This is a genomic window from Neptunicoccus cionae (genome assembly GCF_014643735.1).
GTDB classification, from domain to species: domain Bacteria; phylum Pseudomonadota; class Alphaproteobacteria; order Rhodobacterales; family Rhodobacteraceae; genus Amylibacter; species Amylibacter cionae.
On sequence record NZ_BMKA01000003.1, the window covers coordinates 457,105 to 513,933 of the forward strand.

At 57.4% G+C, this 56,829-nt stretch carries 58 protein-coding genes and 1 tRNA gene (2 of these 59 cut by a window edge); 17 read left to right on the forward strand and 42 right to left on the reverse strand.

Features of this window, described 5'->3' with window-relative positions:
* The 22 genes from IEX10_RS13100 to IEX10_RS13205 form a co-directional block, all read right to left on the reverse strand.
* Positions 1-3,972 carry the 5' portion of a phage tail protein gene (locus tag IEX10_RS13100; RefSeq protein WP_188676006.1) on the reverse strand. Its footprint begins 1,650 nt before the window's first position, so the window shows 3,972 of its 5,622 coding nt (coding positions 1-3,972); it begins with the start codon at positions 3,970-3,972; the stop codon falls past the left edge of the window.
* Positions 3,973-3,976: 4 nt separating this feature from the next.
* Positions 3,977-4,423 (reverse strand): GNAT family N-acetyltransferase, encoded by a 447-nt coding sequence (locus IEX10_RS13105; RefSeq protein ID WP_188676009.1) that lies wholly within the window; start codon positions 4,421-4,423, stop codon positions 3,977-3,979.
* Positions 4,423-5,064 carry a hypothetical protein gene (locus IEX10_RS13110; protein ID WP_188676012.1) on the reverse strand — a complete coding sequence of 214 codons (642 nt, stop codon included), beginning with the start codon at positions 5,062-5,064 and terminating at the stop codon, positions 4,423-4,425. Before IEX10_RS13110 ends, IEX10_RS13105 begins: the two co-directional genes overlap by 1 nt.
* A gap of 25 nt (positions 5,065-5,089) precedes the next feature.
* Positions 5,090-5,719, reverse strand: coding sequence for a hypothetical protein (locus IEX10_RS13115; protein ID WP_188676014.1), 630 nt, complete (start codon positions 5,717-5,719; stop codon positions 5,090-5,092).
* Entirely contained in the window at positions 5,719-7,926 is a 2,208-nt protein-coding gene (locus tag IEX10_RS13120) for a phage tail tape measure protein (RefSeq protein ID WP_188676015.1), read from the reverse strand. The genes IEX10_RS13115 and IEX10_RS13120 overlap by 1 nt, the downstream gene beginning before the upstream one ends.
* The gene (locus IEX10_RS13125) at positions 7,926-8,246 is read right to left on the reverse strand and encodes a phage tail assembly chaperone (protein WP_188676017.1); all 321 of its coding nucleotides are present in this window, start codon (positions 8,244-8,246) and stop codon (positions 7,926-7,928) included. The genes IEX10_RS13120 and IEX10_RS13125 overlap by 1 nt, the downstream gene beginning before the upstream one ends.
* A gap of 32 nt (positions 8,247-8,278) precedes the next feature.
* Positions 8,279-8,644 (reverse strand): GTA-gp10 family protein, encoded by a 366-nt coding sequence (locus IEX10_RS13130; RefSeq protein WP_188676019.1) that lies wholly within the window; start codon positions 8,642-8,644, stop codon positions 8,279-8,281.
* Positions 8,645-8,696: 52 nt separating this feature from the next.
* A complete protein-coding gene (locus tag IEX10_RS13135; RefSeq protein WP_188676021.1) occupies positions 8,697-9,128 on the reverse strand; it encodes a phage tail tube protein in 432 nt (143 codons plus the stop codon).
* A 22-nt stretch (positions 9,129-9,150) separates the two neighbouring features.
* Complete coding sequence (locus tag IEX10_RS13140) at positions 9,151-9,609, reverse strand: hypothetical protein (protein ID WP_188676024.1); 459 nt, start codon at positions 9,607-9,609, stop codon at positions 9,151-9,153.
* Positions 9,602-9,934, reverse strand: coding sequence for a head-tail joining protein (locus tag IEX10_RS13145; RefSeq protein WP_188676027.1), 333 nt, complete (start codon positions 9,932-9,934; stop codon positions 9,602-9,604). The genes IEX10_RS13140 and IEX10_RS13145 overlap by 8 nt, the downstream gene beginning before the upstream one ends.
* Positions 9,935-9,937: 3 nt before the next feature.
* Positions 9,938-10,264 (reverse strand): DUF2190 family protein, encoded by a 327-nt coding sequence (locus IEX10_RS13150; protein WP_188676030.1) that lies wholly within the window; start codon positions 10,262-10,264, stop codon positions 9,938-9,940.
* A gap of 104 nt (positions 10,265-10,368) precedes the next feature.
* On the reverse strand, positions 10,369-12,480 hold the full coding sequence (locus tag IEX10_RS13155) for a head maturation protease, ClpP-related (RefSeq protein WP_188676033.1): 2,112 nt from the start codon (positions 12,478-12,480) through the stop codon (positions 10,369-10,371).
* On the reverse strand, positions 12,464-13,960 hold the full coding sequence (locus tag IEX10_RS13160; protein ID WP_188676035.1) for a phage portal protein: 1,497 nt from the start codon (positions 13,958-13,960) through the stop codon (positions 12,464-12,466). The genes IEX10_RS13155 and IEX10_RS13160 overlap by 17 nt, the downstream gene beginning before the upstream one ends.
* Positions 13,961-13,963: 3 nt before the next feature.
* Positions 13,964-14,170, reverse strand: a complete 207-nt coding sequence (locus IEX10_RS13165) for a phage head-tail joining protein (RefSeq protein ID WP_188676037.1) — start codon at positions 14,168-14,170, stop codon at positions 13,964-13,966.
* A gap of 5 nt (positions 14,171-14,175) precedes the next feature.
* A complete protein-coding gene (locus tag IEX10_RS13170) occupies positions 14,176-16,293 on the reverse strand; it encodes a phage terminase large subunit family protein (protein WP_188676039.1) in 2,118 nt (705 codons plus the stop codon).
* Positions 16,293-16,883, reverse strand: a complete 591-nt coding sequence (locus tag IEX10_RS13175) for a DUF1441 family protein (RefSeq protein WP_188676041.1) — start codon at positions 16,881-16,883, stop codon at positions 16,293-16,295. The genes IEX10_RS13170 and IEX10_RS13175 overlap by 1 nt, the downstream gene beginning before the upstream one ends.
* 150 nt (positions 16,884-17,033) lie before the next feature.
* On the reverse strand, positions 17,034-17,666 hold the full coding sequence (locus IEX10_RS13180; RefSeq protein ID WP_188676044.1) for a hypothetical protein: 633 nt from the start codon (positions 17,664-17,666) through the stop codon (positions 17,034-17,036).
* Between the two features lie 173 nt (positions 17,667-17,839).
* Positions 17,840-18,502 carry a hypothetical protein gene (locus IEX10_RS13185; protein ID WP_188676048.1) on the reverse strand — a complete coding sequence of 221 codons (663 nt, stop codon included), beginning with the start codon at positions 18,500-18,502 and terminating at the stop codon, positions 17,840-17,842.
* Entirely contained in the window at positions 18,499-19,047 is a 549-nt protein-coding gene (locus IEX10_RS13190; RefSeq protein ID WP_188676051.1) for a hypothetical protein, read from the reverse strand. The genes IEX10_RS13185 and IEX10_RS13190 overlap by 4 nt, the downstream gene beginning before the upstream one ends.
* A gap of 56 nt (positions 19,048-19,103) precedes the next feature.
* Complete coding sequence (locus IEX10_RS13195; protein WP_188676054.1) at positions 19,104-19,739, reverse strand: helix-turn-helix domain-containing protein; 636 nt, start codon at positions 19,737-19,739, stop codon at positions 19,104-19,106.
* A 206-nt stretch (positions 19,740-19,945) separates the two neighbouring features.
* Positions 19,946-20,248: a hypothetical protein gene (locus tag IEX10_RS13200; RefSeq protein ID WP_188676057.1), complete on the reverse strand. Its 303-nt coding sequence runs from the start codon at positions 20,246-20,248 to the stop codon at positions 19,946-19,948.
* Between the two features lie 142 nt (positions 20,249-20,390).
* The gene (locus tag IEX10_RS13205) at positions 20,391-20,639 is read right to left on the reverse strand and encodes an XRE family transcriptional regulator (RefSeq protein WP_229678548.1); all 249 of its coding nucleotides are present in this window, start codon (positions 20,637-20,639) and stop codon (positions 20,391-20,393) included.
* Positions 20,640-20,688: 49 nt separating this feature from the next.
* Between IEX10_RS13205 and IEX10_RS13210 the strand changes: the two genes are divergently transcribed.
* The 5 genes from IEX10_RS13210 to IEX10_RS20000 all read left to right on the forward strand — a co-directional run bounded on the left by IEX10_RS13210 (position 20,689) and on the right by IEX10_RS20000 (position 23,803).
* The gene (locus IEX10_RS13210) at positions 20,689-21,048 is read left to right on the forward strand and encodes a helix-turn-helix domain-containing protein (protein WP_188676060.1); all 360 of its coding nucleotides are present in this window, start codon (positions 20,689-20,691) and stop codon (positions 21,046-21,048) included.
* A 279-nt stretch (positions 21,049-21,327) separates the two neighbouring features.
* Positions 21,328-21,588 (forward strand): hypothetical protein, encoded by a 261-nt coding sequence (locus tag IEX10_RS13215; protein WP_188676063.1) that lies wholly within the window; start codon positions 21,328-21,330, stop codon positions 21,586-21,588.
* Between the two features lie 106 nt (positions 21,589-21,694).
* Positions 21,695-21,994, forward strand: coding sequence for a hypothetical protein (locus tag IEX10_RS13220; RefSeq protein ID WP_188676066.1), 300 nt, complete (start codon positions 21,695-21,697; stop codon positions 21,992-21,994).
* Complete coding sequence (locus tag IEX10_RS13225) at positions 21,991-22,314, forward strand: hypothetical protein (RefSeq protein WP_188676069.1); 324 nt, start codon at positions 21,991-21,993, stop codon at positions 22,312-22,314. The genes IEX10_RS13220 and IEX10_RS13225 overlap by 4 nt, the downstream gene beginning before the upstream one ends.
* 688 nt (positions 22,315-23,002) lie before the next feature.
* A complete protein-coding gene (locus IEX10_RS20000) occupies positions 23,003-23,803 on the forward strand; it encodes a tyrosine-type recombinase/integrase (RefSeq protein WP_268237048.1) in 801 nt (266 codons plus the stop codon).
* Between the two features lie 10 nt (positions 23,804-23,813).
* Here IEX10_RS20000 and IEX10_RS13235 read toward each other — a convergent pair.
* The 3 genes from IEX10_RS13235 to lon all read right to left on the reverse strand — a co-directional run bounded on the left by IEX10_RS13235 (position 23,814) and on the right by lon (position 26,829).
* Positions 23,814-23,889 (reverse strand) — tRNA-Val (locus tag IEX10_RS13235).
* 12 nt (positions 23,890-23,901) lie between these two features.
* Positions 23,902-24,297, reverse strand: coding sequence for an HU family DNA-binding protein (locus IEX10_RS13240; protein ID WP_188676076.1), 396 nt, complete (start codon positions 24,295-24,297; stop codon positions 23,902-23,904).
* Positions 24,298-24,417: 120 nt separating this feature from the next.
* On the reverse strand, positions 24,418-26,829 hold the full coding sequence (gene lon, locus IEX10_RS13245) for an endopeptidase La (protein WP_188676079.1): 2,412 nt from the start codon (positions 26,827-26,829) through the stop codon (positions 24,418-24,420).
* A gap of 301 nt (positions 26,830-27,130) precedes the next feature.
* On the opposite strand from lon, the gene IEX10_RS13250 reads away from it, so the two are divergent.
* Positions 27,131-27,559: a BLUF domain-containing protein gene (locus IEX10_RS13250; RefSeq protein ID WP_188676081.1), complete on the forward strand. Its 429-nt coding sequence runs from the start codon at positions 27,131-27,133 to the stop codon at positions 27,557-27,559.
* 17 nt (positions 27,560-27,576) lie between these two features.
* On the opposite strand, the gene tgt is transcribed toward IEX10_RS13250, so the two are convergent.
* On the reverse strand, positions 27,577-28,707 hold the full coding sequence (gene tgt, locus IEX10_RS13255) for a tRNA guanosine(34) transglycosylase Tgt (protein WP_188676084.1): 1,131 nt from the start codon (positions 28,705-28,707) through the stop codon (positions 27,577-27,579).
* Positions 28,708-28,765: 58 nt separating this feature from the next.
* On the opposite strand from tgt, the gene rimK reads away from it, so the two are divergent.
* From rimK to tpiA, 4 genes are all read left to right on the forward strand, one after another.
* A complete protein-coding gene (gene rimK, locus IEX10_RS13260; RefSeq protein ID WP_188676087.1) occupies positions 28,766-30,163 on the forward strand; it encodes a 30S ribosomal protein S6--L-glutamate ligase in 1,398 nt (465 codons plus the stop codon).
* Positions 30,164-30,300: 137 nt separating this feature from the next.
* Complete coding sequence (locus IEX10_RS13265; protein ID WP_188676090.1) at positions 30,301-30,663, forward strand: SUF system Fe-S cluster assembly protein; 363 nt, start codon at positions 30,301-30,303, stop codon at positions 30,661-30,663.
* Positions 30,664-30,828: 165 nt separating this feature from the next.
* Positions 30,829-31,179 (forward strand): HesB/IscA family protein, encoded by a 351-nt coding sequence (locus IEX10_RS13270; RefSeq protein WP_188676092.1) that lies wholly within the window; start codon positions 30,829-30,831, stop codon positions 31,177-31,179.
* Positions 31,180-31,273: 94 nt separating this feature from the next.
* Positions 31,274-32,017 carry a triose-phosphate isomerase gene (tpiA, locus tag IEX10_RS13275; RefSeq protein WP_188676094.1) on the forward strand — a complete coding sequence of 248 codons (744 nt, stop codon included), beginning with the start codon at positions 31,274-31,276 and terminating at the stop codon, positions 32,015-32,017.
* A 3-nt stretch (positions 32,018-32,020) separates the two neighbouring features.
* Here the strand turns inward: tpiA and IEX10_RS13280 are convergent, their stop codons facing one another.
* On the reverse strand, positions 32,021-33,112 hold the full coding sequence (locus IEX10_RS13280; RefSeq protein ID WP_229678550.1) for a DUF6456 domain-containing protein: 1,092 nt from the start codon (positions 33,110-33,112) through the stop codon (positions 32,021-32,023).
* A gap of 208 nt (positions 33,113-33,320) precedes the next feature.
* On the opposite strand from IEX10_RS13280, the gene IEX10_RS13285 reads away from it, so the two are divergent.
* Positions 33,321-33,623, forward strand: a complete 303-nt coding sequence (locus IEX10_RS13285; protein WP_188676096.1) for a DUF6477 family protein — start codon at positions 33,321-33,323, stop codon at positions 33,621-33,623.
* Positions 33,624-33,639: 16 nt separating this feature from the next.
* Here IEX10_RS13285 and IEX10_RS13290 read toward each other — a convergent pair whose 3' ends face one another.
* Positions 33,640-34,647, reverse strand: a complete 1,008-nt coding sequence (locus tag IEX10_RS13290) for a M23 family metallopeptidase (protein WP_229678551.1) — start codon at positions 34,645-34,647, stop codon at positions 33,640-33,642.
* A 79-nt stretch (positions 34,648-34,726) separates the two neighbouring features.
* Here IEX10_RS13290 and IEX10_RS13295 point away from each other — a divergent pair, with 79 nt between their 5' ends.
* Positions 34,727-36,109, forward strand: coding sequence for a M20/M25/M40 family metallo-hydrolase (locus tag IEX10_RS13295; protein WP_188676471.1), 1,383 nt, complete (start codon positions 34,727-34,729; stop codon positions 36,107-36,109).
* Positions 36,110-36,134: 25 nt separating this feature from the next.
* On the opposite strand, the gene IEX10_RS13300 is transcribed toward IEX10_RS13295, so the two are convergent.
* Together IEX10_RS13300 and glnE are read right to left on the reverse strand one after the other, a co-directional pair.
* On the reverse strand, positions 36,135-36,410 hold the full coding sequence (locus IEX10_RS13300) for a hypothetical protein (protein ID WP_188676098.1): 276 nt from the start codon (positions 36,408-36,410) through the stop codon (positions 36,135-36,137).
* Positions 36,411-36,474: 64 nt separating this feature from the next.
* Positions 36,475-39,237, reverse strand: coding sequence for a bifunctional [glutamate--ammonia ligase]-adenylyl-L-tyrosine phosphorylase/[glutamate--ammonia-ligase] adenylyltransferase (glnE, locus tag IEX10_RS13305; protein WP_188676100.1), 2,763 nt, complete (start codon positions 39,235-39,237; stop codon positions 36,475-36,477).
* A gap of 77 nt (positions 39,238-39,314) precedes the next feature.
* On the opposite strand from glnE, the gene IEX10_RS13310 reads away from it, so the two are divergent.
* On the forward strand, positions 39,315-39,785 hold the full coding sequence (locus IEX10_RS13310; RefSeq protein ID WP_188676103.1) for a YbaK/EbsC family protein: 471 nt from the start codon (positions 39,315-39,317) through the stop codon (positions 39,783-39,785).
* A gap of 69 nt (positions 39,786-39,854) precedes the next feature.
* On the opposite strand, the gene lpxB is transcribed toward IEX10_RS13310, so the two are convergent.
* From lpxB to pyrH, 12 genes are all read right to left on the reverse strand, one after another.
* Positions 39,855-41,033: a lipid-A-disaccharide synthase gene (lpxB, locus tag IEX10_RS13315; protein ID WP_188676106.1), complete on the reverse strand. Its 1,179-nt coding sequence runs from the start codon at positions 41,031-41,033 to the stop codon at positions 39,855-39,857.
* Positions 41,030-41,914, reverse strand: coding sequence for an LpxI family protein (locus IEX10_RS13320; protein WP_188676109.1), 885 nt, complete (start codon positions 41,912-41,914; stop codon positions 41,030-41,032). Before IEX10_RS13320 ends, lpxB begins: the two co-directional genes overlap by 4 nt.
* A gap of 3 nt (positions 41,915-41,917) precedes the next feature.
* A complete protein-coding gene (gene lpxA, locus IEX10_RS13325) occupies positions 41,918-42,724 on the reverse strand; it encodes an acyl-ACP--UDP-N-acetylglucosamine O-acyltransferase (protein ID WP_188676112.1) in 807 nt (268 codons plus the stop codon).
* A gap of 2 nt (positions 42,725-42,726) precedes the next feature.
* Complete coding sequence (gene fabZ, locus IEX10_RS13330; RefSeq protein WP_188676113.1) at positions 42,727-43,203, reverse strand: 3-hydroxyacyl-ACP dehydratase FabZ; 477 nt, start codon at positions 43,201-43,203, stop codon at positions 42,727-42,729.
* 88 nt (positions 43,204-43,291) lie between these two features.
* Positions 43,292-43,861 carry an OmpH/Skp family outer membrane protein gene (locus tag IEX10_RS13335; protein WP_188676115.1) on the reverse strand — a complete coding sequence of 190 codons (570 nt, stop codon included), beginning with the start codon at positions 43,859-43,861 and terminating at the stop codon, positions 43,292-43,294.
* Between the two features lie 12 nt (positions 43,862-43,873).
* Positions 43,874-46,237 carry an outer membrane protein assembly factor BamA gene (bamA, locus tag IEX10_RS13340; protein WP_188676117.1) on the reverse strand — a complete coding sequence of 788 codons (2,364 nt, stop codon included), beginning with the start codon at positions 46,235-46,237 and terminating at the stop codon, positions 43,874-43,876.
* Positions 46,238-46,313: 76 nt separating this feature from the next.
* Positions 46,314-47,657 (reverse strand): RIP metalloprotease RseP, encoded by a 1,344-nt coding sequence (gene rseP / locus IEX10_RS13345; RefSeq protein WP_188676120.1) that lies wholly within the window; start codon positions 47,655-47,657, stop codon positions 46,314-46,316.
* Positions 47,658-47,660: 3 nt separating this feature from the next.
* Positions 47,661-48,818 (reverse strand): 1-deoxy-D-xylulose-5-phosphate reductoisomerase, encoded by a 1,158-nt coding sequence (gene dxr / locus IEX10_RS13350; protein WP_188676122.1) that lies wholly within the window; start codon positions 48,816-48,818, stop codon positions 47,661-47,663.
* The gene (locus IEX10_RS13355) at positions 48,818-49,606 is read right to left on the reverse strand and encodes a phosphatidate cytidylyltransferase (RefSeq protein WP_188676124.1); all 789 of its coding nucleotides are present in this window, start codon (positions 49,604-49,606) and stop codon (positions 48,818-48,820) included. Before IEX10_RS13355 ends, dxr begins: the two co-directional genes overlap by 1 nt.
* Positions 49,603-50,331 (reverse strand): polyprenyl diphosphate synthase, encoded by a 729-nt coding sequence (gene uppS / locus IEX10_RS13360; protein WP_188676127.1) that lies wholly within the window; start codon positions 50,329-50,331, stop codon positions 49,603-49,605. Before uppS ends, IEX10_RS13355 begins: the two co-directional genes overlap by 4 nt.
* A gap of 44 nt (positions 50,332-50,375) precedes the next feature.
* On the reverse strand, positions 50,376-50,939 hold the full coding sequence (gene frr / locus IEX10_RS13365) for a ribosome recycling factor (RefSeq protein WP_188676130.1): 564 nt from the start codon (positions 50,937-50,939) through the stop codon (positions 50,376-50,378).
* A 23-nt stretch (positions 50,940-50,962) separates the two neighbouring features.
* Positions 50,963-51,697 carry a UMP kinase gene (gene pyrH, locus IEX10_RS13370; RefSeq protein WP_188676133.1) on the reverse strand — a complete coding sequence of 245 codons (735 nt, stop codon included), beginning with the start codon at positions 51,695-51,697 and terminating at the stop codon, positions 50,963-50,965.
* 131 nt (positions 51,698-51,828) lie between these two features.
* Here pyrH and miaA point away from each other — a divergent pair, with 131 nt between their 5' ends.
* The 4 genes from miaA to IEX10_RS13390 form a co-directional block, all read left to right on the forward strand.
* Complete coding sequence (miaA, locus tag IEX10_RS13375) at positions 51,829-52,761, forward strand: tRNA (adenosine(37)-N6)-dimethylallyltransferase MiaA (protein ID WP_188676136.1); 933 nt, start codon at positions 51,829-51,831, stop codon at positions 52,759-52,761.
* A gap of 78 nt (positions 52,762-52,839) precedes the next feature.
* Complete coding sequence (locus tag IEX10_RS13380; protein WP_188676139.1) at positions 52,840-53,658, forward strand: AraC family transcriptional regulator; 819 nt, start codon at positions 52,840-52,842, stop codon at positions 53,656-53,658.
* Between the two features lie 301 nt (positions 53,659-53,959).
* The gene (locus IEX10_RS13385) at positions 53,960-55,621 is read left to right on the forward strand and encodes an ABC transporter substrate-binding protein (RefSeq protein ID WP_188676141.1); all 1,662 of its coding nucleotides are present in this window, start codon (positions 53,960-53,962) and stop codon (positions 55,619-55,621) included.
* A gap of 155 nt (positions 55,622-55,776) precedes the next feature.
* Positions 55,777-56,829: the 5' portion of an ABC transporter permease gene (locus tag IEX10_RS13390; protein WP_188676144.1), read on the forward strand. It continues 30 nt past the right edge of the window; 1,053 of the gene's 1,083 nt are visible here — the first part of the coding sequence; the start codon lies at positions 55,777-55,779; its stop codon lies beyond the right edge, outside the window.

Sequence of the window (56,829 nt, forward strand, 5' to 3'; positions counted from 1 at the left end):
TGTCGCAACCGAACCCGCTGCAATCTTATCTGCAACCACCGCGCCCGCAGCCAATTTGGCTGTTTCGATTGCACCCGCCTGGACCTTAACTGCCGTGACTGCGTTGGAAGCGATCTTATCCGCAATGACTGCGCCCGCTGCCAACTTGGCTGTGTCAACCGCACCCGACGCAATTTTTTCAGCGATGATAGACCCGTCTACGATCAATTCGCCCCGCGACTTGCGCCGCACTTGAATGTCACCAATGAAACAGTCTGTCGTCCCGTCGTTTCCCTTAATCATGCGAATACGACCGTAACGATACCCTGATGGGACAACGATCTTATCGGCCAAACGGGTCAATGATGTGGCTGTTACAAAACCGATACCCGCAAACGTGAAGTCCACACCATTCGTCCCTGTGAAGTCTGGGTTCTTCGATAGTTGCAGATCAACGTAGACCCTACCCGTTCCAGAAATCACCCGTGCTCGATAGGAAAGCCATAATTCCTCACCCTCAATGTCGAGCGTGAAGATGTTTTTAGATGTTATAACTGTGTAAGCGTCGAAGTATCCGGACAACCTTGCGATATTGGGAGAACCCCAGTTCCCGCCGCCTATCTGCCAAACCAAATTTGAATTGGCACCCCAAGCCGCGTGATCCGTGAAGTCAGGGTCAAGGTTGAGGTTTTCAAGATACCCGACTGTTAGCTTACTTGCTGTCACAGCACCCGCTGCGATCTTGTCGGCCACCACAGCGTCAGCAGCGATCTTATCCGCAACAACAGCGCCAGCAGCCAGCTTTGCAGTCTCAATCGCGCCCGCCTGGACCTTGGCAGCCGTGACAGCATTGGAAGCGATCTTGTCAGCAACGACCGCCCCAGCGGCAAGTTTGGCTGTTTCAATCGCCCCTGCCGCAACCTTGGCTGTGCTGATTGCCCCGTCCGTGATCTGGGTTCCTGTGATTGCGCCCGTGATCTTGGCCGCAGCCAGATCGGCGATCTGGGCATTGCTCATCTGCCCTGTGACCTTGGCAGCCGCAACAGAGGCAATCCGCGCCTCCGCAATTGTGCCCGTCAGCTTGGAGGCATTCAGGCTTGCCAAACGCGCTTCAACCACAGTCCCGGACAGTTTGGCCGCGTCCAGTGCGCCAATCTGTGCGTTGGTCATTTGCCCTGTGATCTTGGAGGCCGCCAGAGACGCCACACGGGCCTCCGGCAGTGTTCCCGTCAGCTTTGCAGCGTCTAGGCCCGCGATCTGTGCACTTGTCATTTGGCCCGTGACTTTTGCGGCAGCAATATCTGCTATCTGCGCATTTGTAAGCTGACCGGCGATCTTGGCCGCAGACAGGTCTGCAATTTGTGCATCCGTAAGCTGCCCCGTGACCTTGCCGGCAGAGACCTCGGAAAGTCGCGCATCAACAACAGTCCCCGTTAGCTTTGCCGCATCGATCTCGGCAAGCTGTGCATCCGACAATTGCCCCGTTACATCAACAGCCGCCACTTCGGCCGTCCACACCCCGCCATGGAAGCGGTAGAGTTTGCCATCCACCGTAAACACCACCAGCCGGCCCTCATAGTTCCCCACAGTTGGCAAAGCCGAGACAATCTCGGGCGGGCGAATGCTGGAGGCAAAATCCTCGGAGACCAGGCGGATGTCTTGCGTGGAGACAGCAACCCAAGCCGTCCAGGACACAGGCCGCGCGGTGCCGGTGATATATTTCGCGCGACATTCATAGGCTGTGGCGGCCACAAGTCCGGATTCAACCAACAGCTCGCCTTCCTCAAAATCACGGCTCTGCGCGCGGCTCACAATGGATGTCTGTCCTGCAATGCGGATCTGGAACTTGATCCCGATGATATCTTCCACCGTGCCGTTCCAGGTCATCACCAGCGCCGCGCGCCGCTGCTGCCCCGCACTGTCCTGCACCGCAGCCGCCTGCGCCTGGAAGCCCACCACGCCCTGCGCGCTCGGGCGCACCGGAAGCAGTGGCACCGGTACAACCGGCACATAATCCGAGGTATGGTCCCAAGAGCCATGATCTGCCGGATCCACCTCTGTGAGATCCACAATCACATCACAATTGGGCAGATCGATCAGACCATCCACGCGGAACTGTTTGGCATCGTAGCCATTGCGGATGCTGGTCCAGGTCACCACATCGCCGGGCTCAATCAGACGGAACCGCGCTGGCAAAGAATGGGTATGCCGGCGGGCACGCCGCGCCGCCGCCAATTCCCCTGTGAGCAACCGCTGGGCTTGGGCTGGAAAGGGCACAAAAGACAGCTGCACATCGGTCAACAACCGACGGCCGCCATCCTCGAGTTCATAATTCGGGTTATAAAGCGGCGGGGTGGAACGCATCACATAGCCCTCATCGGGCGAAGGATAGGTCGCAACCACCCCGTTGACCGTATCCGACAGACCAAAAAACGGCGTGAAGCTTTGCGGCGCAAGGCTCAAAATATCCGCATCGCTAAAATGCGCGATCGGCGCATCCGGTGCCCCCACATAGATCTTGAAGATCCCGCCCACTTCACTCATCCGCCCCGCACAAGCGGTCAGGATCGCTTCAAAGGCCGAACCGATCTCGGAGTTGACGGTCACCTCACCCGCACAGCGGTAAATCGGCTCAAGCCCGTCTTCGCCCTCAATCTCCGCGCGGCATTTCTCAATCTGGGCAATCCAATGGGCCGCCGGCAGGCGCGCAGTGCTCAACCCCTGCAACCCGTAAAACCACTGTGGGACAATCGTATCAAAGGCTAGATCCGCCGTATAAACCACATAGCCAGACCCCGCATCCGTGGCACCAGCACCAATCATAATCTCCAGCTGGGGATCGGTGAGGCTGGTCAGATCATAGTCCGTGATCTCCACAAAGCCGCCCGCACCGCCGCCTTTGATTTCCGGCTGGATTTCACCGCCGCCTTCGCCTGCCGCGAAGATCCTTTCCTGACCCTCCGCGCCATTGCCATGGGGCGCAAAGCCCGAGGCAACCCCGATGTGATCATCGGACGCCCGCGCAATCCCCCCCGCCGCCGTCCAGGTTGCGATCACCGTTGCGCCATCTTTGAGGATCACCGTGGTGGCAGCCCCATTGGCATTGGTCAGACCGCCACCGCCGCCGCCCACCAGCTTCAGGGACAAAGTTGATTTATCCGCCCCCAGCGCGACGGTGGAATTTTCGTCAGTGCCCCCCGCAGCGCCCGGATCGCGGTAATAAAACCCGCGTGCCAGATTATAGGCCTGCACCGCGGGCAAAGCATCGCCGTCCCCGCCCCAGCTTTGCGGAGCATCCCAACGCTGGGGACCTGATCCGCCCTGGCTGCTGTCCTTGCTGATGTCGTAGAGTTTCACCCCGTTGAGCACGAACTTGGAGGTGGGAAAGCCGGTGAAGATTTCCGCATTCACCCGGAAGGTCACCACCGCATAAGCAATGCCGCGCCCCACCCGTGTGGCCTCATAGATCCGGGGCGCACCCGAGTTCACCGTGCCCGTCAAAAATTCATCGGCAAAGAGCTGGGTGCCATCATGAAAGCGGATCCAGGCATGATCTTTCTCGCCCTCACGGTATTCCACAGCCGCCAGACCCCGCTCATCGCCGGTGTCTTCCAATGTGACCGCGCGCCCCTCGATAAACCAGCGGTTCAGCCCCGCCACAGGCAGATCCGACAGCGCAATCACCTGGGTGTAATACGCATTGGGCGTGCCGCCCGCTTCACCCCATTCCGAATGCCAGACCAGCGAACCCGCAGAGAGCCCGGGCCCCAAGACAAAAGAGCGCGGCACACTGCCCCCGGTGCGCACCGAGCCCTGGATCGAGAAGGGTGTCGATCCGCCCTTCTTGGAAAAAGCCATGGCCAGCGCAGAAACACCAAGTTGCACGGCTGCGCGCAGTAAAAAATTGCCCACTGCAATCTGGAAGGCCCCAACCGTGATGGTCCAGGAGCTGATCAAAGAAATGGTGGACGCGATAGCGGTAAAAACAGCCATGATCTTATTCCAGTATTTTGAGAGATTTCTGCTCACAGAGCGCAAAACCTGCGCCTGCAAAAAACCGCGCCACACGCGGGTCGTTCAAATTGGACAGCCCGGCCGCCGCGCAGCCCTCTGCCCGTGCCCAAGCCTCATAGGCAGTGAGCAAGTCCCGTGATCCACGGCCCCGATGCTGCGGATCCACCCAGAACACCAGTTCCTGGGCAATGCGCACCGGCGCCAGCGGCGAGATCGATGTGCTGGCCGCCAAAACACCGCGCAGCGCGCCGTTCACCTCGAGCACCAGGCACAGCTTGCGCGGATCCTCGATGTGGTCTTGTGCGGCGCGCGACGCATGGGCCGGATCAAAAGCAAAGGGAATGCCTGAGGCTGCATGGAAGGCCCGACACAGAGCCAGCACCGCAAAACGCTCATCGCCCCGCGCGGCGCGGAGAATACCCTGCCCCATCAGCTGTCCGCCGCATCGCGCACCGTGCCGCGCCGTCCCCAAAAGATCACCAGATCGCCGCAGCTGGTCACATCGCGGTAAAAGTTATCGCCCGCTGCCCGCGCGATCTGGCTTTCATGGCTGCGCAGATCCGGATTGCCCCGCGTCAGCTCTTGCGCACTCGACACACATTTGATCGAGATACTGCCCTCGCCCCCTTCCGCCGGGGTTTCCACCGGCGCGCCGTCAATAAAGCCGACAAACCGCGAGGTGGCCGGTTCCACCATCTGCATGGTCTCAGGATCAAATTCACCACGGTAGATTTCCACCTTGGCTTGGCGGATATCGTAAACCCGCAGCAACTCATTGATCCGATCGTCCAACTGGGAGAAGGTCACCTCGATCTCTTGCACCGTCAGGTTCGAGACCATCGGAATCGGATCCACCGCAATCAAAGAGCCAACGCCTTTGAAGTCATAAGACACCACCAGACCTGTATCCGCATCGATCACTTGGGCCGAGACATCGCCGAGATCAGACCAGAAGCCTTCGGTGATCGGCGCGCCCGTGGCACGGACCCGCCCCGTGATCCGCATAAAATCGCGCACCACAAGGGTTTGCGCCTCAAGCAAAGCCTGAGTGCTGACAGGAATACTCCGCATGGGATCCCCTCCTAAAGTTAGAGTGTTACAAGATTTGGATGGCCGTGAAGCTCACCGACGAGGTGCGCCCCTCCGCCAGGGACGGCGCGCCTTGTCCGGGCTCGAGGATCATCTCGCAGGCGGCGCGATTGACGGTGACCGCAGCGCCAATTTCCGCCCCCGGGCGCAGCGCGGGGCGCAGTTTGAACTTTTTGGAGGCCCCAGGCGTCACAATTTTGCCCGCCTCCACCACCATATGCAGCGCGCGGCTTGGGCGTGGCCCATACTCAAACCCGATGTAATCCCCCGGGCGCAACTCCAACCCGCCATCAGGCGCGGTCAGCTGGATGCTGAAGGCATCTTCAGAATAGAGATTTGAGATCGACAGAGCACCGCCATAGCCGCCCGGATGGGCGATCGGAAACGGCCGGCGCAGATCATGGGCCAAGAATGAGCGTGCCGATCCGTTGAGCGAGATCAGCGCCGCCTCGATCGCCGCTGCATCCGCAATGCGCGCCGGTGCCGTGGTATAGCTGGCCCGCCACAGGGCCGAGCCCAGATCTTTGGCTTGGGTCACCCCGCCCGCCGTGCGGCTCAATTCCTGACGGAACAGCGGCCAGAAGGTGGTGGTCTTAATGGTGCAGAGATCAAACAGATCAGACCGCGGATCCGCCATTACAACTTCCTTCCCGATTGTGCCTTCAAGACCGCCTGTTGCACCTTGCCGTTAAACTGCGCCGCATCCGCCCGCATCCGTTGATCCAACTCTTGCACCGCCTGCACCGAAGCCCCCCGCGCATCAATATTGGGCGCATAGCTAAAGCGCATACCGCCCCCGCCCATGCTGCCGATCTTATTGTTGGGAATGACCTGCGCCCCCATGGGCAGGTTCACCAGTTCCGGCCCGCGTTCACCGACCCAAGACAGACCGCCCCGCCAATTGTCCGTTCCAAGCGCGTTGTTCCCGATCAGGCTGCCGGAGAACCAGTCATCCCCCCCTAAGATCTTGGAGATCCCCCGCACGGCGAGGATTTTGACAATCTCCAGACCAAAGCCCACCAAAGCCTCCCGCCCGCTTTCGATCTGGTTGATCAAATTGCCAAAAGCCCCGTTCAGATCCTCCGCAAGGGTGCCACCGGCTGTGCCCGCATCGTCCAGCGTGTCTTTGACGGATTTCACCCCCGCAGCGGCTGCGCCCGCCAGCTTGGGGGTTTCCCCAAAGGCCTCATTGATCTGTTTGGCGCGCAGAATATACTCCGCATCCGTAATCACGCCTTCCTGCTTGGCTTTGGTCAACAACTGCATCGCCGCTGCCAGCTGCTTGGCTTTGGAGGCCGCCGGATCAATGGTCGCAATCAACTTTTGCAAATCCGTGTTTAATTTGGAAACGCCAAGCGGATCATCCCCGCCACCGCCACCGCCATTATCAGACCCCACCGGACGCGTGCCGCGTGCGGGATATTGGCTCATCTCAAAACCCTGCATCACCTTTTGCAGCCGTTCAAGATCAGCCTGCCGATCCGCAATCATCTGACTGTAAACCTCAGCAGCAAGCGCCGCATCATCCTCCGCCTGCTCAACCTCATCATCCGCAAAGAGGTTGCCAGGCATCGCCTCGCGCCGCATTTTGGCTTGCTGCACCGCGCGGTCCGTCTCAGCGCGCGCAAGTTCATATTCAGCCTGAGCCGCCGTGATCGCCGCGCGCGCTTGTGAGATATGGGTTGCGATCAATTCGCGCCCGGATGCCACAGCATCGCCGTTGGCCGTGTCCACGGTTTCCAATGCTGCAAGCAATTCCTTTTCAGCCGTTGTTGCCTCATCCGCCGCCGTGGCGTTCTCCCCCAGACGCGTGGACAAAAGAAACACACCGCCCGCGACGGCCGCCACCGCCAAGCCAATGGGCCCGCTAAAAAACGCCATCGCAGCCCCGAGCGCAATCATTGCAGCCCCTGCCAATTCCGCATGATCAATCAGTGCCACCAGCCCCCGAGACAGGGCCGCAACGCCCCGCGCGATAGTCGTGCCAAACACCGCAGCCGCCTCGATAAAGGCCGGGTCCAGAATAGCCCTGGCCAGATCCCCAAAGGCCTCCACCAGCGTGGACACCGCCGCTTGCAACGGACCGCCCGCCACACTGGCCGCCTGGAAGTTCACCGCCAGCTCCCGCAGCACAGGCGCCAGCCCCACCGCCAGCTGGTTGCGCATGCCTTCAAAGACAAAACTCACCCGAGACAGCGCATCATTGGCCGCCTCAACCCCGGCCGCCATGTCGCCTGACATGCTCAGCCCGTATTTCTGCACCTCTGTGCGCGCCGCCCGAATGGCCCCCGAGCCTTGCAGCAAAGCCAGCGAGACCTCATTGGAGCGCACGCCAAATTCCCGCATCACACCCGCCGCATCCTGCGCACTCATGCCCATGTCATTGATCCGATCGGCAATCGCTCCAAAGCGCGCGTCCACATCCATGTCCATCAAGGTGCGCGCATCAAGTCCGAGCATTTTCAGGGCCTTGGCGGCTGGCCCCGTGCCTTTGGTGGCCGCTTCCGCCAGGCGTTTGCCCATCATCTGCACCGCGCCGTTCATCTCCCCCACAGCGACACCCGCATCCGAGCCTGCAATCTGCAAGGCCCGCAGCCCGTCAATGGTGCCATCCACCGAGCGCGCCATTTTGGCCTGCGCATCCACCGCAGACAGCCCGCCTTTGGTCATCGCCACCATCCCCGCCGAAGCCGCCGCAAAAGCCGCCCCTGCCGCAACGCCGCTCACTTTGGCCGCCCGCGACAGGCTGCCCATCAAAGCCTTGGCCCGCCCGATCCCGCGTGCCAGATCCGACGTATCCGCCCCGATCGAGACGCCGAGTTTTCCGATGTTCTGATTTGCCATCAGGTCTCTTCCCTTAATTTACGCACATCCGCGAGTTGCGCGGGATCCCCGCCCCAGGCCAGAAACAACTGGTCCAGACCGATCTCTTGGTCTTGCAAGGTTTGGGTTGGCTTTTGGGGGTGGGTTTGCAGCAGGCTGGCGAGATCCGGCAGCTTGCTTTGACGGGACAAGGCCGCCACATGCCAGGCCAGCCAGACCCGCCCGTCCTGTTCATTCAGCAAGCGACGGCGCGCTCCTTCAAGGCGCACCACCAATTCGCGCGGGGTGATCCGCCAGAACCCTTCGGGATCAAGCCCGAAGGCTACATAGACCCGCTGCAACTCCAGCCAGTCCCAGCCTCTGGACGCGCCCTCTACTTTCCCGGCGCACCCGCCCCCGCATCACCGTCTGCCCTGTCGCCACCTTCCCCGTCCTCTTCCGGAAAGGCCGCCACAATCGCATCCGTCATGATCCGCTGGTGATCCCCGCGCAGCCCGTCAATCAACCTGCCCGCGTCTTTAAGCGTGGCTTTGGGGCGTTCTTCCAGCATCAAAGCCCAGAAGATCAGGCGCAGATCTTTCATCCGCACCTTTTCCACCTCCTCAAAGCGCTCGAGAAACACATGGATTTGTTGATCCACAACCGCCTCCAACTCGCAGATGGCATTTGTGGACAGGGTCAGATTGATCTTTTCACCGTCAAACTCGGTCGTGATCTGACCGCGCAATTTATTTCCCATGAGAGGGCCTTTCGAAGCTGGTTTAGGGATAAGTCGGAAGCGCTGCGCCCGATTAAGAGGCCGCCGTCAGGGTTGGAATACCCGAGGGTTTCACCGTGAACTCGCCCGCCATTGTGGTGGTCGAGGGATCCCCGGGCTTCCAGCTTTGTGCAATGCCGGAAAAATCCATCTTCACCCCATTCGGGAACGTAATCCGGAAGTCACCCTTGCCCGCAAGCATGGCGGCATACAGCGAATCCGTGGCCGAGGCGTTATAGTTAAACGCGATGGTGGCAGGATCCGTATCCAGCAAACCCGCGATATACTCGCGCGCATCATCTTCGCTTTCCAGATGGGTCACATCGATGGCCTCCCGGGTCATCCCCGGCGAGGTGATAGTGGTGATTTCAAAACCGACTTTGGTGTAAGTGGTGGATCCCCCATCCACACCGTCGCCGATGGAAAAGGTCGCTTTCATGCCAATTGTGGCGCTTGTTACGGGCATAGCCGAACTCCAGTTTTAAAGATTAAAGAGAAGGATCATCCGGCGTCACGCCGTAAGTGATCTCGTATTTCATCAGGCGGGTGCCGATCATCAGCGCCCCCTGATTTTGGGCGATCTCCACCGACATCAGCCGCAGACTGCGGGCAAGACCAAACCCGCCCGCAGTGATCAGTGTTTGTTCGACAGCCAGCTGCATGTCATCCAGCCCGTCCATGGGATCGCCGCCGCCCCGCGCCATCAGAACCACATCAAGGAAAAGCTGACGTGTGACCTCGCTCAAAGCGTCATGAGACAGGCTTTCGCCCGAGGCAAAGACATAGAGTGCGGGCAGTTTGTCCTCGGGAACCACCCAACCCGAAGGCGGAATATCCAGAATGGTGACCGCAACAGCCCCCGCACCCGCATCGACTTCCAGCACAACGCCATTCAACGCCGCTTTAAACCGATGCCGGATTTCTTTGGCCACCAAAGTGTCACTCATCGTCAGGTACCTCTTCCAGCTGGGCTGTCACCAGCGCATCCGAGGCGGGGCTTGCACTCTCCTCGAGAAACAGGAAGCGGTAGATCTGCCCGTCCTTGGGATCAATCAGATCCCCTTCAGAAAGATCGACCAGCTCCGAGCGCGGTGCGCGCAGCACCGGCACAAGGGTTTCAATTTCAACCCCGTTGTGCCCATCGACGCGGCGCGGGACCTGGCGGAACACTGCCACCACATCGCGCGCCTGCGCTGTGCCATGATGCAAAGTCACGGGGCCACCAAATGCGCCGGCCAGCGCAGCGGCAACCCCGAGGAAGGGACCCTGCATAGTTTAGCGCGCCGCCCCGTCCAGCAGCACAATCCCCGTGGCAGAGGGATCCGCCGCCGATTGCACCGCCACGCCGATCAGCTTGTTGGTGGAGACAACGGTCGTGCAAGCGCTGCCATCAAAGTAGATCTTGGCACCCACCGTCCAGGCTTGCGCCGACGTTTTGGGCAGCTCGAATACACCCGTGCGCACCAGGGTAACGGTCTCGCCGATGGCCGCGTCACTTGTGGCAACGCCAAAGAGCGATCCGATCAGCACAGGATCACCTGCATCAGCGGCCGCCGCCGCAATGACGGAGATATTCGCGCCGGTTTGAATGAAGTTTTTCATAAGAGAAGTCCTTGTTTTCATGTGAAGGAAGGGAAACGCAAAAAGGCGTCCGATTGGGACGCCTCTTTCCAAGTTAGGGTTTCGGCCTCAGTTGGCCGTCTGGTTTAGCCGCGGCGATAGGCACCACGGAATTCAACAGGTGTGGCCGCAAAGATATGACGCGCTACCATGTTCACACCGTCGGGGTTCATCCCCTCTTTGGTCATCACCGTTGGCGCTTCATAGCCATCGAGGAAGGCATGCTCGAGCACCGGCAGATCCGAGGCAAAGAGATACCAGCGACTGTCCGATCCACCCGCCGCCGCAGACAAAGACGCCTCCACGACAGGGCGCATGGTGCCATTAAACGGATTAGCATCCGCCATTTTGGTCGGCGTAGCTTGGGCAACAAACTGGCCTGCAACTGTTTCAAGCGCAGGCGGCACAAACAACAGATCCGGTGTCACAGAGATAAAGTCATCGGCATCTTTCGAACCCGCTGGCCGTTGGTGATACATGGCCGCGCGCCCGTCCCCGACGGTGGTCACCGCAATGGCACCCGAGGCCCCGAGGTTTTTATGATCCGCATGGAACAACGCGATGCCATCCCCGACTTTGGCATTGTCACGGATCGCGCCCCAGGCGATCTTGCTTTCCAGCACACCCGCCGCACGGGCAAAGTCCCCCGGCAGACGTTCAAACACGCCCATGTCATCGTTGATGATCGCCTCAAAGGTCAGGTTGATGTTGCGCCCGTATTTAGCCAACCGCAGACCCTGCCCTTCATCGGTGATGCTGGATTGCAGGTATTCCCCATTCTCGCCCACAGGCTTCAGCTGGAAGTCCCCGCCCGCCGCAATGGAATGCAATTCACGGAAATCGGTCGCCGTGCGCATCCGCGAGATCATCTGCCAGGTCGCGGCGCGGTGTTCATAAGCAGCGCGCAGGGTCCGGTTCATCACTTCCGTGGTGATATAGGCAAAGTCCGACACACCCAGGGCACCCGACATCAGCGACGTGCCGCGCAGACCAGCACGCACTGTCTCAATGTCATTAAAGCCGCGTCCCACCGCCGCCAGATGCATGGCAAGAGACTTCACCCGCAGACCTTTGAAGGCTTCGGCCGGGCCTTCCAGCGCATGCATCCGCGGATTGGCGCGGTGCATCAGTGCCCCGATCATCCCTTCCAATTTTGTGTCGGTTTCATCGCGCGTGATGTCCACCCGCGAGGTGCGCGGTTGCGCCGCCGCCGCAGCATTCATAATCACCTGATTGGCTTCCGCCACGCTGGTGCCCTCATCACACATACGGTCAATCTCGGCTTCGCTGATATGGGCACTGAAGGGCTTGGCGTTCATCCGGATGGTTTTGATCCGCAGACGATCGGCCGCAACCGCATCGGATTGGTTGGCCTGCATGACAGGATCCGCACCTGGTGCGGACACAGCCGCAGGTGCAGGGGTTTGAACAGGCGCGGCCGCAACAACTGGGGTCGCAACAACAGGCGGGGTTACATTTTTATTTGGCATGGGATCTCCATTGGTTTCATTGGCCTCTTGGCCGGTTGTTTGGCTTTCACCAGCTTCGAGGCGTGGGTCATCTGCCGCCTCAAATTTCATCTGCGCTTCTCGAGCGCGGCTCATGGCAACGGTGATCGCCGCCAAAGCAGCCGTCCGATCGCCGGGAGATTGGGCTTTTTGCATTTCAGGCAAGCGGGTCACCGCATCGGCAAAGCCAGCTTCAACCGCCGCCTCCGCGCCCAGCATGGTTTCCGCCTTCATGATCGCGCGGGCCTCTTCCAAGCTGATGCCAGCACGGGCCGCGTAAACCGTGGCATAGGCATCGGCCATCACATCCAGTTCAGCGGCCGCCGCCGTCAACTCGGCTGCGTTGCCACTGGCATAGACCGAAGGATCATGGATCAGCATCAAAGAGCCCGCAGACATTTCAATATGATCCGCTGACATGATCATCAGCGAGGCCGCCGAATGGGCATTGCCGGTGACTTTCACAGTGACTCTGCCAGGATGCGCCTCAAGGGCCGCGCGGATCGCTTCCCCTTCCGAGGGCATCCCGCCATCCGAGTTCACATAAAGCGTCACATCGCCGGGCGTCTCTGCCAGCGCGTCCAGCACCATTTGCGCAGAAAAAAAGCCCGTATCCTCGGGCCAAATATACTCGTCTTTTACAATTGTGCCGAACAGCCGAAGCTCTCCGGCTTTAAGTCTTAGGCTCATCAGGAACCTCCTTTCCATTAGGTTTCGGGGCGGTATCTTCGGGTGCGGGAGGGTCTGCTGCGGGTTTCGGAGCGGTTGATTCAGGCGCAGGGGCCTCCGGCGCGGGATAACGCGCCTCATCTTCCGCCCGCTCGCGGGCAATCACATCCGGATCAAGCCCAAGGCGACGTTGTTCCCGCTGCAAGCTGGTCAATTTCCCATCGATGCGCTTTACGATCGAGGGAATTTCTTTGTTGGGATCCACCAGCGCACGTGCCTGGGCTGTCCAATCAATCCCCACGGCTGCGACCGCCCGACTGTTTGTGAGCCGGAAGGCATCCAAAACCCAGCGCCCGACTCCTTTGCAAAACTGTGTAATCAAAACCTGCTGCTGCCAGGTCTCGATGTTCTTATCCATTTCCAGCCGCCCGGCGCGGAACGAAGTGAAGTTTGTGCCCCGCAAATCTCCGGAGAGGCTTTCATAGGTGATCCCGATCCCCATCGCGACGGCGCTCAGCCCCAGGCGCATCACCCCGTCATAATCATTCACCAATGGCGGATCCGTGAAGGTGACCTTCTGACCTGCCTCCGTGTAAACAAACGCCCCGGGTGATAGACCATCTAACCCCGAGTGATCTTTAGGCACCCCGTCATCACCCGCCTCAACCACCCCCGCTAACAAGGCTGATATCTTTTGCTTGAGAATTTGCGCCTCTTGATAATCGCGCATTTCCCCGAGGGTCAGCATCACGGGGGCCAACCAAGGCACGCCCCGCATTTGGCCCGGGCGATCAATCCGCCGGATATGCAGCACATCCGCCGCCGGCACACGGGTGGTTTTGCGGGTGATCCGCCGCGTTGCCGCGCCCGGGTGCTGCGCATAAATATGATAGGCCACCGCAATGCCCTGCTCATTCACCTCAATCCCATCGCGCACCTCATTGGAGCCACAGGTCAAAACCGTAGTGTTAAGATGATCGATCTCCAGCAATTCGATCGCCAGCGGCAAGGCACGCCCATCCCCCGGCGACAAGGTGCGGCGCAGCACCAGCACTTCGCCACTTTCAAACACACTGTTGCAGACCACCGTTTGCATCGAGGCCAGATCAAGCGCCCGCTGCGCATCCAGATCCGTTGATTGCAAATAGGGCAAGATCACCGCCTCTGCGGCCGCTTTGGCCTTTTTGCTTTTGGCCGTGATTGAGGGCGCAATGCCAGAGCCAACCACATTGTTGGTGACCACCGATTGGGCCCGTTTGGCAAAGGGCGCATTGCGGATCATATCCCGTGACCGCTGGCGGATGGTCCCCCGCAGACCGCTCGCCGCATCCGCATCCGTGCCGGGCCTCTTCCAGCTTTTTAGACGCCGACCGTTGCCGCCCGCGTCATAGTTCATCAGGATGTTGGCTTTGGCCCGTGCTTCAATCCGGTTCAGCCCTCGAAGGGGCGAGACCGCCAGAACTGCGCGGTCAAACATCGTGGCGTTCGAGAATTGTTTCATATCCTAAAGCCCTCGATCCGTGGATGCATAGCGCACCGGAAATGCGGGCTTTGCCGCGGCCACTAGATCCGCCTCGATCAACCGCTGGATCTTCTGCATCTCCGCCAGAGGGCGATATTGCACCATCTCGCCCGCAATCATTGCTTGGGTCAGCCCACCCGCAATCATGGCTTTGATTTTTACAAGATCCGCTTCTGTGTAGTTTGCCATAAGTCTCAATCCAAATATGCAATCCGCCGGGGCGATTTGCGCTTCTGTTCAACAGGGTCGATGCGGGCGACAGTTGCAATCTGTGGCGCTTCGCCTCGAGACGGATCCGCAATCGCCACCGCATAGGTGTTTTCCAAACCACCAAGGGCCCAGGGTCTGGGATTGCTCGGGTCCAGTTTCAAAAGACCTTTGTGCTCGGCCAAGGCTTGGGCATATCCGCTCAGATCGATGCTTTCATTGCGCGGCATATTGGGCCGTCTCACCCAACCTTTGTCGCTGCGCATCTCTGCGGTGAACTCTTTCAGCTGATCATCCGACATCCACTGCCCGAGGATCAGCGCCCCCGCCCCGCCATCCGGGCGCGACAGGCTGGCAAAGGTTGTGTCTTTGTGTTTGTCCGTGGCGATATTCAGCAGCTTGATATCCCGCGCCGGCTTGCCATCACTGGCCCGAAGCGGCGCGCGGTACCATTGCCGCCCTTCCACTTTGAAGCCGCCATGCCCCCGTACAAAGAACCACTTTGAGACCTCGCCGAGTTTGCGCCGTTTCTGCCAGAAGGCCGTGGCCCGATCAGATACCCCGGGCTTGCCGTGGAAGTCGCAGGCCAGCGCCATCACCCGCAACCCGTAATCTTGCCCCTGAACCGGATAGACCGTCTCCAGGATCGGCAGCAGCGCATCCCAATCCTCGATATAGGTATGAGGCTCCAGCAACCGCCCCGCGGCCCCCGGTGCGCTTTCCGGGGCGTCTTTGATCGGATAGCGATCGATAATCGCGCGCCGGCCATCCAAACCAAACGCCGTGATCTGCACCTCAAAATAATGCGCCTGTACATCCACCGAGGCGATCAGGAACCGCGCCCACTCTGGCGCAATCTTCTGGGCAAGCGGCTGACACAAAGCCCGCAGCCCTTCCACCGTCAGCGCGCCTTCGTCGCTCATGGCGCGGGGCAAATAGGGCATCCCCTGATCGGTGTTGATCGTCACCTGCAGCGGGCTTTCATCGCCGCCGTTTTTATAAGATTGCAGCGCGGTTTCGTATTTGCTGACCAGACGGGCCCAAGACGCAAAAGACGCCGCCGCGCCATTCAGGTGATAACTCACCCGATCGGATTTGAGCACGTCGCCGCTGTCCAAGCGCGCCAGCCCACCCTCAGGGGTTTCGTGGAGCCAGTAGCCGGCGCGGTTCAGGGCAATCTTCTGGCTGTGCTCGATCACACAGCCATGATGCGGGCAGAGCATATAAGCCGCCGCCCCTGCCTCAGCCGGAGACAGGGTCTTATCATAGCGCAGCCGTTCAAACCGCGGTTCAAAGGCTTCGCCACATTCGGGGCAATCCCAATACCAGCGGCCCCGTGTGCCGCCATTGTAGAGATCCAGAATTCCCGCACAGGGCGGTGCCTCATGAGGCGTCTTCGCGCGCCAGCCCGGATCGGTGATCACATGACCTGGCGAGGCTTCCGCCACCGTCATACCCCGCGAGCCCAAAGTCTCTGTGCGTTTCGCGCCCATGGCAAAAGGCGAGCCCTCTTTGCCGATGTTGAGCGCCATCCGATCGATATCGGTAAACAACACCACCCGCGTGGTATTGCCCGACAGGAAGTTCTTTGTCGGTGCGCCGATCAGAACTTTGGCCCCGCCAATGAACTTCTTGCTCAGGATATTGCGATCAGAACGCCCCCGACCCTGCCGCCTGGACAGCTCGGGACTGTTCTCGATCATCGGCATCAGCTCTTCATCAACCCATTGCTCGCCACTGTTCTCTGTCATGTGCACAATCCGGCAGATTCCCGGATCGCACACGATGAGGTGACTCACGGTGGCCAGCAGCATCACGGTTTTGCCCGCCCGCGCGGGCCCGGCAAAGATCACTTCTCGGTAGAGCCGCGAGTTGGTCATATCGCTTGGCTCATTCATATAGGGCGTGGTGTTGCGATCAAAATCCGCCCACCGCCCGTTGGCATTCACCTTCATATTGGCCTCGGCCGCGTCCACCACCCCCATCCGCGTGGCAGGCGACAAGGACGGCAGCGCCTGGACCAGAACACTGGCCGCACTGGCATGGGGGGGCATCGGCGGCAGTTCGGGGATTTCCCCCGCTTGTCGATCGGGAAGCGTCACCATCACAAGAATCCGGAGTCCAGCGGATCATCCGCATCCAACTCGCCCGCGAGCGCCGCCTCTTTGATGGCATGCTGCACCGCGCGCAGAATCCCGTCGTTGTATTTGATCACCGCCGCAACCCCTTCCCCGCTCAGCGAGAACTCCCGCTCCAGCCAATCGGGCAACCCATCGAGACCCGCGCGCATTTCCGAGAAGACCGTATCGAGCAGCTCGACCATTTCATCTGTGGGTACCAAAGCGCCCCGCTGTTTTGCCGCCTGCATCCAGACCAGCTCGGCCTGCGCCAGCTCGCGCATTTGCGCCGGCGTAAACCCCGCCCGCGCATCGGTTTTTTCAACGCCCAAGAACTCCATGCGGCGTTGGGCGACAAATTCATTGGCCGCCGCTTTCTCAGCCGCCGCTGCCTGCTGGGCTTCTTTGAACCACAGCTCGCACTCGGAAAACCGGAACTCATAGGCGACCCCATTGCCGCCTTCGGTCTCCACCGGCATGCCCTTGGAGACCCATTTGTTGATGGTGTTTTCCGAGACGTTAAAACACTGGGCAATCTGCCCGCGGTTCAGCAGAGGTTCAGGAGATGCAGGTGTCATGATCGCCCTTTCCGTTAGGGCGTCTGCACAACAACAACACCAACCCTAATCTTCCCCTCAAAAAATTCCCAAACACACAAAACGCACGGGGCGCGAATTACCCCCGTGACACCCGGGGCCCGGAAGGACCCAAAAGCTTTGCGGCCATCCTCACCGCGCGGTTTGAACAGCCAGCCGCAGACGTTTTGCAATCGCAGGGCCGATCTCTCTATCCGCCAGCCGATGGGCGCGCGGCACAAACTTCAGGCGCGGCGCATAAGATACGCTGGCTTTATAGGCCACCAAGAGCTTCAGCCCTTTGGTGTTTGCGCCAGCACCGACACCCCGCCGCCCCCGCCGGGCGCCGCCTTTTGGCCGCTGATAAATCCCCGCCACGCCACGCACCTTGCCCGAGAAGGTATCGGGCCGGGCAAGCGCGCGTTTGATCGCATTCTTTGGCAGGTTGCCGTATTTGTTCACCCGCAACCCCACGGGCACCAGCACCGCCCGTTTCTTTGCGCGCCTCTTACCTCCACTCGCTTGGGTGGCCAGATACTCTGCCTGGATAGGTTTGAACCCCACAACGCCCGTAAGTTTGCGCTTGGAGGCGCGATCAACAGTCAGGCCGCGTTGTGTGAACGGCGTCGGGCGATCGAGATCCCGCCCCATTGCGTCCCGCTCGGCTGCCGCGATCTGCCCCGTCACATCATTGATCCCCAGCGCCACCGCAAAAGGCAGCTGGGATGTGGCAAGGCGGGTCAGCCGGCGCTCAATCGCACGGGTATCAATGGACATTTGCAGCATGTGAGTTTTGATCCCCAGACACCGATACGCACTCAGCTAAGCCTAAAGGCCCAGCCGAGTGCGGTCGCGGTGTCGTTGGTGAATTGGAAGTCCAAAAATGAAAGCGCCCGTCTGGAACTCTCCAGCGGGCGCACTTCGGTCACGTGCTTTATGGCAAGCTTCCTAGTTTGTGGTCAACACGTTTTTTTCCACGGCATCAGTGTCGGCATGGCATCCGTCACCTCATAAGCAATCAAATCCCGCCCCGCCTGGAACGTATACCGCAGCACATCAAGCGCCGCCCACCAGTCCAGATAATTCCGCCGTGCCGCCGCCACTTCAGCAGCAGAGTTCACATAGCGGATCGGGCACCAGTAGACATCCACCGCCCGCATTCTGTTTGACACGGTGTAGGTTTCTCGACGAAGTTTCACAGTCTTGGCAAAATCCCCCCGCCAATGGCTACGCCATTCCACAGGTTCCACATGGGGCTTCGCCCGCGGCATATAATCGGGCACCGCCCCCACTCGCGCCAGCTCGGCAATCTGCACCGCCATGGACCGCCCGCCCCGCGCCACCGGCAGAACCGACAGCGCCGCCGAGACCAGTTCGGCATCGTGATGGGGCTCCGACCGACCGCCGCCATCGATGCTGCACCCGACCCGTGCGCGTTCCAGCAGCAGATATTCCATCCCGAAGGACGGCGCAGGCTCCGCCCCAAAACGCCGCTCGCTGTCAAAATCAATTTGGGCAAATTCGCGCTGGAAGGCCCATTCCACCAGTTGCCGGATGCTGACCTGCTTTTTGCCATTGGACTGTGCAACACCGCCGCCGTTGATCTGCACGCGCATGTTCATGGCTCGGCCCTTTTGCTGATACCCTCTTCAACGAGGCCTTTGGCGATCGACTGGGCATTCCGATAAGATTTGAGCCAATTCAACTCTTCGGGGCGCGCCCGCCCGCAGGCGCGGTTTTCTTCAATGCGCACCACGCGGCTTTGGTTTGCCTCAGCTTCAACACCGAGACGGTGCAGAAAGTTCGGCAGCGGCGGACGGCGGTATTTGGTGAGATATTTGCGCAACTCAGCCGCGTAACCGCCCCGCAGCGCTTCCTCGCCGGCCCGACTGCGCAGAAAAGACAACACCAGTTCGGGCTCGGTTGCCGGCTCCGGCTCGATCGAGCGGGCCCAGGCATAAACCGTGGCGGGATCCATCCAGCGGTTTTTGTTTTTCCCCAGCAGATTGCCCTCGATCGACAGGCGCAAACTCAGCAAGCCCTCTTCGGACATATACCCAAGATTGTTCGCAAACCCGCTTTGGGCTTTTTCGAACAACGCCGCCGACATGCCCGCAGGTCGTGCCAAACCCAATTCCGCCAAAGGCTCCAGCACCACCCGCTTCACCCGCGCCGCACCCGTCTCTGTCTGCTCTGCCGTTTCCATCACCACTGTCCCTTTTCTCAGCTCAAACCGATGTGTTTTGCCACTGCCGCATCAATCAATTCTTCCGCCATCAAACATTCCGCCACTCGCCTTGGAATGCGCTGCCCGTTGACCGCCCCACCGCCTCGAATGTAATCAGAAATCTGCTTTGCCTCGAACCGCTCATCTGCCGTGAAAAACGGCTTCCCGCGCGCCCCGCGCTGGTTAATTACAGGTTCTTTACAGGTTACCTCTCCAGTGGGCTGGAGACGGCTCCCCCTCCAAATTGGAGACGGGTCACCCCCTAAATTGGAGACGGCTCCGTCTCCAGATTTTGGAGACGGCTTTTTGGGTTTTCCGTCTCCAGTTTTTGGAGACGGGTCACCTGATTTGTCGAACTCAAAACCCAGAATATAGCGCGTCGGTTTTTGCCGTTTCGAGCGCTTGTCCCAAGCCCGGTGCCGGCGGATCAAGCCCTTGCCTTCGAGCGCATTCAACGCATTGTTCAGCGTCCCGTTTGACACCCCCGTGGCCTCCAGAAGGTAGGCCTGCGTCGGGAAACATCCCTGCGACGGGTTGTGGCAATCACACAAGTGGAACAGCACCCTGAACTCGCTGGCCCCGATCTGACGCGCACATAGGCTTGCCAGCCAGTTTGTTGCTTTATGGCTCATGGGAGCGCCTCCTTGCTTCGGCCTGCCAATGAAGACCGCGTTTTGCGGGCGCCCTAAGGATAATCACCGCCATCACCCCTGCCCCTTGACCCGTTGGAAAAACTTTTCCGATCGCTCTTTAAACAATCCATGCAGCCGCAGACTGCGCTGCGACCGCTTATGATAAAATCTTCCAGCTATGCGCCAGAACACTTTGCCCCCAAAGATCATGCTGCCTCCGCGTCGATCAGGTTGAACACCGCTTCAGCCCCCGCCATCACCAAAATGGAGCGGATGTAACGAAAATGCGGTGTATTATCCCCGCGCACCCAGTTCTTCACTGTGCGCGGGGTAACGGTGTGGTCGGCCGTGCTCAGCACCTGGGCAGCCAACTCGCACAAATCGTTTTCTGACTGCGCTTCAGGCAAGGCCCGCCACAGTGCTTTGCCAACCCATGCAAGGTCCGCATCCACTGTGTGCCGATCCAAGTTACTGTTTTTATGTGATTTTTTTCTGAAAGACTTTTCCAACTGTTTACTCCTATGCTGTCCTTGTGAGTGGGACAGAGCATTGGAATGGACAGTCGAAAGGGCAGAAGGGGCCGCAGTCATTGCGCGGCCCCTTTTGTTTTAGAAAATGAAGGCAGACCGCATCGGGATACATAATCACCCTTCACGCCGCGTCTTCTTTTTGAGAACTGTTTGGCTGATTAACAGACATATACGCACGAATGCGATCCACAATTGCCAAAGTCGGGGAACTGTCCCCAAGCTTCCACCTTGCCCAGGTACGACCGCCGCCGCACTTCGCGTCTTGAACGACCGTTCCTGGACGCTTCCCAACGGCATTTGCATAGGCTTCTATTTCACGAATAAATTCTTCCATGTCCAACAGATAGGTTTTTATACCTAAGTCGGTCAAGCAATTTATACCCAATGCGGATCCAGAAGAAATAGTTCAAAATAACTACATGGCTAAACTACCTATAACAGAACCCTTCCTCTTAAAGCTGGATGCAGTAATTGCCGCTGATCCAGAGCTCACTGTATCAAACCTTGCAGTTAAGGCAGAGCTTTCGAACAGTGCTATCCGCCAAATGTTCGACCAGAACCGCAGTCCTAGAGTCTCGACAATGCGGAAGATCTGCTCAGCACTCGGAACGACGCTAGAGGAATTTATGTCTCATGCTCAGACAGAAGAAGAACTAGAGATTGTTCGCCTAATATCTCAATTACCGCCTGCCTTGCGCCACGAGTTACTAGGATATGGACGAGCTCTGACTGTTCAAGCTGCGAAGCTGAATCAAGAATCAACTGAAGATAACGAATAATTTCGCCGGCCGAGATATCATAAATTTCAATGCTCATCACGGGAACATAAAGTGAACAAATTCTCAAGACAAGGATAATTGAATATATTTTAGGCGCTTTTATGATCCCAAAATCGACAACTCTAAATTGATCCGATGGTAGCCGTACAATTTATTTATTTACCGGAAAATGCTCCGAATAGGTAATGTAAGGAAACTCGTTATAGGTAAATAAACCTACAAATTTATTGACATAGTTTTTTATACCTAATACCTCTTCTGCAAAACGGAGGCATCAACATGACTGCAATCATCCTTATTCATCCCAGCTCTGCAAAGGGCTATGAACGCATACGCACCCGGAACATTTCCACCCTGCGCGCGCTGTCAAATGCACGGATCGTCCTGGCAAATCCTTGCGAACATCCGATCCAGATCATTCAAGACGCCGTGCAAGTATTAAATTATCTCGGGACACCGACAGATCACCTCATGACGCAACAGCGTTGGGATCAATTCCAGCGCCAGTACGCCGCCAGCCATTCACAGGTGGCGCAATGATGGCTCTTATCTTTTCCACCTGCTCCCTGCCCTTTCTGGCAGCCATTGCTGACAGCGGAGTCTTTGACAAACTACTAGCGGCCTTCGACCGACAAGGCGGTGACTTATGATCAATCGCATGCTTGAGTTGGCCAAGGCCGAAGGGCACAGGCCACGCCACAAAATGCCGTCGGCCCCCATCAACACGTTCAAGTTCAAAAGCTGCAATCAAGAACGGGCAGAGCAATTCATCGCGCAGTGGCGCGGTGGCCCCTTCACCAGCAAAGACATCGCCAGAACGGTCGGCCCTGCAAGCGCATCCCGCTGCACCACGGCCAACTACATGGTTACTCAGAACCTCGCGAGACGGGTCGGCAAGCGGGCAGCAACGGCTGTTCTATTCGAACTTACAGGTGAACCGACATGACCCAGCTCCCCCTCTTCACTATCGTCCGAGACCTTCTCGATCGCATTGAACAGAAAGATACGCCCACCGAGCGCTGGGACTTTCTGGCCAACACCGCGATTGAAACTGGCGGGCAGATCATAGATCCGATCCAGCAAGGCTGTTGGACAGCTGACGCAACGCTGGCCATCACCGTCTACAATGTCTTCGCACAAGGCGAAAACAAGCAAGCCGTGGTCCGTAATTGGTGCAAGGCAGCCCATTGCATGCTGGAAATCGCAGGGGAGCCTTTGCCAACAATCGACAGCGGCCCCCAGCCACAGCGGCGGGTTTTGCAATGATCACATCGAAACACAAGAGCACCGAGCCACGGCGCCGCTTCAACGATCTATCTTGCGCCCAGCAAGCAGGGATGTTGTGCAACGACGATCGGTTCCAGCGGTTTGCAGCCACTCGCTGCGGCCTGCCAAGTCAACAATTCAGTCCAAGTGCGACAGCACAATTTCTGCGCGACTGTTGTGGCATCACCAGCCGCAGTCAGTTGAATAATGAACGATCAGCACAAAACAAATTCCACGCTCTGTGCACAGATTTCGACATGTGGCGCGGGCATATCGCAAGAGCACGGAACTAAGTTGGACAAATAGCTATGACAAAACCATTCACCCCAGAATCCCTCGCTAAAAGATGGGATGTAAGTGCAACCACCGTCCGGAATATGTGTTTACGGAACGAACTCGTTCATTTTAGGCTCGGCCATCTTTATAGAATTCCAGCCACCGCTGTAGAGGAAGTAGAACAATGCAAGTCAACATCGGACGTCTCCGTGGCGGATACTGTGTCTATTGGGATGAGAAGCCGTCCGGAAAACGTAAGCGATATCAACTTAAGGCACGCACCAGAGCGGAGGCCGAGAGCGAAGGTAGGGACAGATATCTAAAAGAATCCCAGCCTACAAACGGACTTACTGTGGCCCGCATATGGGAAACCTACATCTATCATCTTGGGACCAAGCCAACCGCAAAGACCATGGGATGGACGGGTAAAGCTGTATTACTACACTTCGGTGAGTTACGGCCTGACCAGATCACGGTGGATGATTGCCGTGGATATCTAAGACAACGATTAGCAGCAGGCCGAAAGATTGGTTCGGCACATACAGAACTTGGGCACCTTCGCAGTGCCCTAAAATGGGCTGGGAAAACAAACTTAATAGACAGAGTACCATTCATTGAATTACCGCCGAAGCCAGATTCGGATGTCCGGCCCCTAACGGACACACAAATCGTGCGTATCATCGATAATTGCCTCGCCCCTCACATCAGATTAGCCGTGATCCTTTTGCTCACCACGGGTGGTCGGGTCGGCTCTATCCTGGACAGAACATGGGATAAGATGGATTTTGAGCGCGGCGTTATTGACCTGCGTAAGAGCGACGGCGTGACACGCAAGGGCCGTGCTGTGGTGCCGATGAATCGCATGGCCCGAGCCGCACTACAGACTGCCTACGATTCTCGGCAAACAAATTGGGTGGTCGAATATAATGGCAAGCCAATCAAATCTATGAAGACTGGTTATTATGCTGCCTTGCGGCGCGCGAACATGGTTGGCGTAAACATCCACCAGATTCGTCACACTGTGGCTGTGAAGATGCTGAGCGCGGGCCAGCCAATCGAGGCCGTATCCCAATACCTCGGGCACTCGAATACAGCCATCACTTACAAGACATACGCCCGCTATATGCCGGAGCATTTGGCTGACGCAGCAGAGATTTTGAACATCGACAGGTTCAGCGAACTAGCAAGAACTTCGCAAAAAACAGCTAAGTAGCTGTTTTTTATGGTGGGTCGTGAGAGGCTCGAACTCCCGACATCTTCGGTGTAAACGAAGCGCTCTACCAACTGAGCTAACGACCCGATAGCGGCCTTTTAGTCGGCGTTTCCGGGGTCTGCAAGAGAAGAATTACCTTCCTCGTCATCTTTTTTCTCAGACTTCGGTTTTTGCAGCATAACCTTATGAATTAGCTTGGCATTTTCACCCTCGCCCCGTTCGATACTGCGGATTTTACCCAAGGGCGGTATTTGCAGGTCGTGGCCTTCGCTCAGGCATTTGTGGAAATAGGCCAAAGTCGCATCGACAGCTTCGCGGACTTCGCGTTTGCGCATGCCGGTGGCTACGGTCACGTGGTCGTAGATGTCTTTCTTGCGAATCTTCCCGTCAAACTCTGCGGCTTCGGCCACGGTTTCTACCACGGTTACGGATTCGCTCTCGTCAGTCTCAATCGCGTCGGTCAGGTTGGTAGTCGATGTCGTCGAAGTAGCCACGCTGGTGCCTCTTTACGTTGTGATTTCAGTCAGGTTCAGGGGAAGTATTGGGCCAAAACACCAGCGCCACAACCATAAACATGGATGTGGCGCCAGATAGTTTTCAGATGTGCGGCCCGCTTAGTGGGCGACGGTTGGTTTGTCCCCGCCGGATGCAGATTTCAGCGCGGCAGCGGCTGCTGCCTCTTCGGCGGCTTCATCCCATTCAATCGCTTCGGGTGCACGCACCAGTGCATGTTTAAGCACTTCGCGCACGGTGCTGACCGGAATGATCTCCAGCCCTGCCTTAACGTTGTCAGGGATTTCCGGCAGATCTTTCTCGTTGTCTTTGGGGATGAGAACGGTTTTGATCCCGCCCCGCAACGCCGCAAGAAGTTTCTCTTTCAACCCGCCAATCGGCAACACATTGCCGCGCAAAGTCACCTCGCCTGTCATGGCGATGTCCTTGCGCACCGGAATCTGCGTCAGAACTGACACGATGGACGTTACCATGCCAACACCCGCAGACGGACCGTCTTTCGGTGTTGCGCCTTCAGGGACGTGAACGTGGATGTCGATTTTCTCAAACTCGGTCGGTTTCACGCCAACTTCAGGGCTGACAGAGCGCACAAAGGAACTGGCGGCGTCGATGCTTTCTTTCATCACATCGCCCAGCTTACCCGTGGTCTTCATCCGCCCCTTACCGGGCAATTTAAGCGCCTCAATCGACAGCAATTCGCCACCAACAGAAGTCCAGGCCAGACCGGTAACAACACCCACCTGATCCTCTTCTTCGGCCAGACCGTATTTGAACCGTTTGACGCCCAGAAACTCTTCCAGATTGTCCTTGGTCACTACAACGGCCTTTTCGGCACCTTTGACGATCTTGGTCAGCGCCTTGCGGCACAGTTTGGCCAGTTCCCGCTCCAGATTACGCACGCCCGCTTCGCGGGTGTAAGTGCGCACGATGTCCAGCAGCGCAGGCTCTTCGACTTCAAATTCACCCTTGCGCAGACCGTGGTTCTTGATCTGTTTGCTGATCAGGTGCTGCTTAGCAATCTCGGTCTTTTCGTCCTCGGTGTAGCCGGACAGCGGAATAATCTCCATCCGGTCCAGAAGCGGCCCCGGCATGTTATAGCTGTTCGCCGTGGTCAGGAACATGACATTAGAGAGGTCATATTCCACTTCCATATAGTGGTCGGTGAAGCTGGCGTTTTGCTCTGGATCAAGCACTTCAAGCATGGCAGAGGCCGGATCACCGCGGAAGTCCTGACCCATCTTGTCGATTTCATCGAGCAGGATCAGCGGGTTGGTGGTTTTCGCCTTTTTCATCGCCTGAATAATCTTGCCCGGCATAGACCCGATATAGGTCCGACGGTGGCCACGAATTTCGCTTTCATCGCGCACGCCACCAAGGGAAATACGGATAAATTCACGCCCTGTCGCCTTCGCCACAGATTTACCCAGCGAGGTTTTACCAACGCCCGGAGGGCCAACGAGACACAGGATCGGGCCTTTCAGCTTCGCACTGCGCTGTTGCACGGCAAGATATTCAACGATGCGTTCTTTGACCTTCTCCAGACCGTAGTGATCCGCATCGAGCACGTCCTGTGCTTTGTTCAGGTCTTTCTTCACGCGGGATTTAACGCCCCACGGGATCGACAGCATCCAGTCGAGATAGTTGCGCACAACAGTGGCTTCGGCAGACATCGGGGACATCTGTTTCAGTTTTTTCAGCTCACCCTCGGCCTTTTCTTTGGCCTCTTTGGACAGCTTAGTCTCTGCGATGCGGCCTTCCAGTTCGGCCAATTCGTCGCCGCCCTGTTCGCCGTCGCCCAGCTCTTGCTGGATCGCCTTCATCTGTTCGTTCAGATAGTATTCACGCTGGGTGCGTTCCATCTGGTTTTTGACGCGGGATTTGATCTTTTTCTCAACCTTGAGAACAGACATCTCGCCCTGCATCAGGCCAAAGACTTTCTCCAGCCGTTCGGACAGGTCCAGCTCTTCCAGCAGTTCCTGCTTTTGATCGACGCGCACGTTCAGATGGCCCGCAATGGTATCTACCAGCTTGGCAGGGCTATCGCTTTCGGCGGCAGCGCTCAGGGCTTCTTCGGGAACGTTTTTGTTCAGCTTGGCGTAACGGTCGAATTCTTTGGCAACTGCGTTGCCGAGCGCCTCAAGGGATTCAGGCTCGCGTACGGATTCATCAAGAATATCCGCGTTGGCCTCAAAATAATCGGGGTTATCCAGATACTCTGTGATGCGCACCCGCTCCCGGCCTTCGACCAGAACTTTAACGGTGCCATCGGGCAATTTGAGCAATTGCAGAACCGTGGCGAGAACGCCGGTTTCGTAAATGCTGTCTTCACTCGGCTCGTCCTCGGACGGGTCGATCTGACTGGACAAAAGGATTTCCTTGTTGTCAGCCATCACCGCTTCGAGCGCGCGAACGGATTTTTCACGTCCCACGAAAAGCGGAACGATCATGTGGGGAAACACCACAATGTCGCGCAAGGGGAGTACTGGGTAAGAAACGCTGCTCGCGTTGGTCATTTTATCGTCCTTTAATTAGCAAGAAGCATCAGGCCCCGGATCACCAGCAACACACCGCTTCTTCTGTTCTCGGTCTTAGTATGTGGTATCTGATAGCATGATCGTCAAGCACCGCCGAATTTATTGGAAACCATACTGACGTGATGTGGATAGGCGTGCAAGTACGCAGGCGCGAAAAACTCCGTTTCCCAAAGCTTCCTATTGCAGCAGGACGCAGCACTGCCTAGTATTTAGAACAGATCTGCCATTTTCCGACCCGCACACAGTGAATTATCCACGTTGCGACACAAGGAAGACCCCATTGCACTATCTCATTTACCAAAGTTCGGCCCTGATTCCACGCAACTCTAGCGAACACGATTCCATCCTCATTTCCAGCTATCGTTGCAACAAACGGGATGACATTACCGGCTTCCTTCACCGCGAGCAGGATAATTTCGTACAATATCTGGAAGGCCCAAAAGACAAGATCGATGACCTTTTGCACCGGCTTGAGAAAGACTGGCGCCACAAGGGTATCGAAGTCCTCGACGAGGGCACCCTGTCTACCCGCCGTCTGCCGGACTGGCAGATGGGAATGGTGGAGCAAGGAACATTTGCGATCAGCGACCTTCTAGAGATTTCGGACACGAAACTCGCCATTAAATCTGCAGACCCCTTTGATCTGGTGGTCTTCATGGTCGCAGATGCCGGACTGCTGCGCCAGATATTTGACGCTGACGCGAATTAGGACGGCGCCCTGCCCCACTAAAGAATTTCAATATCACCCTGCGCGCGCCGCGCATGGAAACGGGCCACGAAATCATCCAGCGTTCCATCGGCGATTGCACCGCGCAGACCGGCCATGAGTTCCTGATAATAATGCAGGTTGTGCCATGTCAGCAGCATGGAGCCGATGATTTCCTGTGATTTGATCACATGGTGCAGATAGGCGCGGGAATAATTTGCACAGGCCGGACAGGTACATTCCACATCCAGCGGGCGCGGATCATCCTTATGGCGCGCATTGCGCAGATTGATCGCCCCCATACGGGTTTGCGCCTGACCTGTACGTCCCGAACGGCTGGGCAGCACGCAATCAAACATATCCACCCCGCGCTGAACTGCGCCAACGATGTCATCAGGCTTGCCGACCCCCATAAGATAGCGGGGTTTATCTTCGGGCAGTTGGCCCGGCGCATAGTCCAGACAGCCAAACATTGCCTCCTGCCCTTCGCCGACAGCCAGACCGCCAATGGCGTAGCCGTCAAATTCGATGCCGCGCAGAGCCTCGGCGCTTTGGGCGCGCAAATCTTCTTCAAGCCCGCCTTGCTGAATGCCAAACAAGGCATAGCCCGGACGATCCCCGAACGCATCCCGCGAACGTTGCGCCCAACGCATCGACAACTGCATGCTTTCCTCGATGCGTTTGCGATCCGCAGGCAGCGCGGGGCATTCGTCGAAACACATCACAATATCACTGCCCAGCAGCTTCTGGATTTCCATTGAGCGTTCCGGCGTCAGGTTATGTTCGGACCCGTCGATGTGGCTTCGGAACTTCACGCCTTCCTCTGTCAGTTTGCGCAGGTCTGTCAGGCTCATCACCTGAAACCCGCCGCTGTCTGTCAGGATCGGACGGTCCCAGTTCATAAAGCGGTGCAAGCCGCCCAGATTGTGAATCCGTTCCGCACCCGGACGCAGCATCAGGTGATATGTATTGCCCAGCAGAATATCCGCACCTGTGGCGCGGACGTTCTCGGGCATCATCGCTTTAACGGTAGCTGCAGTGCCCACAGGCATGAACGCAGGCGTGCGAATTTCGCCTTTGGGTGTTGACACAACACCCGTGCGGGCGCGACCTTGGCGGGCGGAAATGGTGAAACCGAATGTGTTAGACATAGCGCCCCTCTACCGCTATGGCCCATAAAATCAAGCGTAAAGTGACAGGGGACGACAGATGCCAGATACAGAAAACAACAGCGACACACCGTTTATTCTGGGGTGGGAGGAATGGCTCTCTCTGCCCGATCTTGGTCTGCCCGCCCTGAAAGCCAAGATCGATACAGGTGCGCGCACATCGGCGCTCCATGCGTTCAACATTGAAAAGTTCGGCACAGCGGATCGCCCCCGCGTGCGCTTTGGCATCAACCCCATTCCAGAGCGGGACGACATAGAGGTCATCTGCTCTGCCGATGTGATCGACCAGCGCGAAGTGACCAGCTCCAACGGCGAGCGCGAATCCCGCATCGTGATCCAGACGAATGTGCGTTTTGGCGAACAGACCTGGCCCATCGAAGTCACCCTGTCAGATCGCAAGAACATGGCCTACCGGATGCTGTTGGGGCGTCAGGCTTTCCCTGCGGGCACCACGATCAATCCAACGGAAGGGTTTAACCAACCAGAGCTTTCGTTCGATTTGTATAAGAAATCCCTGACAAACGCGCCCAAACGCCCGCTAAGAATTGCGATTTTGACAAGAGAGCCGAACAACTATTCCACTCGCCGCCTGATCGAAGAGGCAGAATCCCGCGATCATGTGATCGAAACGATCGACACCACGCGCTGCTATATGAACATCCGCACAACGGCACCCGAAGTCCATTATGACGGCAAGACCCTACCCCGCTATGATGCGGTGATCCCTCGTATTGGCGCCTCTATTACGTCCTATGGAACGGCGGTAGTGCGTCAGTTTGAAACCATCGGCACCTACTGTGTAAACGGGTCTGACGGGATCACATCAAGCCGCGACAAACTGCATGCCCACCAGATTCTGGCGAGCTATAAGATTGGCACGCCGACCACGGCTTTTGCATCGTCACCAAAGGACACAAAGAACCTGATCTCAATCGCCGGTTCCACCCCGCTAATTGTGAAACTGCTGGAAAGCACCCAAGGCAAAGGCGTTGTGTTGGCCGAAACCCAAAAGGCCGCAGAAAGCGTTATCTCTGCGTTCCGTGGGCTGAAGGCAGATTTTCTGGTTCAACATTTCGTGAAGGAAGCCGCCGGTGAAGACGTGCGCTGTCTGGTAATCGGCGGCAAAGTGGTTGCCGCGATCAGACGTAAGGCCGCCGCCGGAGAGTTCCGTTCTAACCTGCATCAGGGTGGTGTAGCCGAAGCCGTCAAAATCACTAAATCCGAACGGGAGACTGCAATCAGGGCCGCGCGGGCGATGAAACTGAACTTCGCGGGCGTCGATCTTCTGCGCTCTTCAGAAGGACCCAAAGTGCTGGAGGTGAACTCCTCTCCGGGACTGGAAGGCATCGAAAAAGCCAGCCAGCGCAATGTGGCCGGTAAGTTGATGGACCACATCGAACGGAGCGTTCGCCCTAACCGAACTCGTAAGTCGTTGTAACCAGTCTATAATAGTGTCCAGTTCGCAAAGATCAGCGGCGACGCAAAATCGCCGCAGGTCGGGCATTCTTGTAAACTGGACACTCCGCCTTAGATTCCATATAAGAACCGTCAGGAATTAAACAGCAGGCCCTTGTCATGAACGCCGAAAATCAACACCTCGAAGGTCAACCCCTGATCAAGCCATCGACTACGGACCATCCGTTGCACGAGGCCATCACCGAGGCATGCCGCACCGTGCATGACCCAGAAATTCCGGTGAATATCTTCGATCTGGGCCTGATCTACACCATCGAAATCGACGACGCTGGCGTGGTGGATATTCTGATGACCCTTACAGCGCCGGGCTGTCCGGTCGCCGGAGAGATGCCGGGCTGGGTTGAAGACGCCGTAATGGCAGTGCCAGGTGTGCAAACAGCCAACGTGCAGTTGGTCTGGGAACCCCAGTGGGGCATGGATATGATGTCCGACGAAGCGCGGCTTGAACTGGGCTTTATGTGATTTTTCAAATGGTTACCAAGACGTTACCGCCCTATGGAGACCTTTGACACGGCCCAGACGATTAAGCACAGTCGCGTTACCAAGCCACCCAGAACTGCGCCACGGGGTTCTATTTTGCGCGACGTCCCCTTATATTAGACCCGTAACAAGCTTCGAAAGACTGAAATGTTTGGAATTCCAGGAAAACAAGCTGTGTCGATCACCGACAACGCAGCAGCGCAAATCGTTAAACTGATGACCTCGGGCGACAAAAAAGGCCTGCGCATTGGCGTGAAAAAAGGCGGCTGTGCGGGCATGGAATACACGATGGAATACGTGGACGAAGTGGACCCGATGGACGAAGTTGTGGAACAGGAAGGCGCCCGCGTGATGATCGCGCCAATGGCCCAGATGTTCCTGTTTGGCACGGAAATCGACTATGAAGTGTCCTTGCTGGAAGCTGGCTTCAAGTTCAATAATCCCAATGTGACCGAAGCCTGCGGTTGCGGCGAATCCATCAAGTTTGAGGGCATGTAGCCCCGCGCCCTTGGTGCCGGTTTCAATATGCTGTAAGTGATCCCGTAATGTCCGGTTTACGGGCTAAAATACTAACGGGATGGGACAAAACAACATGCCTAAAAAACTCGCCGCCGGTAATTGGAAAATGAATGGCCTGCGTCAAGCACTAGACGAGGTGCGCGCCCTGCACGATGCCTGCCCCGATGCGCGCTGCGATATTGTCATCTGTCCCCCCGCCACGCTGATCGGCCCTATGGTTGAGGTCAGCAATGATATGCAGATCGAAGTGGGCGGTCAGGATTGCCACGCAAATACCTCTGGTGCGCACACGGGCGATATTTCTGCGCCAATGCTGGCCGATTCAGGGGCCAGCTACGTGATCCTTGGCCATTCCGAACGGCGTGCAAGCTATGGCGAAACCGATGCGCAGGTTCGGGCGAAAACCACTTCGGCTTGGAACGCAGATCTGACAGCTATTGTCTGTATCGGGGAAACTCTGGAACAGTGGGAGGCCGGTCAAACGCTGGACGTTGTTGGCCGTCAACTACAAGGCTCCACACCCGATGGTGCCACGTCGGAAACACTGGTGATTGCCTATGAACCGGTTTGGGCCATTGGCACAGGCAAAACCCCGACACTGGAAGAAATCGGCGCGGTCCACGGTTTTATTCGTGACGCACTGGTCAAGCGCTTCGGGGAAGAAGGGCAAGCCATGCGGATCGTTTACGGCGGCTCTATGAACCCCAAAAACGCCAGCGATATTGCTGGAATTCCCAATGTAGACGGCGGGCTGGTGGGCGGTGCCTCTTTGAAAGCATCCGACTTTTGCCACATTGTAAAGGCCCTCGACGCCTGAATGCTAGCCAATCAGGCGCGACTCGTCCTTGGCCTGCGTATCGTAGTAATCCCGCAACCTTTGCAGGGCGATACGCAGGACAATTTTGCCAGAGCGCGCCGACCAGCCAAGCTTTTTCTCTGCCGCTTCCAGCCCTTCCAGAAAGCAGCAACAGCGCAGCACGATGTCATCCAAACCCGTGCCAAGCGCACTAAGAGCAGCGCTCAGCCGTTCTTGTGCAGCGTTTGACCCGCCACTGCTGCTGCGAAAGCCCCCCCGCTGCCCGCCGGTCAGAAAACGATCCCAGTTCTGCCCGACGCGGGGCCCCATTTGCGCCAGTTCAAAGTCCTCTCGCAGGCGATCCCCCGCCGCGATCAGCTCTCCGTTCAGGAACGGGGTGCCGAAGCGGTCCTTCTTACGCCCAAGCACCGTTAGGGGGCTTTCCCGCAGATTGACCCGTTTGCGTTCCATTCCGCGATCGGGGTCATGGATCACCCGCTCCCCCCATTCCTTATGCTGTTCGCTAAAGGTGCTTGGCGACTCGCTACATTCGTCCTGCGGTTTGCCTTTGATCGTATCCTGCGCAATGGCGCGTTTCAGGGCTGCGCGGCCGGCCTCGGTGACTTCATAAAGGGAAATACGGCCGGTTTTAACGCAGCGCAGCCAGTCCTTGATCACGGATGATCCTGCCAGATGGGCATTCACAACGGCGGTCCGGCTTTGGGTTTTATCGGGATTGGTGCGCATCACCATCGCCTTTTTCAGACCTTTTGACACCACCAGTTGCGCGCCTGTTTCGCCAAGGCGTCGCAACAGGGTCATTTCCGCTGCAGACAAAACTTCGGGTCCGGTCCCCGCCAATGCTGGACGAAGCGGCGCGACGAGCTTCTTTCCGCGCACCACGGCGCTGTTCAGGTATTGGTCCAACACCGGATCGTCCCGCATGGTTTCGATCTTGCGGATGCGCCGCATAATGGTGGACGGGTGCACATTTTTGCCCTGTGCAATGGAGCGGATGCTCTCTCCGTTAACCACATGGGCCAGATAACTGGCGGCGGCTTCTTCGAGGTTACCTCGTGGTTTTATGGTCTCTGGTTGTTTGTACTGTCTCTGCATTCGCGTAGTTTCCATATTTTGCTTACCCTGAAATAGCGAGGGATAAATTAACTAGTGGTTGAATTGTTGAAAACTTAGTTAAAGTTATCCACAAAACCCATCTATTGTTTCCAAACGATAAATCGAAGTTTACCCACAGTTCGCTGAAATCTGTTTCGCGCAACGGTTGTTTTCCTGTGGTTAAGCAGGGCGGGAAAGGAAATTTATTATGTTCGAATCACACGAAATATTAAGTAATTTGCGTCGACCGAAAATTCTGATCAGTGCCGCCCGTTTGGGTCTGGCACAGTATCGGCGGGACTCTGATTTACGATATATTACAGGGACCAGCCGCACGCCCACCCGCGATCTGGCGATAGAGACCCTGCTGCGGCGTGAAGCCCTGATGGAAACCGATCGTAAAGAGGGCGCGGCGGGCTACAGCATCCAGAAGCACATTCGCGTTTTAACCGCTCTGTTGGGTGAGTTTCGGTTGCCAGTGCCCAAGCTGCGAATCGTAAAACCCGGTTAGGCCGGCAAAAAAATTGTCAGGGTGCCAGTTCGGCCGTGTCTCTGCGTTCATGCAGGGTTACGCCCCCGCGCAGCACTCTGACCGTCATCTGGTACCGACCGGCCCCCCAGCCACCTGCGGGTTGGCGTTTACCAGCAAAAGCGAACCACTGGGCCTGCGGTTTGCCTAAACCATCCTGTGTAATATCCACGATGTTGCCAGTGGGACCGTCCAGAACCAGTTGCAACCGGTCGCCCACCTGCCCGTTCACCGCCAGCCCGAAAACCACCAGAGGTGCGTTCTTTTCAATAGTGAAACCGGCCCACCGCCCGTCCACCACATCGCGCATGTCCAGCGCCCGATCCCCCAGCCCGAGGTCAACGACCTTAACCGGCTGATAGGTAAAAGCCTGCGCAAATTGATCCTCCCAAAGCGTCCCATTTGGGCTGTAAGAACACGCTTCCTCGTCATAATCCGGCGCGAACGGGTCGATTGGCACGCCATCTTTACGCACCGAAAGATGGACATGGGGAAATTGGGTTTTTCCGGACAGGCCGACCTCGCCCAAGGGATCACCTGCGCTGACTTGCTGGCCCTTTTCCACAATCACAGAGCCGAGTTTCATGTGGCAATACTGGGTTTCCCAACCATCCTCATGACGCAACACGACGCCGTTACCGCATTCCTTGCCCTCTACCGCTTCACGGTCCTCGGGCAGGACGATACGACGATCTGTCATGGAATCGCGCAGGCCCGTAACCACTCCGTCCGCGGCAGCCAGAACGGCAACGCCTGCATCCATCATCGGTACAGAAACGCGGAAATCGGTGCCTTTATGCCCGTCATAACTGGCCCCGCCACAGGCAAAGTCGCGACTGCCCGCGCCGGTGTCATGGTCCATGAACTGCTGGATTTCGCAGGTGTCTCCCAAGGTGCAATCGATGGGTTGTTGGAACAGCGGATCGGCCCCTGCCCCTGTGCTACACGCTACGCCCGCACCTACGAAAACCACTTTGATCAAACGCTTCAAGATTTCAGACATCATCCGCCAATTGCCCTTTAACTCCGCTTGGAAACAGTGTGTAGTTTTTCCGATCCGAATACAAACACCGAAAGGCCGCATGATGTCACTCGACTCCGTTCTCGCCCATATTGATGCCGATCAGGACAAGGCACAGGACCGTTTGCTGGACTTGCTGCGCATCCAGTCCATCTCTACTGATTCCGCGTACAAGCAAGATTGCGATAAGGCTGCCAACTGGCTGGTGGAAGATCTTCAGAGCCTTGGCTTTGAGGCATCCAAACGTCCGACTCCCGGTCATCCAATGGTGATCGGCCATCAGGACGGCAACGGCATCCACGTCACATTCTATGGTCACTACGACGTACAACCCGTTGATCCGCTTGAACTTTGGGACAATCCCCCGTTTGAGCCCGCGATTGAGGACACGCCAAACGGCAAAGTCATTCGCGGGCGCGGATCGTCCGATGACAAAGGCCAGTTGATGACCTTCCTAGAGGCCTGCCGCGCGTGGAAAGCCGTTACCGGCACCCTTCCCGTTAAGGTATCAATTTTCTTTGAAGGAGAGGAAGAATCCGGATCTCCGTCCCTTGTGCCATTCCTGAAGGAAAACGTGGAAGAGCTGAAATCGGACATTACGCTGATATGTGACACCGGCATGGTTACTCCGAAAACACCGTCTATCGTGACGATGCTGCGCGGGTTGGTCGGCCAGCAGGTGACGATTACCGGACCAAGCAAGGATTTGCACTCCGGCATGTTTGGCGGCCCCGCCCGCAACCCGATCCGCGTGCTAAACAAGGCGCTGGCGGCACTGCATGACGAAAACGGCGCTGTCACACTGCCCGGTTTTTACGAAGGTGTGCCGGAACTGCCGCAACAGGTAGCCGAACAGTGGCGCAACCTTGATTGGAGCGCGGACAGCTTCCTTGGCGATGTCGGGCTAAGCATTCCGGCAGGCGAAAAGGACCGCTCTGCGATTGAACAAATCTGGTCACGCCCGACCTGTGATGTGAACGGCATTTGGGGTGGATATACCGGCGAAGGATCCAAAACTGTAATCCCGTCACAAGCCCACGCCAAAGTCAGCTTCCGGTTGGTCGGCACACAAGACCCCCATAAAATCCGCGCCGCTTTTCAGGATCACATCCGCACCCATCTGCCCGCAGATTGCAGCGTGGATTTCATCGACTACGGCGCAGCCCCTGCATCCAACATGGAAATCACCCACCCTGCCTTTGAAGCCGCACGCACGGCTCTTTCGGATGAGTGGGAAAATGATGGAGTTTACGTGGGCTGCGGCGGTTCCATCCCGATTGCGGGACACTTCCAGAAAATCCTCGGCACTGAATCCATGCTGATCGGCTTCGGGCAGGATGATGACCAGATCCACAGCCCGAATGAAAAATACGATCTGCGGTCATTCCACAAAGGCATTCGCAGCTGGGCGCGGATACTGGATTCCCTGTCCCGCAACGCCGGATAAGGCGGCTTGAAGGGCGCCGCCGCTGTCAGGAAATGCGGCGCGCCCGTCCCCCTTGCCGCCCCAAGGGACGGTCCATTTTTTGCAGCCCTTCGCGCAAAACCTGCGTCATGGCATGATCAGGGGCGTTTCCTGCATATTCATCCAGCAGCGTTTGCAACATGGCGGACATATCCGCGCCAAGCTGTGTGCCCATCGCCCAGTCGAGAAAAATACTACGGCACTCCTCCGGCCCGATATCAAGGCGGTATGCCTCATAGATCAGGCCACGGGGGTCGATATCCAGATTGCCTTTGAAAACCATTATGTTGTCTCCTATTCGCCTTTCCGGTTAACAGCCGCACCGACGGAAAACAATTCTATAGGCGTCACTCCGGTGTCAGAATACGCGCAATCACCGCTTCTGCGTGGGAACATTGCGTCAGAATCTCCGACTCCAAAGCCTCCGCACTTTCAAAACCGGCGAAACCAACCACAAACCCCATTCCATCCGTGCCCAGCTTGTCTGGGTCAAACCGCCCCTCAATCACCAGCCTTTGGGCCTGTTGCACGGTACACAACAGCCGGTGCACATCCGCCAGCGCGGCGACTTCGCCATCCTTCGCAGCGGAAAGCTGGTCGCGGGGATCACGGGTATCGCTGCCTTCCAGAAGCGCCACCATCTGGGCGATCAATTCAATATCAAGAATACCGCCCGCAATGTCCTTTACCTCCCAAACCGAGGCGCGGCTGCCCTTGGCGGCCGCCAGACGCGCGCGCATCGCTGCCACATCTTCGCGCACCAGTTCGGGGCGGCGCTCCTTGGAAATCACCGTGTCGCGCACCGCATCCACCTTGGCACTGTCACCCGCAACAACCCGCCCCCGTGTCAGGGCAAGATGTTCCCAGGTCCAAGCCTCATCCCGCTGATAGGCCGCAAAGCCGTTGATTGACGTGGCCACCGGCCCCTGTCGGCCACTGGGGCGCAGACGCATGTCCACCTCATAGAGTTCCCCTTCCGCCATAGGAGAGGACAGCGCCATGATCATCGCCTGCGTCAACCGCGCGAAATACTGGGGCGCGGACAGCCCCTTGCGCCCGTCCGACATATCCCCTTCCACATCATAAAGCAGGATCAGGTCCAGATCGCTGCTGGATGTCATCTGACGAGAGCCGAGCTTGCCCATAGCAAGGATGCTCACGGATTGCTGATCAAACCGGCCATAGCGCCGGATGATATCCGCTTCGATCCACGGCATAAGCACCCGAAGCACAGCAGTGGCCAGATCGGAATAGGCGCGCTCCACTTCCTCCAGCCCTGCCAAGCGGCGCAGCATCAGGACACCGATGCGGAAATGCTGTTCCTTCTGCCAGCGCCGTGCCGTATTCAGCGCATCTTCATAATCCGTCACACCGTTCAACGCGGCTTGCGCGCCTTTCACGTAGCCATCCGCGTCCGGCAGATCGCCAAAGAACGCCCCGCTCAGCACCGCATCAAACACGCCTGTGTTACGGGCAAGATATTGCGCCAGTCCGGGTGCTGTTGAACAGATATCGAGCAACAGGTCGAGTATCTGCGGGTTCGCCTCAAACAACGAGAAGAGCTGCACGCCCGCTGGCAAGCGGCGAATAAAGGAATCAAGCTGGCGCAAGGTAAATTCCGGCCATTTCACCCCTGCGATACGGCGTTCGATCTCGGGGCGCAGACGCTCGAATATTTGGACGGACCGGCGAGATCGCAAAGCAGGCAGCGCCGCCCAACTGTCCATCTGCTCGCGCAATGCCGGATCGAGCGCGACGACCTCATTCCCGTCTTCACCATTGGACACAGGGTTGTAGAGCGTTTCAATCCGGTCATGCACACCTTGCAATCGGGCCGTTTGATCGGCCAGAAACCCGTCCACGTCAGACCAGCCTGACAGATTTGCGACCTGCGCCAGCCCTTCTTCGTTCGTGGGCATCACATGGGTCTGGGCATCGCGCAACATTTGGATGCGGTGTTCTGTTGTGCGGTGCGCGCGGTAAGCGGCGGTCAGGTTCTCTGCCACTTCGTCGGGCACCCAGCCTTTCTGCGCCAGCCCCGCCAGCGCGTCGAGTGTGCCCGAACAGCGCAGTTCCGCATCGCGCCCGCCTGCGATCAACTGCTGGGTCTGGGCAAAAAACTCGATCTCGCGGATACCACCGCGCCCGAGCTTCATGTCATGGCCCGAAATCTCTATCGGTCCGCCCAACCCCTTGTGTTCACGGATGCGCAACCGCATGTCATGGGCATCCTGAATGGCCGCAAAATCCAGATGACGACGCCAGACAAACGGGGCGATCCGCTGCAAAAACGCTGCCCCCGCCTTCATATCTCCCGCACAGGGGCGCGCCTTGATGAAAGCCGCTCGTTCCCACGTGCGCCCCTCGCTTTCGTAATACCGCTCTGCCGCATCCATCGGCACACAAACGGGCGTGACAGACGGATTGGGCCGCAAGCGCAGGTCGGTGCGAAAGACATAGCCCTCTGCCGTGACTTCGGACAACATTTTGGCCATATTCCGTGTGGCCCGCTGGAACGCCATGCGCACGTCATCAATGGTGTCATCTGAATGACGCTCGTCGTCGAACAACACGATCAGGTCAATATCCGAGGAATAGTTCAGCTCATAAGCACCCATCTTCCCCATCGCCAGAACCGCAATACCCGCACAATCGGCAATATCATCGGGGCCACAACCGGGCAGCTTTTTGCGGGCAATCATGGTTGCTATCTGCGACCGCAACGCCGTGTCTGTGGCAAAATCGGCGAAACGGGTCAGATGGTGCGTGACCTGTTCCAGCGTCCAGACACCGCCCAGATCACAGGCAGCCAGCAGTAACGCCACCCGCCGCTTTGCTATGCGCAAGGCAGCCCCAAGATTTGCGCCATCTTCAGGGTCAATCGCTGACAACAGCGCCTCAAAACAGGCCTCCGGTTCCTGCCCGAGCGCGCCTTCAAACCAGTCGGCCTCCCGCTGTAACAGTCCGCGCAAATAGCCACTGCTGCCCGCCATTCCGGCCACAAGATTGCCTGTCAGGGCTGAATGTGCGTTAAACCGTTCCCGCGCCTCAACGGCGAGTTCAGGATTATACGGGACGGGAGCGGATTTTAGCTGTGTTTCCAAGGTCATACTCGGACATTGCGCGGATCAGACAAACCCGTCAAGTCGCAGTTGCATCCCGTTGCTTTTCGGCGCAGAAATCATCCATGAGCAAAAGTCTGAAACGGGTTCAACGCCACGCAGAGTCGCTGGGCTTGAACATCACAGTGGTGGAAACCGCAATCGACACCCATACCGCGGCCCAAGCCGCGCAATCCCAAGGTTGCGAGGTGGACCAGATTGCAAAATCCATTATCCTTCGCGGCGAAACCAGCGGCGCCGCAATCCTGTTCCTGACCGCAGGCGGCAATCGCGTGGATGGGGAACAGGCCACCGCAGTGGCAGGCGAACCCCTTGGCAAAGCAGACGCCGCCCTGATCCGCAGTCAGACCGGTTTTGCCATCGGAGGTGTGTCCCCTATCGGGCATCTCAACCCGATCAAAACCTTCATGGACCCGCGCCTGCTGGAATTCGATGAAATCTGGGCCGCCGCCGGAACCCCGCGCCATGTCTTTGCGATTGCACCAGACAGGCTCCGGGACGTGACAGAGGCACAAGTCGCCTCGTTCACAGGTTAACCGACAACTCTTTTTGGGTGCAATATCCGCGGGTGAATTGCGCGGATGCGCAAGAGGGCCGGCAGGCCCTTAGACCGACCGTTCCAGAAACCCGAGAACCGAGCGGGCCGCACGAATGCCCGGATCGTCCCCGCCAAGACCAAGTGCTTGCATTGTTTGCACACAAGCCTGCTTCTGACCGTTCGCAACCTGCCGGTCCTTTAGCAGCGCCAGAAGTGCAGGCGTGATCTGGTCGGGCGTGCAGGATTCGAATAAAAACTCGGGTATTTCACGGGTTTGCGTGACGATATTGATAAGGTTCGCAGTGTCGATTTGCGCCAGTTTCTTGACCATCCGCGTGGTTAGATAATTCGCTTTATACCCCACCACCATCGGACAGGCCGCCGCCGCCAGTTCCAGCGCGACCGTGCCCGAAGTCGCAAGCGCTGCGTCGCTCAGTGCAAAAACTATCCGCTTGCGATGCTCGTTTTCTTCCACGCCTAACCCGCGTGGATCAAGGATCAACGGCGCAACGTCCCACCCCTGCACCATCGTTTTGGCCTGTTCCACCACCGCAGCGGCGGCGGGCAGGATAAATTGCACGCCGTCCACCTGCTGGGCGATCCGGCGGGCAACTTCACCGTGGATCGGCCCCATACGGGACAATTCCCCCTTGCGGGAACCGGGCAGCAGACAGACCACAGCCTTATTCAGATCAATGCCCTGCTCTTTCGCAAACGCGGCGGTTTCTTCACCCGTCGGCTGGCGTTCGGCCACGATGGGATGGCCAACGAAATCACAGCTCATGCCTGCGGCGGTCATATAGGGTGGCTCGAACGGGAGAAGTGCAAGCACATGATCCACATGGCGGGCCATTTTCGCTGCCCGCTCCGGCCGCCACGCCCAGACCGAGGGCGCAACGTAATGCACCACTTTCAGGTTCGGGCGCGTTGATTTCAGCTTTTCGGCCACCCGCAGGCAGAAATCGGGGCTGTCTATGGTGATCAGCACATCCGGCTGAAATGCGTTTGCTGCGGCCACGGTCTGTTTGATCCGACGCAACAGTTTTGGAATACGGGGCAGCACCTCTAGCAGCCCCATAACGGACAGATCGTCCATATCAAACAGGCTGTCCAGCCCTTCGGCCTGCATGGCAGCGCCGCCGACTCCTTTAAAATCAATCTCGGGATGCAGGCTGTTCAGCCCCGCCATCAGGGCGCCACCCAGCTTGTCGCCGGACGGTTCCCCTGCGAGTATGAACACTTTCACGGGGTCTCTCCCGCGCTGTCATTAGGCGCCTCGTCTCGCCCGACACCCACCAGAAACAGGCCCAACTCATCCGCCTTCGCGACGGTTTGTTCCAGCCCAAGCACCAAGACGCCGCCCGCTTGCACCGCTACACCGGCGAGACCTGCTTTGGCGGCCGCCCGAATGGTCGCGGGGCCAATGCTCGGCAGATCCGTGCGCCAGTCCTGTCCGGGTTTTGGCAGCTTGCACAGCACCCCGCGTGCGCCATTTTTGTCGAGCCGGAAAGCGTCTCCTGTTTCCGCCACAAACCGTAACATCGTATCGGTGCCTTGGATGCTCTCCACTGCGAGGCAGATGCCCTGCGCCACGACAGCGCCCTGCCCTACGTCCAGCCGTCCCGCTGCCTCTGCGATGTCAAATCCCCGCTTGATGTCAGCCCAATCCGCTTTGGAAAGCTTGGCCACCGTCTGCACCCCGCTCGGGGCAAGAAGCGTTGCAAGCACATCGTGCGCGCCCAGAACTTCCATCCCTTCGGATTCAAAAATCGCGGTAATGGTGCGCAGAGTCACATCGTCACCCGACTTCATTGCGGGCAGCAAAGTCGGGGCCAGCCGCAGGAATTTCCAATCGAACTTCAAGGGGCGAAGTTGCGGGCGCTGCATCGCACCGGCAAAGGTAACAGCGCGAAAACCGCCCGCTTTCAAGGCTTTGAACATGCGGGCGGGCTTTTCAAACTCCGCGTTGATCACTGGCAGGCCGCCGGTCCAGTCCGGTGCAAAACCGGCGAAGAGCACCAGAACATAATCGCGACCGGACCTTTGACATTCCTCGGCCAGCAGCTTGGGCAAATCCCCGTCACCAGCAACAATCGCTAGGGGTTGCAGATCCGGTGCGCTGCCCATGCCTCAGCCCGCTTTTGGTGTCGTCATATGGCGGCTGGTTTCATCAAGGATAAAATCCGTCACATCCTGAACCAGCGCGTTGGAAGCGTATTCCAGTTGCAGGCTCGACGCCCGCTCCTTCAGCGAACCGGTGCCGTTAAACAACAGACGGAAGGCGCTGCGCATGCCGTTAATGGTGTTCTTGTCATAGCCGCGACGCTTCAACCCCACAAGGTTCAGCCCCTCCAGCGTGGCCCGATCCCCAAGCACAGTGCCATAAGGGATCACATCCGCAACCACTGCTGCCAGACCGCCGATCATGGCACCCTTGCCGATGCGACAGAACTGGTGAACGCCAGAGAGCGCCCCCATAACCACGTCGTCCTCGATCAGGCAATGTCCGCCGAGCGAGGCATTATTGGCCAGAACCACATTGTTGCCGACAATACAATCATGGCCAATATGAACGCTCATCATATAAAGCCCGTCGTCGCCGACTTTGGTCAGCCCGCCGCCGCCTTCGGTGCCAGGGTTCATCGTCACGTGTTCCCGGATCCGGTTGCGCTTGCCGATCTCCAGCTTGGTCCGCTCACCGCCAAATTTTAGGTCCTGCGGAATGTGCCCGATACTGGCGAAGGGGAAAATCACGGTTTCGTCGCCGATGTCCGTCCAGCCTTCGACAACTGCGTGGGATTTCAGTTCCACCCCGCGCCCGAGCGTGACTTCCGGCCCGACCACAGCGAAAGCGCCGATCTTGCAGTCAGGGCCGATCACAGCACCCTCTTCGACCACCGCCATGCGGTGGACAGTAGCAGTTTCATGAACAGCCATGTTTACTGATCCTCTGGTGGAACCATCATTGCGTTAAATTCGGCTTCGGCCACAACCTTGCCATCCACCATCGCCTCACCGGAGAAGCGCCACAGTTTGCCGCGACCACGGATCACTTTGACGTGCAGTTCAAGCTGATCGCCCGGTGTGACAGGCTGCCGGAATTTGCATTTGTCGATGGACAGGAAGTAAACCAGCATGTCGTTGTCGATCATGTCGAGCGTCATGACCACCAGCACAGCAGCCGTCTGGGCCATCGCTTCGACGATCGTGACACCGGGCATGATCGGGCTGGCGGGGAAATGACCCTGAAAATGCGGCTCGTTGTAGGTGACATTCTTGATGCCAACGGCGCTTTTGTTCAGGTCGATTTCTTTCACGCGGTCGATCAACAGGAACGGATACCGATGGGGGATCATCCGCTTAATTTCCTGAATATCCGCGGTTAACAACGTGTTGCCGGTCTCGCCGTCTGCCATTACTTCTTCCTTTGTTCTAGAAAACCAACTTTAGCCTGCCTCGTATCACGGTTCCAGTGGAACCACAGCAGCATCGGCACACCAAAGCCTATTCAATGGATAATTCGCCTGCAGCATAGGCGGAATTCATCCGCTTTATGACAGTGTTTGTAACATCGCCGCCCTGGCTCATCCAAACGGCGCTTTCGTCCAGCACAAACATGACGCCCCGTTCCTGCATCAGCTGCACGATGATGTTTTCGGCCTGGCGGAAAAACCGGAAACGCATGGATTCCAGTGTCTTGGCCAGATCGACGGATTTCTGGTCCTGCTCGCGGCGGGTCTTTTTGACCTTGGCGTCAAAGGCCTCGGCCATTGGCGTAAACTCTTCCGCGCTCATGGATTTGCGCAGTTCGGTCAGGTCCAGTTCTTCCTGTTCCAATCGCGCTGCCAGCTCTTCGTTTTCAGCCACCAATGCCGACTGGCGTTCCGCCAGCATCTCGGACAGCTGCCGTCCAAGATCGCTGCGCTGGATCAGTGCTTCGCGGTTGATGCTGACAACCGGCAGTGCTTGGTCATAGAGCGGAAAATCCCGCGTCTGCGCGGCCACCCCCGACCCCACTGCAACGAGGAAAGAGGTTGAGAGAACCGCGCCAAGACCCAGCGTCCTGCCTGTCATCCGCACCATCCCTTAAAAGCGGGTGTCGATGGTGAAGTTGAAAGACTCGGTTTTGTCCACACCTTCTACATAATCGATCGGCTTGGCAAAGTTGAACCGGAGCGGCCCAAGCGCTGTATCCCAGAACAGAGACACCCCGATGGCTGAACGCAGTTCAAAGTCCGAAGAGGACGCTGTTGAACCACCGGCCGACGTTGTGTCCAACCCCCAGAGGCTGCCCATATCAAGGAACAAACCGCCGTAAATTCCATATTCCTCTGGCAGACCGATCGGAAAGCTCGCCTCAAGGCGGGCCACCGCGTAGAAGTTCCCCCCAAGCGCCGCATCGTAAGATTCGCCGCTGCCGTCCAAACTAACATCACGCGGACCGATCCCGTAGGATTCAAACCCGCGCAAGGAGTTACCGCCTAACTGGAACCGGTCGATAATGCTGGTGGTGTTACCGCCGAGCCCTTTCAGATAACCGCCCTCAATCTCAGCTGAAAGAACAACTTCTTCGTTAAAAATACTACGGTAGGCTTTGGCATTGGCAATAGCCTTGTAGTATTTGTCGTCGCCCGCAAAACCGGCCAGCGTCTGGTCAATGCTGAAGATAAAGCCAGCAGTTGGATCCACCGGAGAGTTCCGACGGTCAAACGTATATCCAAGGCCAACCCCGAAAGATGATTTTTTGCCCTCTTCTGCCCGAATAAGTGGCGAGGAATCTGAGTCCGGGATCACCTCGTTGCTGGCAAATTGGAGCGATGTTTCCAACGAAGAGCTTTCCCCGATAGGAAATTCGAGACTTGGCCTGATCAAGATCTGGCTGGTGTTGAACGTAAGATCGTCATCGTCTGTGGTCTGATAGGACAAGGTCATCGTTCCGGACAGATCCCGGTCGAACATCTTTGGTTCGGTGAAAGTGAAAGAGTATTCCCGCTCGTCGCTTGTTGTGCTGATTGTCACGCCGACCTGCTGCCCGCGCCCCAGAAAGTTATCTTCCGTTAAGGTGATGCTGCCGCTCAGACCGGAGTCCGTACCAAAGCCGACACCAAAGCCAAGTGACCCTGTCGGTTGCTCTTCGACGTTCACGTCAATCACAACCTGATCAGGCGCAGAGCCCTGCCTTGTTTGCACGTCCACATTGGCGAAATAGCCCAGTGCGCGAATCCGGTCGGTTGCTTCCTGAACCTTACGGGCGTTAAACGGATCGCCTTCAACGGTCTCGAACTCTCGGCGGATCACACGGTCAAGCGTATTGCTGTTACCTTCAATATCGATCCGCTCCACAAAGCGTTTCTGCCCCCGCGCGAGTTCGAAATTAATGTCGAGCGTGCGAGTATCATCGTTGCGCGTCACGTTGGGGCGGGCTTGCACAAAGGGCAGTCCCAGCTGGGCAGAGATCACGTCCAGCCGCTCCAGCGTGGTGTTCACCAGTTCAGGATTATAAACGCGGCCTTCGTTGACCTTCATCGCGCTGCGGTAATCCTCGATATTCACGTCCTGTTCGGGGCTGGACAATGTCAGTTTACCGAACCTGTATTGCTGGCCTTCCTGAACCTGAAAGTTTACACCAAAGGAGTCCCGCTCCCGCGCGAAATCAGCCGAGGACGACAGCACTTGCGCGTCGATGTAACCGCGTTTCAGATAAAAGTTCCGCAGCTTTTCCTTATCAAAGTCCAGCCGTTCCGGAATGAAAGTATCCTTGCGCACCAACGTACGGAACAGGCCCGCCTGTTTGGTTTCCAGCGCCCCGCGCAGACGGCGGTCTGAATATTTCCGGTTGCCGGTAAAGCTGATGCGGTTGACTTCAATCACACGGCCTTCGCGCACTTCAAACACCAGATCGACACGGTTGTCAGAGCGGCGGATGATCTTGGGTTCGATCTTCGCGGCCAAACGTCCAGCTTGGGCATAGGCATTCGTCAGCGCCTGCGTGTCAGCTTCCGCTTGGGCAGGGGAATAAGCGCGGCGCGGTGTGGAACCGACCAGACCGATCAGATCCTCGTCCTTCAGGCGGCGGTTGCCTTCAATGGCGACAGCGTTGATTGTCGGGTATTCGGCAACATCGATCACCAGACGCCCACCCTCGGGGCGAACCTCTACCGTTTCAAAAAGGCCGGAAGCATAGAGGTTCTGAACTGCCGTGTTAATCTGGCCGGGCGTCACATTCACTCCGGCAGAAACACCAGCGATCGAACGCACGGTATCAGCGGCAATCCGTTGGTTTCCCGACACATCCACCCGCGAAAACCGCGCCGTGGCTTGCGCATAAGCCATAGAGCTTTGCAGGGAAATAACACTGTTCATCGGCACCGCTGCAACGCCAAGCGCCAAAGCTGCACCACCGAGTTTCAAATTGCGCTTCATGCGCACTGACATCTGCGAAGTCTTCATACTGTCCCAAACCCCCAAGGTCTTCATCGAACCTTATAATTTTTCTACACCCTTTCTAATCGAACCGTTCCCGAATTCAAAGGCGCATAATGTCGTTAAAGGTGGCGAAAATCATTAACATCAGCAAAAGCGAAAGCCCGACCCCCATTGCAACCTGAAGTGCGCGGTCACTTGGGGGGCGACGGAAAATCGCCTGATAGGCAAAAATCACCAGATGCCCGCCGTCAAGGATCGGAATGGGCAGCAGGTTCATCAACCCGATCGCGGTTGAGATAAAGGCAATCATAAAGACCAGTTCCAGCGGCCCCTGCGAGGCACTGTCCCCCGAAGCCACAGCGATCCCGACCGGACCTTGCAGGTTCTTCACTGACAGACCACCCGTGACCAATTCGCTGATGGTGCGCACGAAAGTCTTGGCAAGATGCCACACAGACCCGACACCCGCATCAAGCGCACCCAGCAGACCGACGGTTTCATAGACAGGGGAAACTGACAGCCCTGCCCCGATACCGATCATCATCCGTTCGCCAAAGCTGCCGTCCTCTTTTTCATAGGCCATAGAGCGTGGCGTGATCGCTAGATCTACAACTTCGGTGCCGCGCAGAACCTTCATAGACACCTCACGCGATGTCATTTGCTGCACGATAGTTTGCAGTTCAAAGAAAGAGGCAATCGGCTTGCCGTCCATTTCAATGACCAGATCGTCTTTTTTCACACCGGCCTTGGCAGCAGGAGTCACCGGATTGACCGACGACACGATTGGCAACCACGGGAAAGGCCCGCTCACCGACAGATCCTCGCCGTTCCGTTGCACGCCATAGGTCGGGGTGCTGTTTTCATCGGCGCGGAATTTGAATTCCTCAAAGTCTTTCCAGACCGACACAGGCTGGCCGTTAAAGCTTTGGATTTGGTCGCCCGATTGCAACCCGATGGTTTCACCGGGTACGGATTTAACCTCTCCAACCACCAGATCGCTGGAAGGACGGCCCGATCCCATTGCAATCAGGCCGAAGATGACGATGGACAGGATAAAATTGGCGCCTGGCCCCGCGAAAACGGTCAGAGCACGTTTCCACAAAGCAGCGGCTTCGAATGTGCGGGCGCGCAGGGATTCAGGCATTGCCTCTATTGCGGAGCGATCCGCACCGCCGCTGGCCGCATTGGCATCGCCGAGAAACTTCACATATCCGCCGAAAGGCAAGGCGGCGATCTGCCAGCGGGTGCCCCGTTTGTCTGTCCATGTTTTCAGAACCGGACCAAACCCCATCGAAAACGCCTCGGCGTGAATGCCACACCAGCGCCCGACAATGTAGTGCCCAAATTCGTGGATGAAAATCACGACACTTAACACGATAATGAACGGCACCAGAAAGGTCAGCGTACCCCCGATCAGTGGCACATAGGACAGGAAATCAAACATTAACTAAAACCCTTTCTGCGCGGCTTCTCCCGCTCTCACACGCGCGATTGCATCTGCGTCAATCACGTCTTTTATGCTGAGTGTATCATTGCCAGCCACATCTGTCTGCGCCAGTACAGCGCGAACCACACGGGCCATGTCAAGAAACCCGATCTTGCGGGCAAGAAACAGATCCAGCGCGGCTTCTTTGGCCGCATTAAACGCCGCCCCAGCCAGTCCGCCCATCTGCATGGTTTGGGTGGCGAGTTCGAGCGCCGGAAACTGTGCCGGATCAGGATGCTGAAAGCTGAGCGCACCAAGTGCGCCAAAATCCAACCGCTCTAGCGGGAGGTCAACGCGGTCCGGCCAGTTCAGCGCAAAGCCGATCGGTCCGCGCATATCCGCCGGCCCCAGATGCGCCATTATCGCACCGTCCGCAAAGCCGACCATCGAATGAATGATGGATTGCGGGTGGATGATCACTTCGATCTGTTCGGGCGTCACATCAAACAGCGCGTGGGTTTCCAGAACCTCCATCGCCTTGTTGAACATGGACGCACTGTCGATGGAAATTCGCTGCCCCATATCCCAGTTCGGATGGGCCATCGCCTGTTCCGGTGTCGCCGTTTCCAGCGCCTTGGGATCGGAATGCAAGAACGGCCCGCCAGACGCTGTAAGGATGATCCGCTCGACCTCTTTGTCCGCACCACCGATGCACTGAAAGATTGCGGAATGTTCGCTGTCTACAGGCAAAAGCAGCGTGCCATTGTCCGCGCAAACCTTGGTCAACAAGGCCCCCCCACAAACGAGGCTCTCTTTATTTGCCAGCGCCAGCGTCTTCGTGTTGTGGGCAATCGCCAGACTGATCTCCAGACCGGCAAAGCCCACGACGGAAGACATCGCCCAATCCACAGGAATGGCGGCGGCTTCTAGCACGGCATCGCGTCCGGCGCTGGCTTTAATGCCACTGCCTGCCAAAGCATCCTGTAATGCGGGCAGCAATTCGGCCTGCGCGATAACGGCATGTTCGGCGCGCAATTCCCGTGCTTGTTTGGCCAGCAGTGCCACATTGGCCCCACCGCTGAGCGCGACGACCTGAAAATCTTCGGGTTTGCGGGCAATCAGATCAAGGGTGTTCTGCCCGACCGATCCTGTCGCCCCGAAAACGGAAACGCGGCGCATCAGCCTAGCCCCAATGCTCCGGCACCGCCAAGGGCAAGCACCAGACCAAGCGCGCAGGCCGCGCCGATTGTTCCGTCAAACCGGTCCCAAAGCCCGCCGTGTCCGGGGATAAGATTACTTGAGTCTTTAACCCCTGCCCGCCGCTTCATAGCGGATTCCAGAAGATCCCCGATTTGCGCGGCAATCGCCACGACAACGGACAGAAGAATTATACCAGCGCCGCCCAGACCGGACAAATAGGCCAGCCCCCCAACCAGCGCCGCAAGAACCCAGCCGCCAACCGTACCGGACCATGTTTTCTTCGGGCTGATCCGTGGCAGGATTTTCGGCCCGCCAATCATCTTGCCTGCAAAGTAGCCGCCAACATCGCTTGCAACGACAACCACCAACAGCCACAACGTCCAGCCGATGCCAAAGTCACTGCGCAAAATCTGAAGCGTGTAACAGCCAACTGTGATAGCTACCGCAGCCAGCAGCACCGCCACAGGACGGTTGTGGCCAAGAAACACCGCACCAAGCAGCAGAACCGCCAGCACCACAGCCCAAAGCACCGGCAGGAACATGGCCGCCAGCACCACGGCCGCCAGCAACAGGCCAAAAACGTAGTTAATCAAAACAGGGCTAGCGTGCATCCGGCTGGTTTCCCAGCCCAAAAGACCGGCAGCGATCACCAAGAGCACCCCGAAGGCATCGCCCCCGACCCAGACCAGCGCCAGACCGACAAAAACCAGCGCCAGCGCAGAGATAATCCGCGTGCGCAGGTCCGAAAAATCCGCGCCGGATTTCATTTCGCGACAGCCGCGCCGAAACGGCGGTCTCTGGAACGGAACTGGTTAAGGGTTTTGACCAACTCGGCCACAGTAAAATCGGGCCATGCGGTTTCGGTAAAGACGTATTCTGCATAGCAAGCCTGCCACGGCAGAAAGTTAGAGGTCCGACACTCACCCGAGGTACGGATAATCAGATCAGGGTCCGGCAGGTCTGATGTGTCCAGAAAGTTGCCGATCATTTGCTCTGTAACATCCGCAGGGTCAATCATCCCCATCTTCGCCGCTTTGGCGATCCGACCGACAGCGCGGGTGATTTCATCCCGCCCGCCATAGTTCAGCGCGATGGTCAGTTTCAATCCGGTGTTGGTTTCCGTCAGCTTTTCCAGCTCGTCCATGAGAGAGCGCAGCTTGCGGTCAAGCGGCTTGCGGTCCCCGATAAAGCGCACGCGCACATTATCATCGTCAAGGGTAGCAGCTTCACCGCGGATGTAGCGTTTAAACAGGTTCATCAGCCCCGTAACTTCCCGTTCGGAGCGCTTCCAGTTTTCAGTAGAGAACGCAAAAACGGTCAGAAAACCGATGCCGTAATCAGGTGCCGCGCGCACCACTTCGCGCACACGGTCCACCCCTTTAACATGGCCTTTCAGCCGCTCCAGCCCACGCGCGGTTGCCCAGCGCCCGTTGCCATCCATAATTACCGCAACGTGATCCGCTTGGGCCACAGGGTCTGTTTTCTGCATCATTTGCCTGCCATATCAGACCTTACCTGCGCACCGGCGGGACCGGTTTACACCTGCATGATCTCTGCTTGTTTGGCTTCAAGAGCCTTATCAATATTTTCAATTGCCGTATCGGTCATTGTCTGGATTTCTTCAGACCAGATTTTCTGGTCATCTTCACCCATGCCGTTATTTTTCGCTTTCTTGACCTGATCCATACCATCGCGGCGCACATTTCGTACAGCCACACGTGCCTGTTCGGCGTAATTGCCAGCCACTTTGGCGAGATCCTGCCGACGCTCTTCGTTGAGCTCGGGGATCGGCAGACGGATGGTCATGCCATCGCCCACAGGGTTGATCCCAAGGCCGGAGTTGCGGATCGCTTTTTCTACAGCGCCGATCAGGCCCTTATCCCAAACAGTCACAGTGATCATGCGGGGTTCGGGAACATTCACAGTGCCGCATTGGTTCAACGGCATCATAGCCCCATAAGCATCCACCATCACCGGCTCCAGAATAGAGGCCGAAGCCCGTCCGGTGCGCAAAGACGCGAATTCGGTTTTCAGCGCAGTCATTGCGCCATCCATGCGACGCTTCAGGGCGTCTACGTCAATTTCGATATCGTCACTCATAGCTCTGTCTCCAAGCGCGGGTCTCAGCCCACTTTCGTATATGTGCCTTCGCCGCGCAAAATACCGGCAAAGCCGCCGGGTTCATCCAGCGAGAACACCACAATCGGCTTGTGGTTGTCCCGCGCCAGCGCAATCGCCGAGGCGTCCATGACCTTCAGATGCTTTTGCAGCACTTCGTCATAAGATACTTCATCATAGCGCACTGCATCCGAATGTATATTGGGATCCTTGTCGTACACACCGTCTACCTGAGTGCCCTTGAAAATCGCCTCGCAGGACATTTCATTGGCCCGCAAGGTCGCGGCTGTATCGGTGGTGAAATACGGGTTGCCGGTGCCTGCTGCGAAAACGCAGACCCGTTTCTTTTCCAGATGGCGCACAGCACGGCGGCGGATATAGGGTTCGCAAACCTGATCCATCGGGATCGCACTGATCACACGGGTGAACACCCCGAGACTTTCTAGTGCGCCCTGCATCGCCAGCGCGTTCATAACGGTCGCGAGCATACCCATATAGTCGGCGGTGGTCCGCTCCATGCCCTGCGCACTGCCCTGAAGGCCGCGAAAGATGTTGCCCCCACCGATTACCAGACAGATCTCAACCCCGAGATCGTGGACAGATTTGATTTCTAGGGCAATTCTCTCGACGGTGGGGGGATGCAATCCGAACCCCTGATCGCCCATCAACGCCTCGCCGGAAATTTTCAGAAGGACACGTTTGTATGTCGGTTTCTGCTCGTCATGCGATGCGTCAGCCATGCGCGATTCCTCGATTTTTGTGCTTCGGCGCAAACTGTCCCAAAATCGCGCGTGATTCAATGGCAAATTGCGCCCTGATCCCCTAGAAGAACTCCCGAACCCGACCATTAGACAGCGATGTTGCGAAAGATATGACACAAAGCGATGCACCGATCCTGATTGCAGGCCCGACAGCTTCTGGCAAATCCGCACTGGCCCTGCGTCTGGCGGCGCTGACAAATGGCTGTGTGATCAACGCGGATGCGCTTCAGGTTTATAGCTGCTGGTCGGTTTTGTCCGCCCGCCCCGACGAAAGCGAGACGCGTCAGGCACCCCATCGCCTGTACGGGCATGTCGGGAAATACGACAGCTATTCCACCGGACACTGGCTGCGGCAGGTGGAAACCTGTCTGACAGAGGCGAAATCCGAGGGGTTGCGGCCGATCATCATAGGGGGCACCGGATTGTACTTTGGTGCGCTGACACAAGGGCTCGCCCCGATCCCGCCGGTGCCAGATGACATCCGCGCGGCTGGAAATGCGCTACGGCTGGGCGCGGGAAAAGACGGGTTTCTGGCTGATCTGGAACGGGAAGACCCTGAAACACTGTCCGGTATCGACGCCAACAATCCCGCACGCCTGCAACGGGCTTGGGAGGTTCTGCGCACCACCGGCAAGGGTTTATCCCGCTGGCAGGCCGACACGCCGCCCCCGTTGGTTGATCCGGCCAAGGCAGTACGCCTGCACCTTGATGCAGACCGCGACTGGCTGGCCGAACGGATCGAGCGGCGTTTCGATCTGATGATGGATCACGGCGCACTGGAAGAGGTGGAAGCCTATATCGCTGATGGCTGGGATGCGACGTTACCATCTGCGCAGGCAATCGGGGCGAAAGAGCTGGTTGCATATCTGCGCGATGAGCTTGATCTGCCAACGGCCATAGACCTCGCCAAGGTGCAGACCCGCCAGTATGCGAAACGCCAGCGCACGTGGTTTCGCAACAGGATGCGTGACTGGACGCGACTTGACCCGCAAAAAGAGGTTACGGAACAAACGCTTGAGAAATTGGCCTCAACCTTTTCTTGATTCGATTCGCTGTTTGCGCTTTAGTGAGGATATACCCGATTTCTTTTTTCTAAGTTCGACGCCTAAAGCGAGCCCATTATGGATGACGATTCTCCAACACTGATCCGCGACACAGAGCAACGGGTCTTTGTCGGCTCGCTTGCGGGAACGCTGCGCTCCAGCCACCCTGAACTCCGGCTCGATAGTGTGAACGGCCTGCACAAGTTCTTCTGGATTTCCAAAGGCAACGGGCGGTGTATGATCAACGGGGTCACACGGTCTTTTGGGCCTAACACGGTTATCTTTATTCCCCATGATGTCCCCCACCGGCTGGAACTGTCTTCCAATGTTTATGGTGTGGTGGTCACGGTTGATCCCAATGTGGCTGTTGTGCTGCCCGACCACTCCGTTTTCATGCCAATCCTGAACCTGATGGACCAGAAACAGATTGCCAACCGGTTTGACCGTATCTCGGCTGAATTCAACACAACTGGCATCGGGCGCAATCTGGCGGTGGAATATCTGGTCGGTCTGCTGTCGGTGCATCTGGCCCGCATGGCGCAAAAACACTTTAAGGAACCCCAAACAAACGCGGCCCAGCGCCTGATGGAAGCTTTCGTCAATATGCTGGAAAAGGACTACCGCACCGGGCGCACTCTGGCAGAATACGCCAAGGTTTTGGGTGTAACGCCGACGCACCTGACGCGGGTGTGTCAGCAGGTGAACGGAAAATCAGCCTCGCGGTTGATACAGGAACGTGTGCTCGCCGAAGCCCGTATGATGCTGAGCAATACAGACCATAAAATTCTGGAAATCTCCAACCAGCTCGGCTTTTCTTCGCCAGCATATTTCACGCGATTGTTTTCTGCCAAACAGGGACAAAGCCCGAAGGCTTACCGACAGACCGCGCAGAAGTAAGCGCGGGCAATCTGCCCTGCAATACTGTCCGCCTCTAAGCCTGTGGTGAGTTAAATTCACCCAAGCGTGAGTATTCTCGACCAACAATGCCGCAAACGCGACACTCAATGTCGCATTTCACCCCTAAAAAACCACTTAAAGCGAGTGTCCTGTTCAGGCGGCGGAGGGAAAAAGTAGCACGTCATCCAAAAACAACAGCGCCAAACCGGAGGTGTCCGCCGGGCTTTGGTTTGGGCAAACAAGCAAATCGTGCTATACTCAATAAAATCAAAAAAATACCAATTCTATCAGGGAGAAACATATGAACTCGACACACTCCAGACTGCACCCCGCAGTGGAAATGTACGCAGAGGAACACAAATCAGGCCTTTTGTCCCGACGGGAATTCCTGTCGCGCGCTACAGCGCTCGGGGCGACGGCCGCCGTTGCTTATTCGTTGATCGGCACCCCGATGGCAGAGGCGGCTGCACATGGCGCCAAGCCAGCAATGGGTGGTACCATGCGCATCCAGATGACGTGTAAGGCACTGAAAGACCCGCGGGCCTATGACTGGTCCGAAATCGCCAACTTCACCCGTGGCTGGCTCGAATATCTTGTGCAAATCAACGTCGATGGTTCTTTTGAGGGGCGCTTGCTGGAAAGCTGGGAAGCCAATGAGGACGCGACCGAGATTACGCTGAACGTGCGTAAGGGCGTAAAGTGGAACAATGGCGACGATTTCACAGCCGAAGACGTGGCCCGCAACATCCGTGGTTGGTGTGACAAGGCTATGGAAGGCAACTCTATGGCCGGTCGTATGGCCACATTGATTGGCGAAGACGGCACGGCTGCCGAAGGCGCGATCAACGTTGTGGATACGCATACCGTGGTTCTGAAACCGTCCGACCCTGACATTACCCTGATACCGGGCATGGCCGACTATCCTGCGGCGATTGTCCATTCGTCCCACGATGCGGATAACATGCTGGGTAACCCGATCGGCACCGGCCCCTACATCCCTGAATCCTTTGAAGCAGGTGTCAAAGGTGTGGTTGTGCGCAACGAAGATCACACATGGTGGGATGCAGAGGAAAACGGCCCTTATGCAGACCGGATCGAATACATCGACTTTGGCACAGAACCCGCCGCTTGGGTCGCTGGGGCTGAATCCGAGGAATACGATATTGGCTACCGCACAGATGGCGAATATATCGAAATCTTTGAGACGCTTGAAGGCTGGACCCGCTCCACAACTGTAACCGCCAACACGATTGTCGGGCGCTGCAACCAAGTGGCCGAGGTGGACGGCATGGTTCCTTACAAAGACAAACGTGTGCGTAAGGCACTGGCAATGGCCGTCGACAATGCGGTTGTGCTGGAACTGGGCTTTGCTAACAACGGTGAGGTTGCTGCGAACCATCAGGTGGCACCGATCCATCCGGAATATGCGGATATTGGTCCTCACAAACATGACCCCGAAGGTGCAAAGGCCCTGATGGAAGAAGCCGGAATGGCCGATTTCGAGCATGAGCTTATTTCCCTTGATAGTGACTGGCGCAAGGATTCCACCGATGCCATCGGTGACCAGATCCGCCAGGCCGGCATTAAGATCAAACGGACCGTGCTGCCGGGCTCAACCTTTTGGAATGACTGGGCAAAGTATCCGTTTTCAACCACCAACTGGAACCAGCGTCCGCTGGGTATTCAGGTGCTTGCCCTTGCCTTCCGCTCCGGTGAAGCTTGGAACGAAAGCGCCTATGCCAACCCCGAGTTCGACGCCGCAGTGACAGAAGCAATGGCGATTGCGGACGCGGACCAGCGCCGCGAGGTCATGGCCCGTCTGGAACAAATGCTGGTCGATGACGGCGTTATGATCCAGCCCTACTGGCAAAGCGTGAACCGTTTCTACCGCGACGGTGTGGTGGGCGCAGAAATGCACCCCTCGTTTGAGATCCACGTTCACAAGCTCGGGTTTGCCGCCTGATGCGAAACGACGAAAGGCCAGAGCACTCCTCTGGCCTTTTTCGTCAATCCTCACAGTTGTCTGACGACCAACCAAAAAACCAAAGGCGCGGGCCTTGCTGATATCCGGTTCAAACGGAACACGCAGGACCACGCGGCCAAACGACAGGGAAATTTATGGGAAGATTTATCCTCCGGCGAACAGGGGTCATGATACTGACTGCCCTGTGCCTGACTTTCATCGTGTTTTTCATGACAAACCTCCACCCGAACCTTGAAAAACTGGCGAAAACCGAAGGCAACATGCGAATGACCGACGAACAGGTCGAAAGCTGGTTGGTGAACCGAGGATATACCCAGAATGTCTTTGTTAAGTACGGTCAATGGCTTGGCGTGATGCCTTCCCCCCGCTTTGAAGTGGGCGAAGACGTTTACACTCGCTGCTCCCGCCCCGGTGTTGCGCTGGAAGATACCGGACGCTTTTGCGGTGTGCTGCAAGGGAATTTCGGATTTTCAACGGTGTTCAAGGGCGAGGTTTCAGATATCATCGCCAAACGCTTGTCCCTTACAGGATGGTTGATGCTGTTCGTGCTGATTGTCATGGTGCCCATGGCACTGATCATCGGGATACTGGCGGGGATGCGGGAAGGCTCTCGCACGGACCGGTCGCTCTCTACATTTGCAATTGCGACCACGGCGACGCCGGAATACGTGTCCGGTGTGATCTTTGTGGTGCTGTTTGCATCCTCGCGCACCGGCCTTTCGCCGATCCTGTACGAATGGGGCTGGATCGAAAAGAAAACCATGTTCAAAGGGCTGGCATCGACCGCCGCCAATGACATTACATTTGCCAACTTCACCCTGCCAGTCATGGCACTGGCGCTCTACGGCGTGGGCTATATCGCGCGAATGACGCGGGCTTCCATGGCCGAGGTGATGACCGCACAATATATCCGTACCGCGCGCTTGAAGGGTGTCAGCTTTCGCAACATCGTCATGAAACACGCGCTGCGCAATGCGCTGATTGCACCGTTTACGGTGATCATGCTGCAAATCCCGTGGCTGCTGACCGGCGTTGTCATCGTCGAGACGCTGTTCAACTACAAAGGCTTTGGTTGGACGCTGGTTCAGGCCGCTGGCAACAACGATATCGAACTGTTGCTCGGGGTCTCTGTGGTGGCTGTGCTGGTGGTGCTGGTAACGCAGCTTATATCCGACATCGGCTATGTA

Bases quoted from the DNA above. Each gene is read 5' to 3' on its own strand.
- IEX10_RS13220 (WP_188676066.1), top strand. From the start codon at position 21,695: ATGATCAATCGCATGCTTGAGTTGGCCAAGGCCGAAGGGCACAGGCCA.
- bamA (WP_188676117.1), bottom strand. From the start codon at position 46,237: ATGAAGACTTCGCAGATGTCAGTGCGCATGAAGCGCAATTTGAAACTC.
- uppS (WP_188676127.1), bottom strand. From the start codon at position 50,331: ATGATGCAGAAAACAGACCCTGTGGCCCAAGCGGATCACGTTGCGGTA.
- IEX10_RS13180 (WP_188676044.1), bottom strand. From the start codon at position 17,666: ATGCTGCAAATGTCCATTGATACCCGTGCGATTGAGCGCCGGCTGACC.
- frr (WP_188676130.1), bottom strand. From the start codon at position 50,939: ATGAGTGACGATATCGAAATTGACGTAGACGCCCTGAAGCGTCGCATG.
- lpxA (WP_188676112.1), bottom strand. From the start codon at position 42,724: ATGGCTGTTCATGAAACTGCTACTGTCCACCGCATGGCGGTGGTCGAA.
- tpiA (WP_188676094.1), top strand. From the start codon at position 31,274: ATGCCTAAAAAACTCGCCGCCGGTAATTGGAAAATGAATGGCCTGCGT.
- IEX10_RS13295 (WP_188676471.1), top strand. From the start codon at position 34,727: ATGTCACTCGACTCCGTTCTCGCCCATATTGATGCCGATCAGGACAAG.
- rimK (WP_188676087.1), top strand. From the start codon at position 28,766: ATGCCAGATACAGAAAACAACAGCGACACACCGTTTATTCTGGGGTGG.
- IEX10_RS13115 (WP_188676014.1), bottom strand. From the start codon at position 5,719: ATGGCGGATCCGCGGTCTGATCTGTTTGATCTCTGCACCATTAAGACC.
- IEX10_RS13320 (WP_188676109.1), bottom strand. From the start codon at position 41,914: ATGGGCAGCGCACCGGATCTGCAACCCCTAGCGATTGTTGCTGGTGAC.
- fabZ (WP_188676113.1), bottom strand. From the start codon at position 43,203: ATGGCAGACGGCGAGACCGGCAACACGTTGTTAACCGCGGATATTCAG.
- IEX10_RS13270 (WP_188676092.1), top strand. From the start codon at position 30,829: ATGTTTGGAATTCCAGGAAAACAAGCTGTGTCGATCACCGACAACGCA.
- tgt (WP_188676084.1), bottom strand. From the start codon at position 28,707: ATGTCTAACACATTCGGTTTCACCATTTCCGCCCGCCAAGGTCGCGCC.
- IEX10_RS13215 (WP_188676063.1), top strand. From the start codon at position 21,328: ATGACTGCAATCATCCTTATTCATCCCAGCTCTGCAAAGGGCTATGAA.
- IEX10_RS13140 (WP_188676024.1), bottom strand. From the start codon at position 9,609: ATGAGTGACACTTTGGTGGCCAAAGAAATCCGGCATCGGTTTAAAGCG.
- IEX10_RS13135 (WP_188676021.1), bottom strand. From the start codon at position 9,128: ATGCCCGTAACAAGCGCCACAATTGGCATGAAAGCGACCTTTTCCATC.
- lon (WP_188676079.1), bottom strand. From the start codon at position 26,829: ATGACCAACGCGAGCAGCGTTTCTTACCCAGTACTCCCCTTGCGCGAC.
- miaA (WP_188676136.1), top strand. From the start codon at position 51,829: ATGACACAAAGCGATGCACCGATCCTGATTGCAGGCCCGACAGCTTCT.
- IEX10_RS13110 (WP_188676012.1), bottom strand. From the start codon at position 5,064: ATGCGGAGTATTCCTGTCAGCACTCAGGCTTTGCTTGAGGCGCAAACC.
- IEX10_RS13210 (WP_188676060.1), top strand. From the start codon at position 20,689: ATGGCTAAACTACCTATAACAGAACCCTTCCTCTTAAAGCTGGATGCA.
- IEX10_RS13145 (WP_188676027.1), bottom strand. From the start codon at position 9,934: ATGCAGGGTCCCTTCCTCGGGGTTGCCGCTGCGCTGGCCGGCGCATTT.
- IEX10_RS13280 (WP_229678550.1), bottom strand. From the start codon at position 33,112: ATGCAGAGACAGTACAAACAACCAGAGACCATAAAACCACGAGGTAAC.
- IEX10_RS13165 (WP_188676037.1), bottom strand. From the start codon at position 14,170: ATGGCAAACTACACAGAAGCGGATCTTGTAAAAATCAAAGCCATGATT.
- IEX10_RS13120 (WP_188676015.1), bottom strand. From the start codon at position 7,926: ATGGCAAATCAGAACATCGGAAAACTCGGCGTCTCGATCGGGGCGGAT.
- IEX10_RS13290 (WP_229678551.1), bottom strand. From the start codon at position 34,647: ATGATGTCTGAAATCTTGAAGCGTTTGATCAAAGTGGTTTTCGTAGGT.
- IEX10_RS13105 (WP_188676009.1), bottom strand. From the start codon at position 4,423: ATGGGGCAGGGTATTCTCCGCGCCGCGCGGGGCGATGAGCGTTTTGCG.
- IEX10_RS20000 (WP_268237048.1), top strand. From the start codon at position 23,003: ATGGGATGGACGGGTAAAGCTGTATTACTACACTTCGGTGAGTTACGG.
- IEX10_RS13355 (WP_188676124.1), bottom strand. From the start codon at position 49,606: ATGAAATCCGGCGCGGATTTTTCGGACCTGCGCACGCGGATTATCTCT.
- IEX10_RS13225 (WP_188676069.1), top strand. From the start codon at position 21,991: ATGACCCAGCTCCCCCTCTTCACTATCGTCCGAGACCTTCTCGATCGC.
- pyrH (WP_188676133.1), bottom strand. From the start codon at position 51,697: ATGGCTGACGCATCGCATGACGAGCAGAAACCGACATACAAACGTGTC.
- dxr (WP_188676122.1), bottom strand. From the start codon at position 48,818: ATGCGCCGCGTTTCCGTTTTCGGGGCGACAGGATCGGTCGGGCAGAAC.
- IEX10_RS13310 (WP_188676103.1), top strand. From the start codon at position 39,315: ATGAGCAAAAGTCTGAAACGGGTTCAACGCCACGCAGAGTCGCTGGGC.
- IEX10_RS13335 (WP_188676115.1), bottom strand. From the start codon at position 43,861: ATGACAGGCAGGACGCTGGGTCTTGGCGCGGTTCTCTCAACCTCTTTC.
- IEX10_RS13300 (WP_188676098.1), bottom strand. From the start codon at position 36,410: ATGGTTTTCAAAGGCAATCTGGATATCGACCCCCGTGGCCTGATCTAT.
- IEX10_RS13380 (WP_188676139.1), top strand. From the start codon at position 52,840: ATGGATGACGATTCTCCAACACTGATCCGCGACACAGAGCAACGGGTC.
- IEX10_RS13265 (WP_188676090.1), top strand. From the start codon at position 30,301: ATGAACGCCGAAAATCAACACCTCGAAGGTCAACCCCTGATCAAGCCA.
- IEX10_RS13175 (WP_188676041.1), bottom strand. From the start codon at position 16,883: ATGACACCTGCATCTCCTGAACCTCTGCTGAACCGCGGGCAGATTGCC.
- IEX10_RS13155 (WP_188676033.1), bottom strand. From the start codon at position 12,480: ATGAGCCTAAGACTTAAAGCCGGAGAGCTTCGGCTGTTCGGCACAATT.
- IEX10_RS13150 (WP_188676030.1), bottom strand. From the start codon at position 10,264: ATGAAAAACTTCATTCAAACCGGCGCGAATATCTCCGTCATTGCGGCG.
- IEX10_RS13130 (WP_188676019.1), bottom strand. From the start codon at position 8,644: ATGGGAAATAAATTGCGCGGTCAGATCACGACCGAGTTTGACGGTGAA.
- IEX10_RS13160 (WP_188676035.1), bottom strand. From the start codon at position 13,960: ATGAAACAATTCTCGAACGCCACGATGTTTGACCGCGCAGTTCTGGCG.
- IEX10_RS13285 (WP_188676096.1), top strand. From the start codon at position 33,321: ATGTTCGAATCACACGAAATATTAAGTAATTTGCGTCGACCGAAAATT.
- IEX10_RS13385 (WP_188676141.1), top strand. From the start codon at position 53,960: ATGAACTCGACACACTCCAGACTGCACCCCGCAGTGGAAATGTACGCA.
- IEX10_RS13185 (WP_188676048.1), bottom strand. From the start codon at position 18,502: ATGAACATGCGCGTGCAGATCAACGGCGGCGGTGTTGCACAGTCCAAT.
- IEX10_RS13195 (WP_188676054.1), bottom strand. From the start codon at position 19,739: ATGAGCCATAAAGCAACAAACTGGCTGGCAAGCCTATGTGCGCGTCAG.
- IEX10_RS13170 (WP_188676039.1), bottom strand. From the start codon at position 16,293: ATGGTGACGCTTCCCGATCGACAAGCGGGGGAAATCCCCGAACTGCCG.
- glnE (WP_188676100.1), bottom strand. From the start codon at position 39,237: ATGACCTTGGAAACACAGCTAAAATCCGCTCCCGTCCCGTATAATCCT.
- rseP (WP_188676120.1), bottom strand. From the start codon at position 47,657: ATGTTTGATTTCCTGTCCTATGTGCCACTGATCGGGGGTACGCTGACC.